Source organism: Clostridium sp. LBM24168, assembly GCF_052953915.1.
The window spans coordinates 2,709,234-2,766,904 of sequence record NZ_CP196861.1 but is presented as its reverse complement, the minus strand read 5'-3'; the positions used below and the strand labels follow the sequence as shown (position 1 = coordinate 2,766,904).

Below are 57,671 nucleotides of genomic sequence, written 5' to 3'. Positions count from 1 at the left end.
AAAATGGAGATGAACTTCCTCCTGGTGTGAATAAACTTGTTAGGTGTTATATAGCTCAAAAAAGAAAGATATCCGTAGGAGATAAAATGTCGGGTAGACATGGTAATAAAGGTGTTATCTCAAGAGTATTACCAGAAGAAGATATGCCATTTTTACCTGATGGGAGGCCGCTTCAGATATGCTTGAATCCGCTTGGAGTTCCTTCACGTATGAATATAGGTCAGGTACTTGAAGTTCATCTTGGATGGGCTGCAAGTAAGCTTGGATGGCATATAGCTACGCCGGTATTTGACGGTGCAAGAGAGGAAGATATTCTGGAATGTCTTCAAAAGGCTGGATATAAGACTCATGGTAAAACTGTATTGTATGATGGAAGGACGGGAGAACCATTTGATAGGCTTGTAACAGTTGGATATATGTATATTTTAAAGTTAGCTCATCTGGTTGATGATAAAATTCATGCTAGATCTACAGGCCCCTATTCACTTGTTACCCAGCAACCTCTTGGAGGTAAAGCTCAGTTTGGTGGCCAGAGATTTGGTGAAATGGAAGTGTGGGCACTCGAAGCATATGGAGCAGCACATACTCTTCAGGAAATACTTACAGTTAAATCAGATGATGTAGTAGGAAGAGTAAAAACTTATGAGGCTATAGTAAAAGGTGAGAATATACCGGAACCAGGAGTGCCAGAATCATTTAAAGTTCTTATAAAGGAACTTCAGGCACTTTGTCTCGATGTCAAGGTGCTTAATGATAATAATGAGGAGATAAAGATAAAAGAATCAGTAGATGATGATGTAGAGGATTTAGGCGTTAATATAGAGGGGAATGAAGATTCGGTTCCTCAGGATCAAAACATTGTAGAAAATGGTATTGGAGATACTAATAATAATGAAGATGATGAATCTGATGATGATTTAAATTTAGATGATCTTGATATAGATGATTTTAGCGATGAACATTAGGAAGGGAGGATTTACCCTTGTTTGAATTAAATAATTTTGATGCAATGCAAATAGGTCTTGCTTCTCCAGAAAAGATAAGAGAATGGTCTAGAGGTGAAGTTAAAAAGCCTGAAACCATAAACTATAGGACCTTAAAACCTGAAAGAGATGGATTATTTTGTGAGAGAATATTTGGACCTACAAAAGATTGGGAATGTCACTGTGGAAAATATAAAAGAATAAGATATAAAGGAATAGTATGTGACAGATGTGGTGTTGAAGTAACCAAGGCAAAGGTAAGACGTGAAAGAATGGGTCATATTGAACTGGCAGCGCCGGTATCCCATATATGGTATTTTAAAGGTATTCCATCGAGGATGGGGCTTATACTGGATATGTCGCCAAGAGCATTGGAAAAGGTTCTTTATTTTGCATCTTATGTGGTTCTGGATCCTAAAGAGACTCCATTGTTAAAAAAACAACTTTTAAATGAAAAGGAATATAGAGAAGCTGTTGATAAGTATGGCGAAGAAACATTTTCAGCAGGAATGGGAGCTGAATCCATTAAGAAGTTATTAGAAGAAATAGATTTAGAACAGCTTTCGTTGGAGTTAAAAGAAGATTTTAAGAATAGTACAGGACAAAAAAAGGTTAGGATAATAAGAAGGCTAGAAGTAGTAGAATCCTTTAGAAAATCAGGCAACAAACCAGATTGGATGATAATAGACGTAATACCCGTAATTCCACCTGATTTAAGACCTATGGTTCAGTTAGACGGAGGAAGGTTTGCTACATCAGATCTAAATGATCTCTATAGGAGAGTTATAAATAGAAATAATAGACTTAAAAAACTATTGGACCTTGGCGCACCAGATATAATAGTTAGAAATGAAAAGAGAATGCTCCAGGAAGCAGTTGATGCTCTTATAGATAATGGAAGGCGTGGAAGACCTGTAACAGGACCCGGGAATAGACCATTAAAATCATTGTCAGATATGCTGAAAGGAAAACAGGGCAGATTTAGACAAAACTTGCTTGGAAAACGTGTTGACTATTCAGGACGTTCGGTTATAGTTGTTGGTCCTGAACTTAGGATGTATCAATGTGGTCTTCCTAAAGAGATGGCTTTAGAACTTTTTAAGCCATTTGTAATGAAAAAATTAGTTGAAAGTGGTCTGGCTCATAATATTAAAAGTGCTAAAAGAATGGTAGAGCGAGTTCAAACTCAAGTATGGGATGTGTTAGAAGAAGTAATATCGGATCATCCAGTACTCTTAAACCGTGCTCCTACACTTCATAGACTGGGTATTCAAGCTTTTCAACCGGTTCTTGTAGAAGGGAAGGCAATAAAATTGCATCCACTTGCTTGTACAGCATACAATGCAGATTTTGATGGAGATCAGATGGCAGTCCATGTTCCTCTTTCTGTTGAAGCTCAGGCAGAAGCTAGATTTTTGATGCTTGCGGCACATAATATATTAAAGCCATCAGATGGTAAGCCAGTGGTTGTACCTACACAAGATATGGTACTTGGCTCCTATTATTTGACTATAGAAGAAGATGGGGTAAAAGGTGAGGGAAGAATTTTTTCTAGCTCTGACGAAGTAATAATGGCATATCAGCTTAAACAAATTAATATACATGCTAAAATCAAGGTAAAGACGAGTAAGATGAAGGATGGAAGAATCATAAGTGGTATAATTGAAACAACTCCAGGAAAACTTATATTTAATGAGTCTATACCACAGGATCTTGGATTTGTAGATAGAAGTAAACCTGAAAATGAACTTAAGTTAGAAATTGATTTTTTGGTTGCAAAGAAAAATTTAGGTAAGATAATAAACAAATGCTATATGAAGCATGGAGCTACTCAAACTTCTATAATGCTTGATAAGATAAAAGCAAGGGGATATCATTATTCTACTGTGAGTGGGATAACAGTTTCAACTTCTGACATGGTTGTACCTGAAGCAAAAAAACGGCTTCTTAATGAATCTGATGTAGCCGTTGATAAAATAGAGAAAATGTACAGACGAGGATTTATATCAGAAGATGAGAGATACCAAAGAGTTATAGAAAAATGGACTAAAACTACAGAAGATGTTGCAGATGAACTTATGAACAATCTTGATAGGTTTAATCCAATATTTATGATGGCTGATTCTGGAGCTAGAGGATCTAAGAGCCAGATTAAGCAGCTTGCTGGTATGAGAGGGCTTATGGCAAACCCATCGGGAAAAATAATAGAACTTCCAATAAGGGCATCATTTAGGGAAGGACTGGATGTACTTGAATATTTTATATCTACCCATGGAGCTAGAAAAGGTAATGCTGATACGGCACTTAAAACTGCGGATTCAGGTTATCTTACAAGAAGGCTTGTAGATGTAAGCCAGGATGTTATAGTAAGGGAAGAAGACTGTGGAACCCATGAGGGATATGAGGTATCTGAAATAAAGGAAGGAAATGAAGTTATAGAAAGTTTGTCAGAAAGATTAACTGGGAGATATTCTGCGGAAGATATTAAGGACCCTAATACAGGCGAACTTATAGTAGCTAAAGATAGTTATATGGATTCAAAGATAGCTGAAAAAATAGAAAGTACTGGCATAAAAAAAGTTAAGATAAGATCTGTATTTACTTGTAGATCCAAACATGGAGTATGTTCTAAGTGTTACGGGATGAATATGGCTACTGCAAAAAAAATCGACATAGGTGAATCTGTAGGAATAATAGCAGCACAAAGTATAGGTGAACCAGGCACGCAGTTAACTATGAGGACTTTCCATACAGGTGGAGTTGCAGGTTCCGATATAACTCAAGGACTTCCAAGGGTTGAAGAATTATTTGAAGCCAGAAAGCCAAAAGGTCTTGCTATAATAAGCGAAATATCAGGTACTGTAAAAATGGAAAAAACTAAAAAGAAAAGAACTATATCTGTTGTTGCAGATAGTGGTGAGGAAGTTACTTACGATATTCCTTTTGGTTCAAGAATAAAAGTATCTGATGGTGATATTATAAGTGCGGGAGATGAAATAACAGAAGGATCTGTAAACCCACATGATATTTTAAGGATAAAGGGAGTTCAAGGTGTTAAAAATTACTTACTTTCTGAAGTACAAAAAGTTTATAGATTACAGGGTGTTGATATAAATGATAAGCATCTTGAAGTGGTAATAAGACAGATGACAAGAAAAGTTAAAATAGAGGATTCCGGAGATACAGAATTATTACCAGGAACTATGATAGACATATTTGATTTTGAAGAAGAGAATGATAGGGTAATAGCTAATGGAGGTAAGCCTGCACAGGGAAGAATAGCACTCCTTGGTATAACTAAGGCTGCACTTGCAACGGATTCATTCTTATCAGCTGCTTCTTTTCAGGAAACAACCAGAGTACTTACCGATGCAGCTATAAAAGGCAAAATTGATCCTTTGCTTGGATTAAAAGAAAATGTAATTATAGGTAAACTTATACCAGCAGGGACTGGTATGATGAGATATAGATCTATAAAACTTAATACGGTGAGTGAAACGGATAATAACAACATTGTAGGTAGTGAAAATAAAAAGGAAGCGTGATATTAACATAATTTATTGACATAACAATGCTAAAATGATAAAATACAGCTATGTGTTTTTATGGAGACAAAGTTCACAAACTTTGTCTCTATACACTGTAAGGGAGGAAATAGATTTATGATTTACAGACTTAAAGGGAAAAAAGTTGTTGGTGTAAAGCAAACTGTTAAATCTATTAAAAATGATGAGGCAAAAATTGTATATATAGCTAAAGATGCTGACGAGAGTCTGATAAAACCAGTAGAAATATTGGCTAAAGATAATTCCTTAGAAGTTGTGTATATAGACACTATGAAAGAGTTGGGCAGGTTATGTGGAATAAATGTAGGCGCAGCTACTGCTGCACTGCTTAAGTGAATTTTAGTTAGCCTTTTATGAAATTTAAATATAAATATTAGTTTAATAGTTAAAAAGGAGGTGTAAAGATGCCAACAATAAGCCAGTTAGTTAGAAAAGGAAGAAAGACTTCAAGTATGAAATCACAAGCACCAGCATTAAAGGAATGTCCTCAGAAAAGAGGAGTTTGTACAGTAGTTAAAACAACTACTCCTAAAAAGCCTAACTCTGCACTTAGAAAAATAGCCAGAGTTAGATTAGTAAATGGTTATGAAGTTACTTCTTATATTCCAGGTATAGGACATAATCTTCAAGAACATAGTGTTGTTCTTATAAGAGGTGGAAGAGTAAAAGATCTTCCAGGTGTAAGATATCATATTGTAAGAGGAGCTTTAGATTCAGCAGGAGTAGCTGATAGATTACAGGCAAGATCAAAATATGGTGCGAAAAAACCAAAGCAAAAATAGCATTGGTGATAGGAATGAATTTAGTGCTATGTATTCAGCATTTATATAGATTAACAGATATTTTGAAGATTAATAAATTATTTTGCAAGAGTACAAAGCGCTTTGCGGTTGTGGTTTAAATATAACCGAGTACCTATGAACTTAAATTTAAATTGTTAAGGAGGGAAGAAAAGTGGCAAGAAAAGGACATATAGGAAAAAGAGATGTATTACCTGATCCGGTATATAATAGTAAAGTTGTTACTAAATTGATTAACAATATAATGGAAGATGGTAAAAAAGGTGTAGCTCAGAAAATATGTTATGATGCTTTTAATATAATTCAGGAAAAGACTAATAAAGAACCAATTGAAGTATTTGAAGAAGCTATGAATAACATAATGCCTTTGCTTGAAGTAAAAGCAAGAAGAATTGGTGGTGCTACTTATCAAGTACCAATAGAAGTTAGACCAGAAAGAAGACAGACATTGGGTATTAGATGGCTTCTTATTGCATCAAGAAAAAGAAATGAAAAGTATATGAGGGAAAGGCTAGCTTCAGAACTTATAGATGCAGCTAACAATACAGGAGCTGCCGTTAAAAAGAGGGAAGAAACTCATAAGATGGCTGAAGCAAATAAAGCTTTTGCACATTATAGATACTAATATTCAAAACTGTTTTGGTAGCTTTGCTAAAACAGTTTTGTCGAATTAAATTTACAAGTTGCAGGGAGGAAGAACAAGTGGGAAGAGAATATCCGTTAGATAAATTCCGTAATATTGGAATAATGGCACATATAGATGCCGGAAAAACTACCACTACAGAACGTATACTTTTCTATACAGGAAAAACTCATAAAATAGGAGAAGTACACGATGGTGAAGCTACAATGGACTGGATGGCACAAGAACAGGAAAGAGGAATAACTATAACTTCAGCAGCTACATTCTGTCAGTGGAAAGGTTATGCAATAAACATAATAGATACACCAGGACACGTGGATTTTACTGTAGAAGTTGAAAGATCATTAAGAGTTTTAGATGGTGCTGTTACTGTTTTAGATGCAAAAAGTGGAGTTGAACCACAGACAGAAACTGTTTGGAGGCAAGCAGATAATTATGGAGTACCAAGAATGGTATATGTAAATAAAATGGATTCTGTTGGAGCAGATTTCTATATGTGTATAAACACTTTAAGAGAAAGGCTCCATTGTAATGCGGTACCAGTTCAAATACCAATAGGATCAGAAGATCAATTTAAGGGTATAGTGGATCTTATAAAGAATGAAGCCATAATATATGAAGATGATTTAGGTACTGTCATGGATGAAGTAGAGATACCTGATGATTTGAAAGATAAAGCAAATGAATATAGAACTGTGCTAATTGAGTCAGTAGCTGATTTGGATGAAGACTTAATGATGAAATACCTAGATGGAGAAGAGCTAACTGAAGAAGAAATAACATCTACTCTTAGAAAAGGTGTTATTGCAAATAAAATAGTACCTGTTTTATGTGGATCTTCATATAAAAATAAGGGAGTGCAGCCAATGATAGATGCTGTGGTTAACTTTATGCCATCGCCTCTTGATATACCGGCTATAAAAGGAAAAGATCCTGAAACAGGTGAGGATGATGAGAGACCTGCTGATGATAACGCACCAATGTCTGCACTGGCATTTAAAATAGCAACTGATCCCTTTATAGGAAAACTAGCATTTACAAGAGTATACTCAGGTGTTATGAAAAGTGGTACTTATGTATATAATTCAACTAAGGGCAAAAAAGAAAGAATTGCAAGACTTGTAAAGATGCATTCTAATCATAGACAGGAAATTGATGAACTCTATGCAGGAGATTTAGGTGCAATAGTAGGATTGAAAGAAACAAGTACTGGTAATACTCTTTGCGATGAAAATAGTCCTATAGTACTTGAAAGTATGGAGTTTCCAGAACCAGTTATAGATGTAGCTATAGAGCCTAAGACAAAAGCTGATCAGGAGAAGATGGGTATAGCTCTTGCAAAGCTTGCAGAAGAGGATCCAACTTTTAAAACTTATACGGATCATGAAACAGGCCAGACTATAATAGCTGGAATGGGAGAGCTTCATTTAGAGATAATTGTCGACAGACTTCAGAGAGAATTTAAAGTAGAATGTAATGTTGGTAAACCTCAGGTTGCATATAAGGAAACAATTAAAAAGACCGTCAAGGCAGAAGGTAAATTTATAAGACAATCTGGTGGACATGGACAATATGGACATTGTTGGATAGAGATGTCTCCTACAGAAGATGGATATTCTTTTGAGAATGCTATTGTAGGTGGAGCTATTCCTAAGGAGTATATCGGACCAATCGACAATGGAATACAGGAAGCTGCTCGAAGTGGTGTAATAGCTGGATATCCAGTTATAAACTTTAAAGTTAAAGTCTATGATGGATCCTATCATGATGTAGATTCCTCGGAAATGGCATTTAAGATAGCTGCATCTATGGCATTTAAGAGTGCTATGAATAAAGCAGAGCCTATTTTGCTTGAACCAATGGAGAAAGTTGAAGTTACAGTTCCAGAAGAGTATATGGGAGATGTAATGGGTGACATAAATTCCAGAAGAGGAATTATTGAAGGAATGGATCAGAGGGCTGGAGCACAAATCATAAGAGCATTTGTTCCACTTTCTGAAATGTTTGGATATGCTACAGTTCTTAGATCAAGAACGCAGGGTAGAGGAGTATACTCTATGTCATTTGATCATTATGAAGAGGTTCCAAAGAGTATTCAAGAAAAAATTACTGGAGAAAGAAACGGTTAGTTTTGATTATAATTTAGTTTTGCGTTAAGGAGGAAGAAATAAAATGTCAAAAGAGAAGTTTGAGAGAACAAAACCACATGTAAACATAGGAACAATAGGACACGTAGACCATGGTAAGACAACACTGACGGCAGCAATAACGACAGTGTTGGCAAAAGAGGGGAAAGCAGCAGCAACAAAGTATGATGAAATAGATAAGGCACCAGAAGAGAAAGAAAGAGGAATAACAATAAATACAGCACACGTAGAGTATGAGACAGACAAGAGACACTATGCACATGTAGACTGTCCTGGACATGCAGATTATGTAAAGAACATGATAACAGGAGCAGCACAGATGGATGGAGCAATCTTGGTAGTAAGTGCAGCAGATGGTCCAATGCCGCAGACAAGAGAGCATATACTTCTGGCAAGCAGAGTAGGAGTACAGTATATAGTAGTATTTTTGAATAAGTCAGATCAGGTAGATGACCCTGAATTAATAGAATTGGTAGAGATGGAAGTAAGGGAATTGTTGAGTGAGTATGGATTTCCTGGAGATGATGTTCCAATAATAGTAGGTAGTGCATTGAAGGTACTGGAAAATCCAGATGATCCAGAAGCAACAAAGTGTATACATGAGCTTATGGATGCAGTAGACAATTATATACCAACACCGGAAAGACCAATAGATAAGCCATTCTTGATGCCAATAGAGGATATATTCACAATAACAGGAAGAGGAACAGTTGCAACAGGAAGAGTAGAGACAGGAGTACTTAAAATAGGAGACGAACTTGAGATAGTAGGGCTTAGTGAAGAGAAGAAGAAGACAGTATGTACAGGAGTGGAAATGTTCAGAAAGCTTCTTGACCAGGCAATGGCAGGAGATAACATAGGAGTATTGCTAAGAGGAATACAGAGGGAAGAAGTAGAGAGAGGCCAGGTATTGTCAAAACCGGGAACAGTACATCCTCACAAGAAATTTGTAGGTCAGGTTTATGTATTGAAGAAGGAAGAGGGAGGAAGACATACTCCATTTTTCAATGGATACAGACCACAGTTTTATTTCAGAACAACAGATGTAACAGGATCAATAGCACTTCCAGAGGGAGTAGAGATGGTAATGCCAGGAGACCACATAGATATGAATGTGGAACTTATAACACCGGTAGCAATGCATGAAGGACTGAGATTTGCAATAAGAGAAGGCGGAAGAACAGTTGGTTCAGGTGTAGTTACTAAAATTGTAGAGTAATTTTCAGGGAAGTATAAAGCTTATCACTTTACTCGAGGATAAGACTTATTTAAAAATCTATAAAATAGAGGAGAAGGGGACGCCTTTCTCCTCTTATTTGTAGATTTTTAAAATTCCTCTTTATTTTGCTTGTAAAATAAAAATATATGTAGTATAATTAAGAAGTTATGTTGTTATAACAGTGATGAAGCAAGAGGTTGCCGGGCTTCCGGGGAATTCTTGATTGAATAGTCTAGGTCTTTGAACCAGATGACGGGGGTTCTGTATGTGTGTTTTTGTGTGAAATAAAATGAAACACCAGGAACAGTTTACAGAATGTATCCGCTGTTGTACGTAAGAAGCAAGACGTGCATGAAAAGGAGGGAATATAAAATGGCAAAGCAAAGAATAAGAATAAGATTAAAGGCTTTTGATCATAACATATTGGATCAGTCTTCAGAGAGAATTGTAGAAACAGCTAAATCCACTGGAGCTAAGGTAGCAGGTCCAGTACCATTGCCTACTGAAAAAGATATTGTTACAGTACTTAGGGCTCCACATAAATATAAGGATTCAAGAGAACAATTCGAAATAAGAACACATAAAAGACTTATAGATATTATAAGTCCATCACCAAAAACTGTAGATGCTCTTATGAGATTAGATCTTCCAGCAGGTGTTGATATAGAAATTAAGCTGTAAATTATTGTGATAGGTTTGGCTATTACAAGCTATTATGATTGCAATATGTGATCCGCTAATACGTTGAGGAGGTGTATAGAATGAAAAAAGCAATATTGGGCAAAAAGATTGGCATGACCCAAATATTTGATGAAAAAAGAAAGGTTGTACCTGTTACAGTTATTGAAGCAGGTCCTTGTGTAGTGTTACAGAAAAAAACTGTAGAAAAAGATGGTTATGAGGCTATACAGGTGGCTTTTGGTGATATGAGAGAAAAACTTGCAGGGAAGCCTATAAAAGGGCATTTTAAAAAAGCAGGGGTACAACTTAAGAAATTTATAAAAGAGTTTAGAGTTGATGATATAAATTCCTATGAAGTTGGTCAGGAAATAAAAGCTGATGTTTTTGAATTAGGTGAAAGAGTTGATGTTTCAGGAGTTTCAAAAGGTAAGGGATTCCAGGGAACTATAAGAAGATGGAATGCTCAAAGAGGACCTATGTCACATGGTTCAAAATTTCATAGAGCAGTGGGTTCTATGGGAGCAGCATCAGATCCATCAAGAACATTTAAAAATATGAAGATGCCTGGACATATGGGCAATGTGAATTCAACAGTATTAAATTTACAAATTGCAAAAATTGTTCCTGAGAAAAATCTTATATTAATAAAAGGTGGAGTACCAGGACCAAATAAAGGATTTGTAATGATAAGAAATACTATAAAAGCGTAATATTTTTTAGAAAGGAGGATACAGAATGCCTACAGTAGGATTATTTAATAAAGACGGAAAAAAAGTTGGAGATTTAGATTTATCAGATAAAGTATTTGGAGTTGAAGTTAATGAATATGCGGTTCACGAAGTAGTTGTCGCATTACTTGCTAATAAGAGGCAGGGGACTCAATCAGCAAAGACTAGATCTGAAGTTTCCGGGGGTGGAATCAAACCTTGGAGGCAGAAAGGAACTGGTAGAGCAAGGCAGGGATCTATAAGAGCTCCGCAATGGATTCATGGTGGTATAGTTTTTGCAGTAAAACCTAGAAGTTATAGAATTTCAGTACCAAAATCTACTAGGAAAGTAGCAATGAAGTCTGCACTTACAAGTAAGGTTATGGAAAATGAGATAATTGTTTTGGATAGTCTGACTTTTGATGCCCCAAAAACGAAGGATATGATCGGTGTTTTAGATGCATTTAAAGCTCAAAAAACATTAGTTGTTACAGAACAGTCGGATCAGAATGTATATAAGTCAGCACGGAATATACAGGGAGTAAAAGTGATTCCGGTTAATAATTTAAATGTGTATGATTTATTAAAATTCGATAGACTTATGATAACGAAGGATGCTGTATCAAAAATTGAGGAGGTGTATGCATAATGAAATATACAAATTATGATATCATCAGAAGACCTGTTATAACTGAAAAAACAATGGCTTCTATGAATGGCAAGAAATACACCTTTATAGTTGATATACGTGCTACAAAAACTATGATACGCAAGGCTATTGAAGATGTGTTTGACGTTACGGTAGAAGATATTAAGACAGCTAGATATGTTGGAAAACCTAAAAGAGTTGGAGTACATTTAGGAAAGAGACCAGATTATAAAAAAGCTGTTGTCAAACTCACAGAAGATAGCAAGACAATAGAGTTCTTTGAGGGAATGTAATAAAATAAAGCAGGTATTGGTTTTTAACCAGATAAGCGATAAAAAGGAGGGAATACTGTAATGGCAGTTAAAGGATTTAAGCCAACCACTCCATCAAAAAGAAATATGACAGTAAGTACATTTGAAGAAGTAACTACAGATGTACCTGAAAAATCACTTCTTAGAGAATTAAAGAGAAGTGGCGGTAGAAATGCGAACGGCAGGATAACAGTTCGTCACATAGGTGGAGGAGAAAAAAGAAAATATAGAGTAATTGATTTTAAAAGAAATAAAGATGGTATACCAGCTAAGGTTGCCACTATTGAATATGATCCTAATAGGTCTGCATATATAGCTCTTGTAAATTATGTGGATGGAGAGAAGAGATACATAATAGCTCCAGTTGGATTAAAGGTTGGAGATGTTATAGTTTCAGGACCCGATTCAGATATAAAAATTGGAAATTGTCTTCCACTTTCAAATATACCAGTTGGTACTGTAATTCACAACGTAGAACTTCAAAAAGGTAGGGGAGCACAACTTGTGAGATCAGCCGGTGCATCAGCACAGCTTATGGCAAAAGAAGGAGAATATGCAACTCTTAGATTGCCAAGTGGTGAGATGAGATATGTCAGAATTGAGTGCAGAGCTACTATTGGTACAGTTTCAAATTTAACTCACGAAATAGTTAACTTGGGTAAAGCAGGTAGGAAGAGACATCTTGGAATTAGACCAACAGTAAGAGGATCCGTTATGAATCCTAATGATCATCCGCATGGTGGTGGTGAAGGTAAATCACCAGTAGGACATCCAGGACCACTTACTCCATGGGGTAAACCGGCATTAGGATATAAAACTAGAAAAAATAAAAAGTATTCTGATAAGTTTATAGTTAAGAATAGGAATAGCAAATAGTTTGAAGAGAATGTATATTCTCTTCCTTAGACTGTAAAGCTATAAGGTAATGTGATGAAGGGAGGCCAAAAGGTTGAGTAGATCAGTTAAAAAGGGACCTTATGTTCAGGAAGCTCTTTTAAAGAGAATAAATGAAATGAATAAAAAAGGCGAAAAGAAAGTAATAAAGACATGGTCAAGGAGTTCAACAATATTTCCACAAATGATAGGTCATACTATAGCAGTGCATGATGGAAGAAAACATGTACCTGTATATATATCTGAAGATATGGTAGGACATAAGTTGGGTGAATTTGCATTAACTAGAACATATAGAGGACACGTTCAGAAAACGGAAAAAACAACTAGCGTTGCTAAACCAGCTGCTAATAAGTAATAACGAAGGGAGGTACAAAAATGGAAGCTAAAGCGATAGTTAAATACGTAAGAATGTCATCGAGCAAAGTAGAAATAGTTCTTGACTTAATAAGAGGTAAGAATGTAAATGAAGCTTTTGCCATATTAAAATATACTCCAAAAGATGCAGCTGTAGTAGTTAATAAGCTACTTAAATCGGCAGTTGCTAATGCAGAAAATAATTTGGATTTGGATGCGAATGATTTATATGTGTCGGAAGCATATTCATGTCAGGGTCCAACTTTAAAAAGATTTCAGCCTCATGCTCAAGGAAGAGCGTTCAGTATAAAAAAAAGAAGCAGTCATATAACTTTGATAGTTAAAGAAAAAGAGGATTAAAAGGAGGGAAATAGATGGGACAGAAAGTACATCCACATGGTCTTAGAGTTGGTGTTATTAAGGAATGGGATGCTAAATGGTATGCGGATAAGAAAAATTTTGCAGACAATTTAGTTGAAGATAATACTATAAGAAATTTTGTAAAAAGTAAAACTAAGATTGCAGGAGTTTCTAAAATTCAAATTGAAAGAGCGGCTAAGAGAGTTAAATTAAATATATTTACAGCTAAGCCAGGTATGGTAATAGGAAAAGGCGGACAGGGAATAGAAGCATTAAAATCAGAACTTCAAAAAATAATTAAGGAAAAAACAATATTAATAAATATAGTTGAAGTTAAATCTGCAGAAGCTGATGCACAGCTTATGGCAGAAAACATAGCAACTCAGCTTGAAAAGAGAATCTCATTTAGAAGAGCAATGAAACAGACAATACAAAGGGCAATGAAAGCAGGAGTTAAAGGAGTTAAGACAACTTGTTCGGGCAGACTTGGCGGTGCAGAAATTGCAAGAGCTGAATCTTATCATGATGGTACAATTCCGCTTCAGACTTTGAGAGCTGATATAGATTATGGGTTTGCAGAAGCAAATACAACTTATGGGAAAATTGGAGTTAAAGTTTGGACTTATAAAGGAGAAATACTTCCAGCTAAGAAAAAAGTTGAAAGCAAAGAGGAAGTTAATGCATAGGAAAGGAGGAACACATTATGTTAATGCCTAAAAGAGTTAAACATCGTAAGGTACAGCGTGGCAGAATGAGAGGTAGGGCTACAAGAGGCAATTTTATAGCATATGGAGATTATGCTATACAGGCTACCGAATGTGGATGGATTACAAGTAATCAGATAGAAGCTGCCAGAATAGCTATAAATAGATATATTAAAAGAGGAGGAAAACTTTGGATAAAGATTTTCCCTGATAAACCAGTTACTGAAAAACCGGCAGAAACTCGTATGGGTTCTGGTAAAGGAACACCAGAATACTGGGTAGCAGTTGTTAAACCTGATAGGGTATTATTTGAATTATCAGGTGTTAGTGAGGATATAGCTAGAGAAGCTATGAGACTTGCTTCATATAAGCTACCTATAAAGACCAAGTTTATAACAAGAGAAAATGTTGAAAAAAGGGGTGGTGAAAGCAATGAAGGCTAAAGAATTAAAGGAATTAAGGAATAATAGTCCTCAGGATTTACAAGCAAAATTAGCTGATTTCAAGTCTGAATTGTTTAATTTAAGATTCCAATTGGCCATTAGCCAGCTGGAAAACCCAATGAGAATAAAAGAAGTGAAAAGATCTATAGCTCAAGTTAAAACCATCCTTAGAGAAAAAGAATTAAGGGCTTTAGAACAATAGACTGAAAGGAGGCTGTCCTTATGGAAAGAAATTATAGAAAAACTAAAATTGGCAGAGTTGTTTCTGATAAAATGGATAAAACAGTAGTAGTAGCTGTAGAAACAAAAGTGCGTCATCCGTTGTATGGCAAAATAATGAATAGAACTACTAAGTTTAAAGCCCATGATGAGAAAAATGAGGCTAAAAATAATGATAGAGTATTAATCATGGAAACTAGACCTTTGTCTAAAGACAAGAGATGGAGACTTGTTGAAATAGTAGAAAAGGCTAAATAGTATAAGCTGAAAGGAGGGTATTTGAATGATTCAACAACAGACGTTGTTAAAAGTTGCAGATAATTCTGGTGCTAAAGAGATTATGTGTGTAAGAGTATTAGGTGGTTCCAAAAGAAAGTGGGGAAACATCGGGGATATAATAGTTGCTAGTGTTAAAAGTGCAACACCTGGCGGTGTTGTTAAAAAAGGAGAAGTTGTGAAAGCAGTTATAGTCAGATCTGTGAAGGGATTGAGAAGATCGGATGGTTCATACATAAGATTTGATGAGAATGCTGCAGTTTTAATAAAGGAAGATAAACAGCCAAGAGGAACCCGTATTTTCGGACCAGTTGCAAGAGAGCTAAGAGATAAAGATTTTACAAAGATATTATCATTAGCACCTGAAGTTCTATAAGATAAGGAGGTGGCTATAATGGCAAAAATACATGTAAGAAAAAAAGATACTGTTATGGTTATATCAGGAAAAGATAAGGGAAAAGTTGGAGAGGTATTATCAGTAAACCCTAAAGTAAGTAAAGTTGTTGTTAAAGATGTAAATGTAATTACAAAACATCAGAAACCTAATAGAGCTAATATGGAAGGCGGAATAATTCATAGAGAAGCTCCAATATATAGTTCTAAAGTAATGTTATATTGTAATAAATGTAAAAGTGTTACAAGAATAAGCCATAAGATACTAGATGATGGAACAAAGGTACGGGTATGTAAAAAGTGCGGAGAGACATTTTAATCTTTGAAAGGAGGGCAAAATATGAGTTCAAGATTACAGGAAAAGTATAATAACGAGGTAATTCCTGCTTTAGTAGAGAAATTTAAATATGAAAATGTAATGCAGGCACCAAGATTGGAAAAGATAGTTATAAATATGGGTGTTGGAGAAGCTAAGGATAATCCAAAAGTTTTAGAATCAGCAGTAAGTGATTTGACCACAATTACAGGACAAAAACCTGTATTGACAAGAGCTAAGAAATCAGTGGCAAATTTTAAAATAAGAGAGAATATGCCTATAGGTTGTAAAGTTACTTTGAGAAAACAATATATGTATGAGTTTGTTGACAAATTAATGAATGTTGCTCTTCCAAGAGTAAGAGATTTTTCAGGAGTTTCAGATAAGTCTTTTGATGGAAGAGGAAATTATTCATTAGGAATCAAGGAACAGTTAATATTTCCTGAAATAGAATATGATAAAATAGATAAGGTAAGAGGTATGGATATAATTTTTGTTACAACTGCCAATACTGATGAAGAGGCAAAGGAATTGCTTAGATTTCTTGGTATGCCGTTTGCTCAAAAATAAGGAGGGAAAAGCGTGGCACGTAAAGCTTTAATTGAAAAATGCAAGAAAGAACCTAAATACCCAACTAGAGCTTATACTAGATGTAGAATATGTGGAAGACCACATTCTGTATTAAAAAAATATGGTATATGTCGTATTTGTTTTAGAGAGCTTGCATATAAAGGAGAAATACCTGGATGCAAAAAAGCAAGTTGGTAATTAGTAGTTATAGATGAAAGGAGGCACACATAAATGGTAATGACTGATCCTATCGCAGATTTACTTACACGTATAAGAAATGCAAATATTGTTAGACATGAGATAGTAGAAGTACCTTCTTCAAACATTAAGAAGGCAATATTAAATATAATGCTTCAAGAAGGATATATTAAGGATTTAGAAGAATATACAGATGGTTCTGTTAAGATGATAAAATTTTCTATGAAATATGTTGAAAATAAGCAGAGAGTTATAACTGGACTTAAAAGAATTTCAAAGCCGGGATTAAGGGTTTATTGTAGAAAAGAAGAGATTCCTAAAGTATTAAATGGTCTGGGAGTTGCTATAATTTCAACTTCAAATGGAATTGTTACAGACAAAGAGGCAAGAAAATTAGGAGTAGGTGGAGAAGTACTTTGCTACATATGGTAATAACCTACGAATAACATAGGAGGTGTAATGATGTCAAGAATAGGAAAACTTCCAGTAGCTATTCCAAGTGGCGTGACGGTCACAGTAACACCAGACAACGTTGTTACTGTTAAAGGCCCTAAAGGCCAGCTTGTTAAGGCTATGAGAAAAGAAATGAGTATATCTGTTGAAGATAATTCAGTAATAGTTAAAAGAAATAATGATGAAAAAGAAATGAAAGCGCTGCACGGATTAACTAGAGCACTTATAAATAATATGGTAACTGGAGTTACAGAAGGATATTCTAAGACTTTAGAGCTTATAGGTGTTGGATATAGAGCTCAATTGAAGGGCAAAAAATTAGTCATGCATTTAGGATATTCACATCCAGTTGAAGTAGAACCTATTGAAGGAATAGCTTTTGAAACACCAAATACTACGCAGGTTGTAGTAAAGGGAATTGACAAAGAAGTAGTTGGAGATGTAGCAGCGGATATAAGAAATTGGAGAAAGCCAGAGCCTTATAAGGGAAAAGGAATTAAGTATGATATTGAACATATAAGACGTAAAGAAGGTAAAACTGGTAAGAAGTAATAGAAAGGAGTGAATATCTATGTTCAAAAAAGACGACAAAAAAGCATTGAGAGCAAAACGTCATCTGAGAGTTCGTAAAAAGATTTTTGGAACCTCTGAAAGACCAAGACTTGCAGTTTATAGAAGTGAGAAGAACATATATGCTCAAGTAATAGATGATATTAAAGGAATAACTTTAGTCTCAGCTTCGACTCTGGATAAAGATTTTCAAGGAATAGGAAGTAATAAAGAAGCAGCTAGAATTATTGGCGGAAATATTGGAAAGAAAGCTGTTGAAAAAGGAATCAAAGAAGTTGTATTTGACAGAGGTGGATATGTATATCACGGAAGAATACAAGATCTTGCAGAAGGAGCAAGAGAGGCTGGCTTAAAATTCTAAAGAAGGAGGAAAATTAATGAGAATTGATCCTAGCACTTTAAATCTTAAAGAGAAAGTTGTGTTTATAAATAGAGTTGCTAAGGTTGTCAAAGGTGGTAGAAACTTTAGATTCAGTGCACTTGTTGTTGTTGGAGATGAAGCTGGGCACGTAGGTGTTGGAACTGGTAAATCTATAGAAATACCTGAGGCAATTAGAAAAGGAATAGAAGATGCTAAAAAGAATTTAATTAACGTTGCAATTGTTGGGACTACAGTACCACATGATATTATTGGCGAATTTGGTACTGGAAGAGTGCTCATAAAGACCGCTTCAGAAGGAACGGGAGTTATAGCAGGAGGTCCAGCTAGAGCGGTACTTGAGCTTGCTGGGTTAAAGGATGTTAGAGCAAAATCACTTGGAACAAATAATCCAACAAATATGGTAAATGCCACTATTGACGGTTTGTCCAAATTAAGAACGGCAGAACAAATTGCTGCTCTTAGAGGTAAAACTGTTGAAGAGATTTTAGGTTAGGAGGTAATACCTTTGGCTAAACTTAAAATAACTTTAGAAAAAAGTTTAATAGGAAGAAAAAAAGATCATATAGCTACAGTTGAAGCTCTTGGATTAAGAAAAATAAGAAGTGTAGTAGAAAAAGAAGATACTCCTCAGATAAGAGGTATGATAAAAAAAGTTAGTTATCTTTTAAAAGTTGAAGAAGAGTAATAAGAGGAGGTGTTAGAAAATGAAACTTCACAATTTGAAATCATCAGCAGGATCAAGAAAATCACCTAAGAGAGTTGGAAGAGGTACTGGTTCAGGACTAGGCAGAAATGCTGGCAGAGGTGAAAATGGACAGAAAGCTAGATCTGGCGGTGGAGTAAGATTAGGATTTGAAGGCGGACAGATGCCTTTATTTAGAAGAATTCCTAAAAGAGGATTTACTAATATATTTGCAAAGCAATATTCACAGATTAATGTAGAAAGATTGAATATATTTGAAGATGGAACAGAAGTAACTCCACAATTGCTTTTAGAGAAGAGAATAATTAAGAAATCCAAAGATGGATTGAAGGTACTTGGAAATGGTGAGTTAAATAAGAAACTTACGGTAAAAGCAGCTAAATTTACAAAAGCTGCAGCAGAAAAAATAGAGGCTGCCGGAGGAAAAGTTGAGGTGATATAAGGTGTTATCAACCTTGCGTAATGCCTGGAAAGTTCCAGAGTTGAGAAAAAGATTGTTATTTACTCTGTTTATGATAATAATTTTTAGGATGGGAAATTTTATAGCTGTTCCTGGAATAGATACTACTAAGTTAACTGGTTTAACTAGCGGAGGATCATTAATTGGTTTTTATGATCTCATATCAGGTGGTGCATTTAGGAGATTTAGTATATTTGCAATGGGTGTTATTCCCTTTATTAATTCTTCTATCATAATGCAATTGCTTACAGTAGCTATACCAAGCTTAGAGCAATTATCCAAAGAAGGGGAAGAAGGAAGAAAAAAAATACAGGAGTATACGAGATATGCATCTGTTCCATTAGGATTAATACAGAGCTTTAGTATATATGCTATAATATCTAGTACAGGTGCATTGACAGATACGTCAAAGCTGAACATTTTTATAATAATGCTTACTGTTACAACGGCTTCTACCTTCCTTATGTGGCTTGGAGATAAAATTACTCAACATGGTATTGGTAACGGAGTTTCTCTTATAATATTTATAAATATTATTTCGGGTTTCCCATCTACGATGACTGGTATCTTTAAGTTGCAGCAAACTCAAATAGTTAACTTTGTTGAAGTTATAGGATTTGCAGCGATTATAATATTACTTTTTGTAGCAGTTGTAATTACGAATTTATCTGAAAGAAGAATTCCCATTCAATATGCAGGTAAAACTGCTGGTGGAAGAATGTATAAAGGGCAGTCGACTAATATTCCTATTAATGTAAATGGTGCAGCAGTTATTGGAATAATATTTGCTATATCTGTAATGCAGTTTCCAATGACCATAGGACAATTTTTCCCTGATTCGGGCTTTTATAAATTTGTAGTTGCAAGCAAATTTAGTCCTTTTAAAGAAAGTAGCTGGGAATATGCATTATTGTATTTCCTATTGACAATCTTTTTTACGTGGTTCTATACTCAAGTAACTCTTAAACCAGAAGAAATGGCAGAGAATATGAATAAATCTTCTGGATTTATCCCGGGAATAAGGCCAGGTGAACCAACAGCCATATATATAGAAAAAGTTTTGACAAAAGTATCAATTTTAGGTGGAGGTTTTGCTGGGATAATAGCGATCGCACCGATAATGGCAGAAACCTATTCTAGTTTTAAAGGAATATATTTTGGTGGAACAGGTTTACTTATAATAGTAAATGTTGCAATTGAAACCATTAGACAATTAGAATCTCAATTAGTGATGCGTCATTACCAGGGATTTTTAAAGTAAATAATTTGGAGATGATTCAGTTGAAAATAGTTTTATTAGGCCCTCCAGGAGCCGGCAAAGGGACTCAAGCTAAATTTATTAGTGATAAGTATTGTATACCTCATATATCTACAGGAGATATTTTTAGAAAAAATATCGCAGAAAAAACTCCACTTGGAATAAAAGCTAAAAGTTATTTAGATGCAGGCAAATTAGTACCGGATGAAGTGACAATAGATATAGTTAAAGATAGATTAAGCATGGAAGATTGCAAAAATGGATTTTTATTAGATGGATTTCCAAGAACAGTTAATCAAGCAAGTGCATTAGATTCTTTTTTAAACGATGATTCAAAAAGTATAGATGTAGCATTACTTATAAATGTACCTAGGGATTTAATTCTTGAAAGAATGACTGGCAGAAGAGTTTGTTCCTCCTGTGGAGCAAGTTACCATGTTAAGTTCAATCCTACTAAAGTTGACGGTAAATGCGATATTTGTGGTGGGAATGTAGTTCAAAGGAAAGATGATACTGAAACTACTGTTAAAGATAGATTAGATGTATATGAGAAACAGACACAGCCTCTAATAGGCTATTATAAAAATCAAAACAAACTTTCAACAGTTGATGGAACTGGAGAAATAAACAAAGTTTTCGAAAGGGTGGAAAGGTTTCTGGGAGCTGTATCTCAATGATAATTATAAAAACAGACAGAGAAATTGAATTAATGAGGCGTGCAGGAAAGATAGTGGGATATACTTTGGAAAAACTTCACGAAGCTATAAAAGCTGGAATAACTACCTACGAGTTGGATAGAATTGCAGATGATTACATAAGATTGAAAAATGCAATTCCATCTTTTAGGGGGTATTATGGATTTCCGGCTTCAATATGTACTTCAATAAATGAAGAAGTAATTCATGGAATACCTTCAAAGGATGTTTACCTTAGAGATGGAGATATAGTAAGTATTGATTGTGGTGCTATCTTAGATGGATATCATGGTGATGCAGCAAGAACTTTTCCGGTAGGAAAAATTTCACAGGAAGCACAGAATCTACTAGATGTAACAAGGAAAAGTTTTTTTAAGGGTATAGAAAATGCTATAGTTGGAAAGCGGCTTACTGATATATCTCATGCTGTTCAAAAATATGCGGAAGATCTTAATTACTCTGTTGTTAGGGATTATGTAGGTCATGGAATAGGTCGTGACATGCATGAGGATCCAGAAGTGCCAAACTTTGGAAAGCCTGGTAAAGGGCCTAAATTGCTAAAAGGAATGTGTTTGGCTATAGAACCTATGATTAATATTGGAAGATATAATGTTAGAGTTCAATCAAATAACTGGACAGTTGTTACTGTAGATGGAAGTTTATCTGCTCATTATGAAAATACAATTGCTATATTGGAAAATGGTCCAGAAATAACAACCTTGGTTGAACAATAGAGGTGGTGATTTTACCATTAGTAAATATGTAGGAAGAGTAGTTTCATCAAAAGCTGGAAGAGATAGAGGAAAATTCTTTATAATAGTAGGAATCTTAGATGAAGATCATGTATATATAAGTGATGGTAAGCTTAGAACTATTGAAAATCCAAAGAAAAAAAAGCTCAAACATTTAAACTTTGTAGATTTAGAATTTCAAAATATAAGAGAATTGCTAAGCGAACATCAAAAAGTTAATAATTCCATGATAAAGAATTTTTTGCAATCTTACGACAAGAAATAAGGAGGTCTGATTACCTTATGTCAAAAGATGATGTTATAGAAATGCAGGGTACTGTTTTAGAGGCTTTACCTAATGCAATGTTCGAAGTAGAATTAGAAAGCGGACATAAAATATTAGCACATATATCAGGCAAATTAAGAATGAACTTTATAAGAATACTCCCAGGTGATAAAGTCACAGTAGAACTTTCTCCATACGATTTGACTCGTGGAAGAATAACCTGGAGAGCAAAGTAATTAAGGAGGGTTAGCTATGAAAGTAAGACCGTCGGTTAAGCCTATGTGTGAAAAGTGCAAGGTGATAAAGAGAAAGGGAAAAGTAATGGTAATATGTGAAAACCCTAAACACAAGCAAAAACAAGGCTAATTAAGAAAGTATTTGGTTAATGATGTTTTAAGGTACGGCTGCAGCGGAACAGATAGTTCTGTTTGCCTTAAGGCTTTATATAAAAACTATTTAAAGAATCCTTAACAAGCAGATAATTAGGAGGTGTAATTTAATGGCAAGGATATCAGGTATTGATTTACCAAAAGAAAAACGAGTAGAAATAGGTTTAACATATATATTTGGTATAGGGTTACCGACTTCACAGAGAATACTAAAAGAGACTGGTGTAAATCCTGAAACAAGGGTAAAGGATCTGACAGAAGAAGAGGTTAATCTTCTAAGAGACTATATCAAGAATTTAAAGGTTGAGGGTGATTTAAGAAGAGAAACTGCCCTTAATATAAAGAGATTGATAGAAATAGGTTCATATAGAGGAATAAGACATAGAAGAGGTCTTCCAGTTAGGGGACAAAAGACGAAGACAAATGCAAGAACTAGAAAAGGTCCTAAAAAGTTAGTAGGAGCTAAGAAGAAGAAATTAGTATAAGGAGGTAAATAGATGGCAGCAGTATCAAAGGTTAAAAAATCAAAAAGAAAAAAGGAAAGAAAAAATATTGAGCATGGCTGTGCACATATAAAGTCAACTTTTAATAATTCTATAGTTACTATAACTGACGCTGTTGGTAATACATTGTCCTGGGCTAGTGCAGGTGGATTGGGTTTCAGAGGCTCAAGAAAAAGCACACCATTTGCTGCTCAGATGGCAGCTGAAACTTCAGCTAAAGCAGCTATGGAACATGGATTGAAGAGTATAGAAGTATATGTCAAAGGACCGGGAGCAGGAAGAGAAGCAGCAATAAGATCACTTCAAGCTGCAGGTTTGGAGGTTACACTAATAAAAGACGTAACTCCCATACCACATAATGGATGCAGACCACCAAAGAGAAGAAGAGTTTAGTAATGGGAGGTGTAAATTTTAATGGCAAGATATACTGAATCAGTATGTAGACTTTGTAGAAGAGAAGGTTTAAAGCTATTTCTTAAAGGGGATAGATGCTATACAGATAAATGTGCAGTTTCAAGAAGAGGATATGCACCAGGACAACATGGTCAGGGTAGAAAAAAAATATCCAACTATGGTTTGCAATTAAGGGAAAAACAAAAGGCTAGAAGAATATATGGAATATTAGAAGGACAATTTAGAAGGTATTATGATAAAGCTGACAGAAAAAGAGGTATAACGGGTGAAAATCTGCTTAAATTTCTTGAATTAAGACTTGATAATGTAGCGTTTAAACTTGGCTATGGACAGTCAAGGGCGGAAGCTAGACAATTGGTTACTCATGGACATTTTTTAGTAAATGGTAAAAAGGTTGATATTCCTTCCTATGAGGTATCAGTTAACGATGTTATATCTATTTGTGACAAGAGTAAATCATCAGAAAAATTTAAAACTTTTGCAGAAAACCCTAAAACTTTACCTGCTTGGTTAGAGGGAAATGTAGAAAATTTTGAAGGAAAAGTTGTCAGGGAACCTTTAAGAGAGGATATAGATATTCCTGTTAATGAAACATTAATAGTAGAGTTCTATAGTAAGTAGATAATATAAGAATCAGTTGCCCTCAAAATAAATTATAATATAAATAAGAAGGAGGGTTATATCCATGTTAGAAATAGAAAAACCCAAAATAGAGTGTGTAGATGTAAGCGAAGATGGTAAGTACGGAAAATTTGTGGTAGAACCATTGGAAAGAGGGTATGGTATTACTCTTGGAAATGCACTCAGGAGAATACTTCTTTCTTCACTACCTGGAGTAGCTGCGAATCATATTAAAATTGACGGTGTACTTCATGAATTTTCTACCGTCCATGGAGTAAAAGAAGATGTTGCTGAGTTAATTCTAAATATAAAATTATTAGCCCTAAAAATGAATGGCGATGAGCCTAAAATAATATATATAGATGCAGAGGGACCGGGAGAAGTAAAAGCAGGAGATATAAAAACTGATGGTGATGTTGAAATAGTAAATCCGGATTTACATATAGCTACTTTAGATGATGACGGAAAATTATATATGGAAATCATGGTGAATACAGGAAGAGGATATGTATCACAGTCAAGAAATAAGACTGAAGATATGCCTATAGGTACGATTCCTGTAGATTCTATATATACACCTGTAAAAAGGGTTAATTTTAACATAGAAAACACAAGAGTTGGTCAAATTACTGATTATGATAAATTATCTCTTGAAGTATGGACTAATGGTACTATAATGCCAGATGAAGCTATAAGTTTATCAGCAAAAATATTGATAGAGCATTTTAAGCTATTTATGACCCTTACAGATCATGCTAATAATGTAGAAATAATGGTTGAAAAAGAAGAAGATAAAAAGGAGAAAGTTCTTGAGATGACTATTGAGGAGCTTGATCTTTCTGTTAGAAGTTATAATTGTTTAAAGAGAGCTGGCATAAACACAGTTCAAGAGTTAACTGAAAGAACTATGGATGACATGATGAAAGTTAGAAATTTAGGTAAAAAGTCTCTAGAAGAGGTTGAACAGAAATTAGATGCTTTGGAATTATCATTGAAACAGAATGAAGAATAACAAAGTATTAATTGAGTTGAAAAATTAATAGGATTTTCACCAACAGATAGGAGGGATATAGATGGCTTCACATCGCAAGTTAGGTCGCCCAACTGACCAAAGAAAGGCAATGTTGAGAAATTTGGTTACCAGTTTTTTAAAGCATGAAAAAATTCAGACTACATCTACAAGGGCACAGGAAACTAGAAATATAGCTGAAAAAATGATTACATTAGCTAAAAGAGGAGATCTCCATGCTAGAAGACAAGTACTTTCTTTTGTAACAGAAGAAGAAGTTGTAAAGAAATTGTTTGATAGTATAGCTCCAAAGTATAATGAGAGAAATGGTGGATACACAAGAATGTATAAAATGGGTCCAAGAAGAGGAGATGGAGCTGAGGTAGTTATACTAGAGTTGGTATAAAAACTTAGTAGGGGATTAAGTTAGCTTAATCCCCATTTTAATATTTATATAAATTTTTATAGTCAATATTCTTTAATTTATATTTTAAACGTGGTATATTTAATATTAGTGTTATTGATGAAAAGTATTTTGCTTCTCTGTAGCGAGGTGGTTATATGGAAAAAAAAATGATAGACTGCAAGAATTTAAGTTTTAATTATGATACCAGTGATGGAAGTAGTTCTAAGTTAGCAGTAGATGATGTTACTTTTAATATTAAAAAAGGTGAATTTTTAGCTATCCTTGGTAGAAATGGTTCTGGAAAATCTACTATAGCTAAGCATATGAATGCATTATTGGTGCCAACTAGTGGAAAGATGTATGTAGGAGGGCTAGATACTTCTGATGAAAAAAATGTGTGGGATATAAGAAATAAAGCAGGCATGATATTTCAAAATCCAGACAATCAGATTGTTGCAACTATTGTAGAAGAAGATGTGGCCTTTGGACCAGAAAATTTAGGAATTGATCCTGATGATATAAGAAATAGAGTTGATGATTGCCTAAAAAAAGTAAATATGTATGAATATAGAAAACATGCACCACATTTACTTTCGGGTGGACAGAAACAGAGAGTGGCAATAGCTGGAGTTCTCGCTATGAGACCACAATGTATGATATTTGATGAATCCACTGCAATGCTTGATCCATCAGGGAGACAGGAAGTAATGAGTACTATAAAAGAAATAAATGATAGCTATAATATTACAGTAGTTTTAATTACACATTACATGGAAGAAGCTGCAAAGGCAGATAGAATAATTGTTATAGATGAAGGTAAAATTGCTATGGAAGGAACTCCTAGAAATATATTTAGCCAGGTTAAAAAGATGAAGGGTTTGGGACTTGATGTACCCCAAATAACTGAATTGGCCTATGAGCTAAAAAGTTCGGGAGTTGATATAGAAACAAATATATTGACTATAGATGAGATGGTGGAAAGATTATGTCAATTAAAATAGAAAATTTAACTCATATATATATGAAAGGTTCTCTTTTTGAAAAGAAAGCGTTAGATAATATCAGCATCGAAATACAGGAAGGGGAATTTGTAGCACTTATAGGTCATACTGGTTCAGGTAAATCGACGCTTATTCAACATATTAATGGACTTCTAAAACCAGATTCGGGAAGTATAATAATAGATGGAACTAATATAACAGATAAAAATACAAATCTTAATTTCATAAGAAAAAAAGTAGGACTTGTATTTCAGTACCCGGAATATCAGCTATTTGAAGAAACTATTGAAAAGGACATTGCCTTTGGTCCTAAAAATTTAGGATTAAGTAATGATGATATAAATAAAAGAGTAAAAAGAGCCATGAATATGGTTGGACTTGAATATGAAAAATATAGAAATAAATCTCCATTTGAAGTAAGTGGTGGACAGAAGAGAAGGGTAGCTATAGCTGGTGTAGTTGCAATGGAGCCTAAGGTTTTAATATTAGATGAGCCTACCGCAGGTTTAGATCCAAAAGGTAGGGACGAAATTTTAGGTAAAATAAAGAACTTACATAGAGAATATAATATGACTATAATATTGGTATCCCATAGCATGGAGGATGTTGCAAAACTTGCAGATAGAATACTTGTTATGCATAAGGGAAAATGTATATTGGATGGTCCACCTAAAAAGGTATTCTCGGAGATGGATACATTGGAAAGTGTAGGCTTAGCTGTACCACAGGTAACTTATCTTGCAAAGGAATTAAAGGATAAAGGATTTAACATATCAACTAACGTGTTTACGGTAGAGCAGGCTAAAAATGAAATACTTAGAATATTAAACAAAGGATAGGTAAGTCAATTATGATTAAAGATATTACAATAGGACAATATATACCTGGAGATTCTTTTGTTCATAAATTGGATCCGCGAGTTAAAATATTGATTTCTATAGTCTATATTATAGATTTATTTATAGTAAATAGCTTTAAAGGATATATATTTATAGTATTTTTTACATTTTTATCTATACTTATATCAAAAGTGAAATTTACATACATTTATAAAGGATTAAAACCAATTTTGATTTTGGCACTTATAACAGCAATTTTAAATATATTTATGACTACAGGGGTAAATCCACCTTTATTTAAGTGGAAATTTATATCAGTATATAGTGAGGGATTGATACTAGCTGCATTTATGGTTTTAAGACTTGTATTTCTAATAATAGGTACATCTCTTCTGACACTTACTACATCGCCTATTGAGCTTACGGATGGAATAGAAAAATTGTTGAATCCCATGAAAAAAATTGGGGTACCAGCCCATGAATTAGCTATGATGATGACTATAGCTCTTAGGTTTATTCCTACTCTTATGGATGAAACTGACAAAATAATGAAAGCGCAAATGGCACGTGGTGCAGACTTTGAATCTGGGAATTTAATACATAGAGCTAAGAGTCTTATCCCAATTTTAGTGCCTCTTTTTATAAGTTCTTTTAGGCGTGCAGACGAGTTAGCTATGGCTATGGAAGCAAGATGCTATAGAGGCGGTGAAGGAAGAACAAGAATGAAACAATTGAAGCTTACACATAAAGATTTTACAGCATCTTTATCTATGGCAGTTTTAGTTATAGTGTCAGTATTTAGTAGAATTTGGTGGAGCTGATGAAAAATATAAAGCTTATCGTTGAATATGATGGAACAAATTATTCAGGGTGGCAGAAGCAGAAAAATGCTATGACTATACAGGAAAAACTGGAGAAAGCAATAAAAAAATCTACAGGTGAATTGTGTGAAACAATTGGTTCTAGTAGAACTGATGCGGGAGTTCATGCGAGAGGATTTGTTTGCAATTTTTTAACAAATAGTAAAATACCACCTAATAATTTTAAGATGGTATTAAATAAATTACTGCCTGATGATATAGTGGTTTTAAAGTCTGAAGAGGTGGATGTCAGCTTTCATTCTAGATACGATAGTAAAGGGAAAAAATATACTTATACTATTATAACTGGAAGTAATAGACCGGCTATTGGGAGAAACTACATGTACTATTATTATAGAAAATTAAATATTGAAGATATGAAGAAGGCATGTAAATATTTTATAGGAGAACATGATTTTTCAGCTTTTAAATCCAGTGGAAGTTCAATAAAGACTTCAGTACGAAAAATAATTGAGTTTACAATTGTTGAAAAAAGAAATCTTTTAAGGTTTAGTGTTGTAGGTAATGGATTTTTATACAATATGGTAAGAATTATGGTTGGTACTGTACTCGAAGTTGGGGCTGGGAGATTTAAACCAGAAGACATAGAAGTAATATTAGCTTCAAAAGACAGATCTAAAGCTGGTAAACCAGTGCCTCCACAGGGTCTATGTCTTGAAAAAGTATTTTATTGAGAAGTATAAATTTTGTTTTAGAAAATATTGACACGCCAGGGTGATTGTATTATAATATAAATGTTTGTATCTAAGCATAAATGGTCCACTAGCCCCGGATCTTTATATAGATAAATAAAATTATAGTAAAAAGTTCGAGGAGGAAAACCGGGATGAAATCATATATTGCTAAACCACAGGATATTGAAAGAAAATGGTATGTTGTTGATGCAGCTGGAAAGCCACTAGGGAGAGTAGCAAGCCAGGTTGCTTCAATATTAAGAGGAAAAAATAAACCTATATTTACGCCGCATGTAGACACAGGTGATTTTGTCATAGTAATAAATTCAGAAAAAATAGTTTTAACTGGTAAAAAATTAGATCAGAAATTATTAAGGCATCATTCATTATATGCAGGTGGATTAAAAGAAACTCCATATAGAGAAGCTTTGCAAAAGAAGCCAGAATTTGTGTTTCAGGAAGCTGTTAGAAGGATGCTTCCAAAAGGAGTATTAGGAAGACAAATGCTTAAAAAATTAAAGGTTTATAGGGGTTCCGAACATAATCATGAAGCTCAAAAGCCAGAATTACTAGAACTAAGATATTAATTGAAAGTTGGAAGGAGGAGAAAAAATGGCTAAAGTTCAATATTTGGCAACAGGAAGAAGAAAGAAATCAATAGCGAGAGTTAGACTTGTACCAGGAGAAGGTAAAGTAACAATAAATAAAAGAGATATTGAAGACTATTTTGGATTAGAAACACTAAGAGTTGTGGTCAACCAACCTTTAGAATTAACTTCAACAAAAGGAAAATTTGATGTGCTTGTAAATGTCTGCGGTGGAGGGTTTACCGGACAGGCAGGAGCTATAAGACATGGAATATCAAGAGCGCTTTTAAAGGCAGATGAAAACTTGAGGCTTGAACTCAAAAAGGCTGGATTTCTGACTAGAGATCCGAGAATGAAGGAAAGAAAGAAATACGGTCTTAAAAAAGCAAGAAGAGCTCCACAATTTTCCAAGAGATAGTTTATACATTTTACATATATGTTTTGTTGTAAATTGTTTAAATTATGTTTATGTTTAAAATTGAGGATATATGCTATTTCTGGCAAGAGCAGAGAGATTTTATAAATCTTACTGCTCTTTTTTTGTATATTCTTATAGGGTTGTGATAAAAATAAGCAGTAGAATTGATGAAAGGAAGTGATATCTAGTTATGATAGGAAAAATTAGTAGAAACATGATTATAATTATGATAGTATGTTTTTTAGCTACAACGATTTTTCAAGATAGAGTATATTCAAGCTCCTGTTTTTTTGGTTTAAAAAATAAACAGAAAATTATTATACTTGTAGATCCAGGACATGGAGGAATGGATGGTGGTGCAGAAGTTAAAGATGGTACTATGGAAAAGAATATAAATTTGAAAATAGGCAGTAAGCTCAAGGATAATCTAAAGAAGCAGGGATATACTGTATTTATGACAAGAAGCAGCGATAAAGGTCTGTATACTCAAGGTGGTAGAATAAGGAAGAAAAAAATTGAGGATTTAAGTAACAGAGTCAAGATGAAAAAGGATACCAATTGTAATATGTTTATAAGTATACACCTTAATAAGTTCCCACAATCCAAATATTATGGTGCACAGGTTTGGTATTCTAAAAATGATGATAGTGAACAACTGGCTAAAATTATGCAGAATAATTTAATAAGGGACTTAGATACAAGTAATTCCAGAAAGGAAAAACCAGCTCTAGATTTATATAAAATATTGAGGGAAAATGATACAATGCCTTCTGTTATAGTAGAATGTGGATTTTTGTCCAATGCTGAGGAAAAAGAAAAATTGAAATCAGATGATTATCAAAATAAGATAGCAAATTCCATAACTAAATCCATTAATGAATATTATAAGTGTTTTGACAAGTAGAGCTTGTTGCACACACATCATTGATTGTGATACTATTAATTTGCAATATTGCTAATTGATAAATTTTGAGGTGATTAAAATATACATTAAATTGGATAAAGTAAGTAGTATTCCACTGTATTTGCAGTTAAAAAAGCAGATAATGTATTTAATAAGAAATGATATACTGAAAGTTGGAAATAAAATGCCTACTGAAAGAGAATTATCTGAGAGCCTAAAAGTAAGTAGGAATACCGTAAGCTCGGCATATAATGAATTAGAACAGGAAGGCGTTTTAAAGTCTTATCAGGGCAGGGGAACATTTGTAGCAGAAGACATGAATCTTTGGAAAATACAGAATGTAAAGGAAAAGATAGTAAAATTTATAGATCTTGCCTTTGAAGAAGCTATAGAAACAGGAATAGATCCAGATGAGTTTTTAGAAATTGTAGTTAAAAGAATAAAAGAAAAGAGAAAAATTATGAGCAAGATAACTGCCATATACGTGGAATGTAACATAGAACAATCTAAAATGTTTAGCAAGCAGCTTATGGAAAATACAGATATAAACGTAATTCCACTTACTATCAATGATTTAAAGAATGTAGATAACAAAATTAGAGATGTTATAGAGGATTGTCAGGTCATAATAGCTACATTTAATCATGTTAATGAGGTTATGAATCTTACAGGTGGTTTTGGAAAAGAAGTAATTGGAGTGGCAATTAATGTGGATTTGGGAACAATAGTTAAGATTGCTAGATATCCAGATAAAACTAAATTTGCATTTGTATGTATTTCAGATGAATTTATTTTCAAGGCACGGGGCGCTCTAGAAAACGCAGGGCTTGGCAATATAAATATTCAATATACCAATACTACTGATAACAATGAATTGAAAAAGATTGTAGACAGTGTTGATGTAATAATAGTTTCACCTGGTAGATATCAAAATGTAAGAGATATTTTGACTGTAAATAAACATATATTAAAGTTTGTATATAATTTGGATGATGATTCTGTAAAAGCACTAAAATCTAAGATAATTGAATTAAAATATCAAAAATAGCTATGGAGGATAAATGTTTAATCATGAGGGAAATAAATGTTGATATTATAACAAGATGTGTAAAGAGGCTATGTATAGAATCTAATTATTATCTTTCAGAAGATGTTGTAGATAGGATAGAATCTTTTGAAAAAGAAGAAGACTGGCCTATGGCAAAAGATATATTGAATAAGATACTTGATAATGTAAATATAGCTAAATTTAATAATATGCCAATATGCCAGGATACTGGAATGACTTGTATATTTTTAAAAGTTGGACAAGATGTTCATTTTATAGGAGGTAATATAGAAGATGCCATTAATCAGGGCGTTAGAGAGGGTTATATGAAAGGCTATCTTAGAAAATCTGTTGTTAGAGATCCACTTAGGAGAATAAATACTAAAGATAATACACCAGCTATTATAAATTATGAAATAGTACCTGGAGATAAAGTGAACATAATTGTGGCACCCAAAGGATTTGGATCAGAAAATATGAGTCAGATAAAAATGTTAAAACCCGCTGATGGAATAGAAGGAGTAAAAAAGTTTATAATTAAAACTGTAGAAGATGCGGGGCCTAATCCATGTCCTCCTATAGTTGTCGGAGTTGGAATTGGCGGAAATTTTGATAGAGCTGCAGGTTTAGCTAAGAAGGCACTAATAAGGCCATTGAATGTGAGAAATGAAGATGAATTTTATAGGGATATGGAAATAGAATTGTTAAGCAAGATAAATTCATTGGGTATTGGGCCACAGGGATTAGGTGGTAGAACAACTGCATTAGCGGTGAATATAGAAACATATCCAACCCATATAGCAGGACTTCCTGTAGCAGTAAATATAAATTGTCATGTTACGAGACATAGAGAAGTTGAAATTTAAATAAAATTTAGAAGATAGGGAGTTGAGAAAATCGCATTAGTGCGGTAAATAATGGATAAGATAATAGAAACTCCTCTTACGGAGGATAAGGTTGAGACATTACATGTAGGAGATAGTGTGCTTATTTCAGGTACAATATATACTGCCAGAGATGCTGCACATAAAAGACTTATGCAATTACTTGATGAAGGAAAGACTTTGCCATTAGAATTAAAAGATCAGATAATATACTATGTCGGTCCAACCCCAGCTAAGCCTGGACAGCAAATAGGATCAGCAGGACCTACTACAAGTTATAGAATGGATAGCTTTACTCCAAAGCTGTTGGATAAGGGCTTAAAGGGGATGATAGGAAAAGGTACTAGATCTAATGATGTAATAGAATCTATGAAGAAGAACAATGCAGTATATTTTGGTGCTATAGGTGGAGCAGCAGCTCTTATAGCTAAATCAATAAAAGAAGCTGAAGTTATAGCATATGAGGATTTAGGATCCGAAGCTATAAGAAAACTGATAGTAAAAAATTTACCGGTAATTGTACTAATTGATTCCAAAGGAAACAATTTATATGAAATAGGTAGAAAAAACTATTTAGGTAATTTATAGGAGATATTTAATATGGTATTAAAAGATAGACGCAGTAGGATTCCCCTAAAAATTAAGGCGGTAATATTTGCTGCTTTAAGTGTTATTGTAATTATAATAGCTGTAAATACAGCTGCTGGGAATAGAAAAAGTAATGTTAAAACAAGTAGTCAAACTCAAAAGTATTCCATTAAAAATAAGGAACATAAGGATGATAAAAATATAGAGCTGGAAAGCCAGTATAAACAGGCAGAAAGTTTATTTAGAAGTAAGCAATATGCAAATTCTATAATAAAGGCAGATAAAATTATAGATCAGAATGTAAAATTTTATAAAGCTTACAATATAAAAGGAATAGCATTATGTTATAACAATAATTATGAAGAAGGAATGAAAAATATAGATAAATCTCTTGAGTTAAAACCGAATTATGGTTATGCTAGATTTAATAAGGCGCTTGCCTATGAGCTCTATGGAAAATATAATGATGCTCTAATATGGTATGATAAAAATCTGGAAGTAGAAAATTATGTGTGGAGTTATTATGGTAAGGCAAGTATCTATGGTAGAAGAGGTGATGTTTCAAATACAGTTAAATATCTTAAGATTGCCTTAGATATGTCACCTGAGATAAAAGGTATAGCAAGAGATGAAAAAGACTTTGACCCAGTAAAAAATTCGGTAGAATTTCAGGAGCTGATTAAGTAGTTTTTGTTGATAGATAAAAATGCTATTTATTGTTATAGGGCATTTTTATCTATTCCATATTTTTTACATTTTAAGGAAATTGTTCTATGTGTTAATCCTAAGATTTTACCGGCTTTATTATAACTACCATATTTCTGCATAGCTTTTAATATAATTTCTTTTTCGTATTCCTCTATGGTAGCTAGTTTTCCATTTCTTAGATTTATTAGACTTTCTGTATCCGGATTGTCATTTTTTATATAGAAAGGCAAATCTGTTGATTTTATTATATCTCCATCACACATATTTATTGCTCTTTCTATTATATTTTCTAATTCTCTTATATTTCCTGGCCAATGATATTCCATTAAATAATTCAAAGATTTCTTATCGATTCTAGAAATATTTTTATTTAATTTCTTGTTTATTTTTTTTATAAAATGTTCTACTAAAAGATTTATATCTTCTTTTCGATCTCTTAGAGGAGGAAGCATTATACTAATAACATTTAGTCTATAGTATAAATCTTCTCTAAATTTATTGATTTTTAACATGGATTCTAAGTTTTTATTGGTAGCAGCTATTATTCGTACATCAACTTTATGTGTAGTAAGGCCTCCTACACTTTCAAATTCTTTCTCTTGAAGTACTCTAAGCAATTTGACCTGCATGGATACTGGCATATCACCTATTTCATCTAAAAATATAGTGCCTTTATTTGCTAAGTCGAATTTGCCTGGTTTACTTTTTACGGCACCAGTGAAAGCACCTTTTTCATATCCGAATAGTTCACTTTCAAATAGATTTTCTGGTATTGCAGCGCAATTTATTCGAATTAAAGGTTCGTTTTTCCTGTTGCTGTTATTATGAATAGCTTTTGCTATTAGCTCTTTACCTGTACCACTTTCACCTCTTATAAGTACAGTAGAGGTGGATTTGGATGCCTTTTCGGCAATTACAAGACACTCTTTTAAAGAACCACTATTTCCTATTATAGAATGAAAAGAGCCACCTAATCTATTTTGTCTGTTTAGCTCTTCTTTGTAATAATTTAATTTTTCTTCCGAATCCTTTAATTTTTTTAACAAATTTTTTAATTCATCAGCAGTTCTGGATATTGACATTACTCCTTTAAATTTTTTATCTGCAAATATTGGAGTTACTGTTGAAATTATAGTTTTATTATACTTGTGATAGACTTTATTTTTGATTGGTTTTTTGGACTTAAATACTTTTATCCGCAGTCCATGTGGAGAAATGTTGATTAAGTCTTTTCCAACTATATCGGAATTTTTTATATTGTAGTGATTTTCATAGGCTGGATTTATATAACTTACAATTCGCCTATCATCTACAAAGCAAATTAATTCATGAGATGCTTCAAGTATTTTTTTAAATCGCTCATTTAATTCCTTTATACCTACTAAATCAGATATATCTTGGAATATTCCCAGGGCGCCTATTACTTTTTTATTTGAAAATATAGGAGATCTATTTGATATTACAATATTGTTGTTTATGTATTGAGTTTCACCTACTTTTTTTATCTTTAGTTTTAGTAAATTAGGAAGATCGGAAGTTGGTATTATGTCTTTTATAAATCTTCCGGTGACCTCTCTTAGATTCCTGTCGACTATTTTTAAAGCATATTCATTCATTGTAGTAATACGAGCATTTTTATCTATTACAACTATGCCAACAGGTATATTTTTAACTATTTGTTCATAAGCTATGGTATTTTCTTCTATTATATCATCTATTTTTGATGCTATAGGATTATTTTGTGATAAATCATTGGTTATAAAGTCACATAATTCATGGACAGCGGCTTTGCTGTTTTCAGTATTTTCGAGGCAGGATACCTCAATTTTTTCGTTTTCTTTTATTTTAAGAGATACAAGGGCTAACATACTTACAGCAAGAGGTTCTTTTGCTGTAAGTTTTTTTATATATAAATTTATTCCATATCTATTTTTGATTTGTACTGCTTTATGAACAATTATAGCTGCAATTCTTATATGAATTCCGTTTCGGATCGGTACTGTGATTATATTTTTATACATATAAAAATCCTTTCTGATAAAAAATATCAATATCAATATAAATGATGATAAAAAGTATCGATTATTATAATATACTAAAAATGACTTTAAATCTAGTATCCAGAATTTAATTTTTAATAAATAAAAGAATATATCAAATAGTCTTGATAAAAAATATCAAGTACTAAATTTGGTATTTTTTATTATTAAAAAAATAGAATTCCTATTTAAAGGTTTCATTGCGAAAATAGGTACTTATAAAAGGTATAAAAACATGAAATGTGAAAAAATTAATAATGTCTTTAATGTGGCGTGAAAATTGCTGTGAAATATTATATGAATCTATAAATAGTATTTAGGGGGGAATAGCAATGAAGAGAGGTATTGCAGCTTCAAAAGGATACTCAATAGGTAAAGTATTTTTAAAAGAGGATAAGAAAATAAAAATAGAGAGAAGGACTATAGATAATATAAAAGAGGAAATAATTAGATTTGAAACTGCACTGGATGTTTCTAAAAGGCAGATTGAGAAGATAAAAGAGAAGGCAGAGAAAGAATTAGGGGCGGATAAGGCATCAGTATTTGACAGCCATATAATGCTTTTGGATGACCCAGAATTTTCAGGTCTAGTAGAGAATAAAATTAAAAGCGATAGTATAAATGCAGAAAAGGCACTTTCAGATATTGTAGAAATGTATATGGCAACATTCACAGCTATGGAAGATGAATATTTAAAGGAAAGAGGAGCAGATGTAAAAGATGTGGGCAAAAGAATACTTGCAAATTTGATGGGTAATTTATCAAGACTTTCGAATATGGGAGAAAATACGATAATAGTGGCCCATGACTTAACACCTTCTGATACGGCTCAACTTGATAAAAGCAAGGTTATAGCGTTTTTAACTGATATAGGCGGAAAAACTTCTCATAGTGCGATTATGTCAAGAACTTTAGAGATACCAGCAGTCGTTGGTATGAAGGATATAACTTCATCGGTTAAAAATGGGGATACTGCAATTGTCGATGGGGTTGAAGGAATTGCTATAATAAATCCTGATGAAAAAACTATAAGGGAGTATGAATTAAAGAAAAAAGATTATGAAATGGAGAAAGTTAAACTTAGAAAGCTTATAAATGTGGAAGCAAAGACTAAAGATGGAAAACGTGTATTGATTGCAGGAAATATAGGTAAACCACAGGATGTAGATCAAGTTATAAAAAATGGTGCAGATGCTATAGGATTGTTTAGAACTGAATTTTTATATATGGATAGAGATGAGATGCCAGGTGAAGAACAACAATTTGAAGCCTATAAATATGTTCTCGAAAAAATGGAGAATAAACCAGTAGTTATAAGAACACTTGATATAGGTGGAGATAAGAAACTTTCATATCTTCCATTGGCTAAAGAAATGAATCCTTTCCTGGGTTATAGAGCTATAAGACTTTGTCTTGATAGGCAGGATATATTTAAGATACAGTTGAGAGCATTGCTTAGAGCATCAGTTTATGGGAATCTTAAAATAATGTTTCCTATGATATCTTCTCTGGAAGAAATATTTCAGACAAAAAATGTAATTAAGAAATGCAAGGAAGAGCTTAAAAAAGAAGGTAAACAATATAAAGACGATATAGAAGTAGGCATAATGGTTGAGATACCAGCTGCTGCTATAAATTCTGAAGAGCTTATAAATTATGTAGATTTTTTTAGCATAGGAACTAATGATTTAATTCAATATACTTTAGCTGTAGATAGAACGAATGAAAAAGTATCATATTTATATAATCCAATGCATCCAGCAGTCTTAAAACTTATAAAGCTGACTATAGAATCTGCACATAAGGCAGGAAAGTGGTGTGGAATGTGCGGTGAGATGGCTGGCGATGAGCGAGCTATTCCTACGTTGGTAGAATATGAACTCGATGAATTTTCAATGAGTGCATCTTCAATACTGAAAGCAAAACAACTCATAATGGAGAAATAAAATTATTATATTCTGGATAGGAAATGTAGCTAGATTTGATTTAAATCAAATCTAGCTACATTATTTCTTAATATATTAAGAAAATTATGAAAATATTTATATACCTAAAAAAAAACAGGGTATTATACTTATATATTCCATGTACTTAAATTGATAATAATTTATAATTTATTATATAAATATAACAAATTAATAATTTTATATTACTTATAATAAGAATGTTGTAAATATTAAAAGAGAGAGCAAATAGAAAGGTAATATATAATAATTAATTTTATAGTTGTGTGTACTTTTAAAAGATAAAAGTAGAAAGGAGAACTATTATGAAAAAGATATTTAGTTTAATTACAGCAATAGTAGTGACAACAGCAATATTTACAGGATGTGGAGGCAATTCTAATAGCACAGATGGAAAAACTATTAAACTTGGTGTTCTTGAAGATCAATCTGGAGATTTTTCTTTAGTAGGTATGCAAAAATATCATGCGGCACAATTAGCGGTTCAAGAAATAAATGCTTCAGGAGGTGTTTTGGGAAAGAAAATTGAGATTGTTGCTCCAGATACTCAATCAGATAATACCAAGTATCAAGAAATGGCCAAGAAATTGATCCTTGATGATAAAGTTGCAGCAATAATGGGATGTTATTCAAGTGCCTCTAGAGAAGCAGTAAGACCTATCGTTGAACAAAATAATGCACTTCTTTTTTATAATAATCAATATGAAGGTGGAGTTGCAAGCCATAATGTATTTTGTACAGGAGCAGTCCCTGAACATCAGATTACAACTTTAATTAATGCAATGATTAAAAAATTTGGACCTAGGGTTTATACTATAGCAGCAGATTATAATTTTGGACAGATAAGTGCAGAATGGGTGAAGGATACTGTAAGTAAAAATGGTGGAGAAATAGTTGGACAAGAATTTATTCCTTTAAATGTTTCTCAATTTAGTAGCACTATAAGTAATATACAAAAAGCAAAGCCTGATGTACTTGTGACATTGCTCATTGGTACAGCACAATCCTCATTTTATGAACAGTGGGAAAAGACTGGAATTAAAGGTTTGCCTATGGCTTCTACAGTAAATCTTGCTCAAGCTTATGAGCATAAGAGATTTAAGGCTCCAGCTTTGGCAAATATGTATGTAACAGCAACATATATGGAAGAGCTTAATACTTCAGCATCAAATGAGTTTAAGAAAAGATGGAGAAAAAAGTTTCCAAAAGAGCCTTATATAGGTATGGAAGCAGAAGCTGAATATAGTGGAATTTATTTATGGAAAAATGCAGTAGAAAAAGCTGGAACTACTGACGTAGAGAAAGTTATTAAAGCACTTGAAAGTGGTGTGAGTTATGACGGACCAGCAGGACCTGTGAAAATTGATGGTGCAACTCATCATGCATATAGAAATGTTTATTTAGTAAGATGCGATGAGAAACATAACATTAATTTTATTCAAAATTGGAAATCTGTTGCTCCAAATTGGCTTTCATCTGCCAAGGGTATTGATTTAAGAAAATCATCGCCTAATAAACAATATACACCTATTGATAAATAAAAATAAAACTATTAAGTGAACAATTTATATGCATTATTTTCAAGTAATAAATAATGCATATAAGTAAACATATTAAAAAGATAGGAGTTTTGGCTAATGACGATTTTAATAGCTTTATATCAATTTTGCGATAGCTTTTCGTTTCTTGTTCTAGCATCTATTGGGTTATCTATAATTTTTGGTATGATGGGAATTATTAATCTTGCTCATGGTGAATTCATAATGTTAGGAGCATATATAACTACTTTATTAGCTATTAGAAGAATCCCATTAATTATTTCTATCCTGTTAGGAGCAATTTTAACAGGCATATTTGGATTAATTGTAGATAGACTTATTATTTTTAAGTTGTACAAAAGGCCTCTTGATTCTGTTGTTGCAACTTGGGGCATTAGTCTTATATTAAGTCAAGGAATGCTAATTTTAATGGGACCATCTCTTAGTGGGATTTCAACACCATTAGGGTCATTTACTTTAGGAGGTCAAAAATATTCTATTTATAGAATACTTTTAACAGTAATATCAATCCTGCTTGTTATCCTAGTATATTATATTTTTATGCATACGAAGTTTGGATTGAATGCTAGAGCTACTATGCAGAAAAATGACATAGCTAGTAGTTTAGGGGTCAATACAAATAAAATGTATTCAATTACTTTTATGATTGGATCTGCACTTGCTGGTTTAGCAGGAGGGCTTTATGCACCAACTATGTCTATAACACCAAACTTTGGAGGAAATTTTATGATGCAGAGTTTTGTAACAGTTATTGTTGGTGGCGCAAATCCGTTGATTGGTACAATTATTTCGGCAGGAGCTTTAGGCATTGTTAATAGTGTATTGTCTATGTTTTATGGAACATTTGTTGGACGTGTTGGATTACTTATTGTGGCAATTATATTTATAAGAGTTTGTCCTAAAGGATTTTCAGGGCTAATTCAAATTCTTTCTAAGAAGGGAAGTAAGAAAAATGAATATATTAAAAAAATTTAGGCTTTCTTCTGAGAATGTTACTGCAATAATTATATTTTTAATTGCGTACTCTATGCCTATTTTTATGAGCCCATATAAAGTAAATGTATTTTCTTATTTTATGACAAATATATTATTAACTTTAAGTGTTTCTCTAATATGGGGACTGACCGGTATATTTAGTTTTGGACAAGCAGCTTTTTTTGGAGTAGGAGGATATGCCTATGGAATTATATGTATTGCTTCTGAAAATACTAAAATAAGTCTGTTGGCTGCTATTATAGCAATTGCAATTGCAGGAATTATAGCTGGTATATTGGGATATTTTATGTTTTATGGTGGGATTAATGATGTGTTTGTAGGACTTATAACGCTTTGTGTAACGATAGCATTAGAAACATTTATGGGACAAACAGCAGGATCTCAATGGAAGATAGCTGGAGTTAAGCTAGGAGGATATAATGGATTGACGAATATTCCTACTATAAGTTTGGGGAACTATAAACTTCAAAGTATTTCTTTGTATATTTTTATGTTGTCAATAGTATTAATTATTTACTTAGGTTTACGTAAGCTTCAAACATCAAAATTAGGGTATTCATTACTTGCAATCAGGGAAAATCGCTCAAGAAGTGAATTGTTTGGATATAATGTTTCTAAGATTCAAGTTATTGTCTTTGTTATAGGTGGATGTATTGCGGGACTTTCAGGTGTGCTATATGCTTCATGGGGAAATTATATTACACCGTCTAATATGTCACTTACAGCTTCAACAATACCCGTGGTTCTTGTGGCTGCAGGGGGTAAAAAGAATATTACGGCACCTATTATATTCACGGCTTTGTATAGTTACTTTTCTCACTCATTATCGGCTAGTGGTAATCAATACGCACTTGTAATTCTTGGATTAGTATTAGTACTTGTAATCTTATTTGTACCAAATGGAATTATTGTATCTTTATTTAAAACTATAGACAGTTTTTTTAGAAGATTAAAAAGAGAAAACTAGGTAAGGAGGAGTACAAATTGCAAGATCAAGATAATGAAAATATTTTAGAGCTTATAAATGTATCAAAACAATTTGGAGGTATTCAAGCTGTTGAGAATTTTAATCTTACAATTAATAAAGGAGAACTTCATTGTCTTATTGGACCTAATGGTGCAGGAAAAACTACTATTTTTAAATTGATTACAGGGATATACTCTGTTTCATCTGGAAAAATAAACTTTAGAGGAAAAGATATTACAAAGTTTAATGCTTTTAAAAGATCTAGAATAGGATTAAGTATAAAAATGCAAATTCCCGGTGTTTATGAAGAACTTTCATTGATAGATAATATTAAAATTGCTGCAGAAAATTATGTACCGAAAGATAAAATTGAAGATGAAATTGATAGACTTATTCATCTGGTAAAAATAGATAAATTGGGTAATCCAATTGTTAAGAATATGTCTCATGGTCAACAACAATGGCTTGAAATTGCGATGGTTTTAGCATCTAATCCAGAGCTATTGTTATTGGATGAACCAGCTGCTGGAATGGGACCAGAAGAAACATATTTTACGGCTGAATTGGTTAAAAAATTAAATAAACAAGGAATTACAATTTTATTTATAGATCATGATATGGATTTTGTAAAAACTATTGCAGAAAAAATAACAGTACTACATTTTGGAAAAAAATTTGCAGAAGGTACAGTTGAAGAGATTGTTAATAATAATGATGTTAAGAATATTTATCTTGGTAATATATAAGAGGGTGATATGTTTGCTTAAGACCGAGAATATAGTGTCTGGTTATGATAAAGTAATGATTATAAATAATATCAATATTGATATAAAAAATGGAGAAATAGTTTCTATTATTGGTCGTAATGGCGTTGGTAAAAGTACTTTTATGAAAACTATAATAGGACTAAATAAAATTAAGAGTGGTAAGGTTATATTTTGTGGAAAAAATGTTACAAAAGTTAAGTCATATGATAGGGCATCTATGGGTATGGGATATGTACCTCAAGGACATGGAATATTTCCAGGCTTGACAGTAGAAGAAAATCTGAGAATGGGGATGATGATAAATACTAAAGATAAAAAATATAATTTTGATATGGTATACAGTTATTTCCCTATATTAGCTCAAAGGAAAAAACAGCTTGCTGGTACTATGAGTGGTGGAGAACAAGCAATGTTATCTATTGGAAGAGTCCTTGTTGGAAATCCTAAAATTTTGTTACTTGATGAGCCAAGTGAAGGAGTACAGCCTAATATTGTTCAACAAATAGGTGATATTTTAAAAAATATATGTAAAGAATTAAATTTAACAACTTTATTTGTTGAACAGCATATGGGATTAATCCAACAGATATCAGAAAGAAGTTATATATTAAACAAAGGATGTATTGTAGCTCAGCTTACAAGGGAGCAAATTGAAAATAAAAATGAGATAAAAAAATATTTAACTGTATAGGAGTGATTAATTATGTTAGAGGTAAAACAACAAGAAAAGTATTCATATGTTTTTAGTAGGTATCTGGAACCAATAGCAAATGTTAAGCCAGGAGAAAAAATTATTTTGCATACACTTGATGCTTTTAAAAATATGATTACAAGTGAAGAGGACAAGCCAAGTAAAATATTAGGAGGATATCTTAATCCTCAAAATGGTCCAATATTTATTGAAGGTGCGGAACCTGGTGATACTTTAGTTGTAAATATAGTAAATATTGAGCCAGATAGAGATTATGCAGTAAGTTGTAATGTAGCTGAATTTGGTGGCCTTGTGACTACTCCGACAACTAGGTTTTTAAATAAGCCTTTGGAGGAAAAAGTTTGGATATATAAAAAAGAAGGTAATAGATTTAAAAGTAATGAGAAACTTAATTTTTTATGGAAACCATTTTTAGGTACAATTGCTACGGCACCAGAATTGGAGGCACTTTCAGCATTAACTCCATTTAATCAGGGCGGAAATATGGATGTAAAAGATGTTTGCATTGGTAATAAAATTTATTTACCAATTACTGTTAAAGGAGCTATGCTTTTTACTGGAGATTGTCATGCAAATCAAGGTGATGGTGAACTTATAGGTACAGCACTTGAGATTCCAGGAAAAATAACTTTAAAATTTGATATTATAAAAGGGAAAAAAATTAACTGGCCTAGAATTGAAAATGACGAATATATAATGACTGTAGGTAGTGCTAAGCCTATGGAAGATGCTGCAAGAATTGCATATGTGGAACTTATTGAATGGATGAAAGAATTTGGATGGGATGAGTTAGAGGCATACGAAGCATTAGGACAATGTGGTGAAATGTATGTAGGAAATATGGTAGATACATTTTATTCTTTAGTAGCCAAAATTAAGAAAGCATATTTATAAAGACAATAAATACTAGTTAAGGTTTGTTAAGGAGCTCCTTTAGTATACAAACTAATTAACTTGAATAAACTATAAATGAATTTTATAATAATAAATAAGAATCATGGAAAAGTCTTAATTATACTATATTTTTTAAATTTAGCAAAAATTATTTTGAATTTTTTTAAAGATAGTAATGTTTTTTATCTTTCATAAAATAATATATTTAGATTTTTATATTGAAATATCTAAATATATTATTTTTATAATAAAAACTTTAAAATTATGATTAAATTTAATTTATAGACATGAACATAACTAAAAAATTAAATACAAGAAAAAGGAAATATTATTGATTGAAGAATAAAAATTACAGCTTTTTATGAAAAATATACTTTACAATTAATTACAATATAAAAATTGGCAGAGTATCCCTAGGGTAAAAGTTGATGCTAAAAAATAATAGGTTTTAAATTAAGCTATTCTTTTTAATCCCGATAGGGATCTGGTTTTATCAGAGTTACCAGATTTTATAGCTGCTATCGCAGTTGTCAGAAGGCATATATGTCCTACAGTATTTAAGTTTGATACAGAATTTATATTTCTGACATAAGCTCTTTCGTTATTAAGCTTTTTCCATCTGGAATTATATCTTTCAGATTCTGTCCTCAGGCTGTAGATGGTTTTAAAAAATTTAGACTCATGATTAATTGAAGCCCTGTAGTCAGTACCTTTGCTGATATAACGGATACATCCTCTGTTTTTCCTGCCATTGAAATATTTTTCATGTTTGCAGGGACACAGTGAATCATCTTTAGATTTTTTAAATGGGCAGCAAAATTTTTGCTTGATGTATGAATCAAAATACTGTCGTCCATCTTTATGCATGGCTAGACCGCCTTGACAAATAATGTTGCCAGTGGAAGTTAATTTAGGATTTTTTTTCCCTCTTTTGTTAATGGCAATAAAGGCAAGACCTTTCAAGTTGTTTTTTATAAAATTATGATTTAACTTTGAATCATAGCCTTTATCTGCGACAACATAACTTCCATTAAGTGAAAACCAGCTATTTGTACCTGAAAGAAATTTAGTCAAGGTAGAAATTTCATTGATATCAGCAGTACTTGTATATTCATCTATAGGGAGTCCGGATATTGCATCACAGATAACGTGGTTTTTATAACCCCAGTAAAATTCATATTTCTTACTTGATTTATTGGAGTTATCATTGATTTTAACGTTCATGGAATTATTTGCAGTATGTACTCCAAGTTTACAATCTTTATCAGACTTTGGATTATTCTTCTTTGAAAATTTGTTTGATGCGAAGCATTTAGGGTTATTAAGTTTAGTGTTTGCTTTAACTGGAGTTGTATCAACAGATATAAAGTTGTTGTCTATAAAGCCAAGTTTCTTGAGAGTATTTACCTGATGTTTCATAATTTCTTTCAAACAAGAGTTTTCGATATTCTTTATGAACCTTTGAAAGGTCCTGTATGAAGGAAGTGGTTTAAGAATGTCAAAGCCACAAAGTTGTGCAATGATTAAATTATTTTCTAAAAAATCTTTAAGATCAGTAATTTGAGCAAACTTCTCACATTTCATGACTATAAAAGCTCTGAAAAGAGCGTGTCTTGAGAAACCGACAGGTCCGTATTTGGAAGGAACCCTATCGGGTAATGAAGATAAATTAATATTTTCAAAAATATCTGTGTAGAAGTTTATTGTGTTTTGTGAAGTGAAAAGCTCAATTATATTAAAGATTTCTTGACGTTGGTACATAGAGATTTCCTCCTTTTAGTGTTTTTATTATGTGATATTTTAAAAATTCGACAAAAGTTGAGGAAATCCTATGATATAAATTTTAGTGATAGAAAAAAATAGCCCTTATCGGGCTAGAGAAATGAGTGCCTTAGAGTTATGCTCAAGGCTATTTAATTTATAATAAATAGGTGATTATTATGTACAATATATTAATAGTTGATGATAGAGAAATATTTAGGAGATTATTTAAGAGATTTAAAATTTTTAAAGAGAATGAAGATTTTAGTATCAACTTTGAAGCTCAAAATGGAGTAGATGCTATAAAGATTTTGGAAAATTTCAAAATTGATGTAGTCATAACTGATATTCGCATGCCTATAATGGATGGAATTGAACTTTTGAGAAGAATAAAAAAAAGAAAATTAAGTAATTGTGTTATTCTCTTAAGTGAATACGCTGATTTTTCTTATGCTAAAGAGGGAATTGTTTTAGGAGCTTTTGATTATATTGTTAAACCTATAGAAGAAGATAAACTTGTTGAATTATTGAAAAGGATAAAAGATCATCTTGATGTTTTAAAAAAGAACAAAAATTATAATTTACCTAATATTAAAATATTACCAAAGCTTATATTAAATAATGATAATTATATATATAATGTCGCTAACAGTATTATCGAATCAATTATGGAAGAAAAAAAATATGATATTTGTCAAATAAATGAGAGGTTATATTTTTTAATTAATTTTATTAAAGAGGAAATTTTAAAAAGAAGATCTTATATTTCAAAGTATAGTGATTTGGATGAAATATTTAATATTAGAGAGATATATATAAAGAGCGATATTAAAAAGATTTTCTGTGAAAGAATTAAAATAATTACGAAAGAAGTTAATAAATTTAATATTAGATGTAAAAGTGAACTAGTAAAGAATATATGTAAAGATATTATTAATAATCTGGAAAATGGTGTTACTTTGCAGCAAGTAGCAGATATGCATTTTGTAAACAAAACCTATCTCAGTCATCTTTTTAAACAGGAGGTTGGAGTTAGTTATGTTAATTTTGTAACATTTGTAAAGATGGAAAGAGCTAAAATACTTCTTAAAAAGACAAATAAGAAAATATATGAAATTGCTGTTATACTTGGATATGATGATTCTGAATATTTCAGTAAAATTTTTAAAAATACTGTTGGAGTAGCACCTACTGAATATAGACAAAATTATCTATTGTCTAATTTTGTAGATGTAATAAACTAATAATGTTATCTATAAAGAATAATAATATTAAAATTATAATATCGATAATATTGGGGTTATTAGCTTTCTCTCTTTCAAATTGTTATATTATTATTGACAATATATACAATATAAAATTGATTTGGAGTTTAATATTTCCTATAATAATTTCTATTGTGTGGGAATCTAAATATGCATATATTACAGCTTTAAGTGGAACTATATTTATACCATTTTATATATATCCAAATAAAGGATATGCAAATATACTTATAAGTATTAGTTATTTCATTTTAATAATCTTAAATGGACATTTCATTAAGGAAGATTTTAATGCTAATAAGAAGAAAATAATAAATAATATTTATTTTATACAGATAATATATAGTATTTTTTATTTTTTAATAGTAATGATTTTGTATGCTAAAATACTTTATTTCAATCCACCTATATGGGATAAACAAGCAGAGAGGTTTATGTCTCCATCAATTTTAAGGATACAGAGTATTAATTTTATATTTAATACTATTATGCTGATGTCTATTTCTAATGTATTAACTAAATTACCTTATATAAGAAAATTACTTTTTTTAAAACCATTAAAATACTCATATAATAATTTAAATATTTTAATTAAAACATTAGGTATATTTTTTATATTTGTCATTATAGATACAATGGTAGATACATTTTATTTTTCTACAAGAGGTGTTCACTCATCGTTATTTAGAGATAGTGGTGGAGGATTTACCAAATTAACTATTATTATAGCGGTAGTATTTATTATATGTGATTTTACCATAAAAATAAAGAGTAAAAGTGAAGAATCTCGTTTAAATCTCATTAAAAGTGAAGAAAGATATAGACTTATTTTTGAAAATATGATTGATGCATATTTTGAAATCAATACTGATGGCATTATTATAAAAGTTTCACCTTCAGTTAGGTATTCTTTTGGATATACACAACATTACATGGAAGGAAAGAACTTTTATAATTTTTTTGTGAATCCTATAGATATCAAAAATATTGTAGAAAAAATATATTCTATTGGCAGGGTTATGAATATTGAAGCTTTAGGAATAAAAAAGAATGGTGGATTAATATATTTTCTTCTTGTTGGAGATGTAAGTTTAAATCCTGAAAATGATGAAAAGATAATAATTATTAATGCCAGAAATATTACAGACTATAAAATGGAAGAAAAAATAAGACTTAATCTTGCAGCTAATCTTGAAGCTGTATTTGAAAGCAGTAGGGATTTTATTTGGACTGTTGATGGTCAAACCTATAAAATTATTTCATTTAATTCAGCATATAAAAATTTTTTAAGTGATGTGTATTCAATTAAAGTTAATAGGGGTGATCGTATAGAAAAGATTATTCCATATAAAAAAGTTAAATTTTTTAAAGAACTTTATAAAAGGGTACTTATAAAAGGAAATTTTACTGTAGAATATACAGATGAAAAGAGTAATAGCATATTTGAGCTTACTTTATATCCCATTAATATAAATAACAATAAAAGAAATATTTCTATTTTTGCAAGAGATATAACCTCACAGAAAAAGGCCGAGTTAAAAATTAGATCGCTTAATGAAGGCCTTGAAGAGATGGTTGAAGATAGGACAAAAGAACTTGTAAATGCTTATAATGATTTGGAGTCATTTAGTTATACTGTATCACATGAATTTAAAACTCCAATTAGAGAGATAGATGCATATCTAACTATTATAGAAGAAGACTGTTTGAATCTTTTACCACAAACTTCTAAAAATGATATTTTGTCAGTTAAAAAGATATGTAAGGAGACTCTTGATATGATTCAAAAGATGATGGAGTATTGTAAAGCAGGATATATGGCTATTAATCCAAAGATTATTAATATGAATCAATTAGTTAGAGAATGTTATAATGATATTAAATTATCATATAATAACAAAGTCATAATTCTTCAGATATCTGATTTACCAGAACTTTTTGCCGATAAGTTTTTAATAAAACAGGCAATATTTAATATTATGTCTAATTCTATAAAATTTTCCAGAAACAATAAAAAAATTATAATTGAAATTGGATATGTTAAAGATAAGAATAATATAGTCTATTATTTTAAGGACAATGGAGTTGGATTTGATAGCGATTTTTCAAATAACTTATTTGTACTATTTAATAGACTACATAATAATAATGAATTTGAGGGAAATGGTATAGGACTTGCTACAGTTAAAAGAATTATTGAAAGAAATGGTGGGACAGTTGACATACATGGAGAAAAAGGAAATGGTTGTATTGTATTTTTTAAATTTAAAAAGAGTAAAAATCTTATCGGGAAAATTTAATTGAATTATAAATTATGGTAAAAGATAAAATTTCATTGGAGATGATAGAGATTTATGGATATAAAGGCTGGTAGTAATAAAAAACCAAAATTTATGAAATATAAAGTTGCATCAATAAATTGTGAACCTATAATTAATAGAAAGCAATATAATATTGAAAAAGAATATAAACTAGTTGAAGAAGCAGCAAAAAATGGAGCCAAACTTATTGCCTTGCCTGAAATGGCAACAACAGGATATTGCTGGTATAATAGGAGAGAAATCAAACCTTTTGTAGAAAAGATTCCAGGTATTACGACTAATAAATTTTTAGAAATATCTAAAAAATATGAATGTTATATTGTAATAGGTATGCCTGAAGTAGATATCAAAACAGATTTATATTATAATTCGGCTGTTCTTATGGGTCCAAAAGGAATTATTGGTGTACATAGAAAGACCCATTCCTATATTTCAGAACCTAAATGGACAAAGCAAGGTGATTTAGATCATATGGTTTTTGAAACACCAATTGGTAATATTGGAATGCTAATATGCATGGATATTCATTTTATTGAAACTGCACGTATTGAAGGGTTAAGGAATGCTGATGTCATAGTGCATATAAGCAATTGGCTTGCAGAAAAAACACCATCACCATATTGGATTACAAGGGCATTCGAAAATGGTTGTTATGTTCTAGAAAGTAATAGATGTGGTCTTGAAAGGACAGTACAATTTTCTGGTGGAAGTGCTTTGATAAATCCTGATGGAGAAATAGAATCTTATGTTGATGGATATCAACAAATTATGTATGGTGAGATTGATATCCAAAAGGCTAGGATAAAGCTATTTGAGGATCATGGAAATAAATATGTTGAAAGAAAACCCAGGGAGTATATTGATATTATGTCCAATTCATATCTTTGGAATCCATTAGATTTTTTTAATCTTTATGGGTATGATCCGATACCTGATGGAAAAAAATCTAGAATATCTGTAGTACAATTTAAACCGGTAAAATGTGATATTAATGCAAATATAAAAATTGTTGAAGAGAAGACCAAAGAAGCTGTTTTAGAAGGAAGTGAACTTATTGTATTTCCTGAGCTTACTTTAACGGGGGTTGTTAACAAAGAAGAAGCAAGAAAATTGGCTGAAACGGATACAGGCGTTTATATAGATAAATTAATTGATATCTCAATGAAATATTGCGTATATATTGTAGTAGGTATGATTGAAAAAGATAGAAATAAATTGTATAATACTGCGATATTGATAGGACCATGTGGAGTTGTTGGAAAATATAGAAAAATACATCTATCTAATGTAGATAAGGAATGGGCTACACCAGGGAATTTAGGATTTTTACATTTTAATATACCTGTTGGGCGTATTGGAATAATGATTGGATATGATGCTATGTTTCCAGAATCAGCGCGTATGCTTGCCTTAAATGGGGTAGATTTGATCTGCTGTCCATCTGCAGTAAGTTTTCCTAAACCTTATGGACTTGCAGAAACAAAGGTATTGCATAACTATCCAATACCTAGAGGATATAGTACAATGCATTGGCATTTATGGAGAGTTAGAGCCGGAGAAAATAACTGCTATTTGGCATTTGCAAACCAAATAGGATATTATAAAAATGGGAAAAATTATATAGGTAGAAGTGGCATTTTTGGTCCTGATACATTTGAATTTCCAAGAAGAGAAACTATTTTATCATCAGATAGAGAAGAAACTGTTACTTTTGGTATAGATACATCTAATATTTTAGGTTGTGTTTATCCGACTAATATTGTAAGAAGAAAAGATTTATTATGTATGAGACAACCGTTGTGGTACGATGTGATTATTGATGAAAATCCACCTGTGTTGGAACTTTTTAAAAAGTAGATTGTATAAAAATATTGCGAATTTTCATTTTAAATCTCCAAATTATCATTATTTGGGGATTTTATATATGCAGCATTGAAAAAGTATAGATTTATTGGTAATCTATAGATACAAGTACAATTACCTTGATGGGAGGGATTTTATGAAACGATTTAAGCCAGTTAAAAATATATTGATAGGTGCTTTTATTGTAATTTTAGTACTAGGATTTGCTGCATGTAATAAAAGTAATACTAATGGTTCCCAGATTACTTCGGATAATAATGTTGCTGATTCACAAAAATCAACTCAAAAATCTAACAGTGAAATCAAAGAAAAACAGGAAAAAACTCAGCAGAATGAACTTAATACAAAAATAAAAACCTCAGGGGGAATTGAGTTTGCCAAGAAAGAATTAGATAGTAATACTAAAATAGATTTCAATACTCAATGGAAGAATTCAGAGAACAATACTTATAGTGCAACTATAGAGGGAAAAGGTGAAGAAGCCCTAGAAGAAGGGCAGGGTAAGATAATAGTAAAAGGAAATAATAAAATTTATTCTTTTGGGCTTGTAAATAATTCACAGAAATCTCCTAAATCAATTGAATGGGCTGACGATGAAAATTTGATGGTTGTTATTGGAATGTCTATGGGGACAGTTTCTAAAGGTGGAAATTTGTACATGCTAAATGTGAATACAGAAAAAGTATTTTTGGTTCTAGATACGCCAAGTGATAAGCAACAGGTGATGTCCGTACAGAAAAATGGAAATAAATTGGATATAAAGGTAAATGTATATGACGATGATGTTTATAATAAATCTCATATAGAAAATTGGGTTATTGATCCTTTTGATTCAACTTTGAATAGTGATATGAAGGTTAAGGATTCTAGCGGAAAGTTAATTTTAGAAATATAATGATTGTATAAAGGCTTTTTGAATTGCTGAGGGAGTAAAATATTATGGATAAGTCTCGAAAGATATATACTAAAGCTTTGAACAAATATAATAATGGCTATATAGATAAGGCTATAGAGTTGTGTGAGAGAAGTATATCTATGGATTTAAGCAATTCAGCCTCTATTAATCTCAAGGGACTTCTTATATATTTGAAAGGAGACATTAACACAGCCCGCAAGTTGTGGAAGATGAATGCACAGACAAATAAAGATGAAGTTTCAAAAAAATATTTGGAGAATTCCAATGAAGATGCAAATAGAATGATATTCTATAACAGTGCAGTATCCTTTGTTAAAAAATTGAGAATTAATGAAGCTATTCCATTGCTTGAAAAATGCATAGAAAGTGATTTTAATTTGATTAATGTAAACAACTATTTAGCATTATGTTATATGAAAAAAGGCGAATATATCAAATCTGTTGAAGTATTGGATAAGATTTTTCAGATTGACAGATACAATAAAATGGCAAAGGAGACTAGAAAGTCCCTTCAGGATATGGGAATAGTTAAAAGACAGATAAATTTAAAAGGAGTAATTTGCATATTTATAATAATTATTACTGTTCTATTGTCTATGTTTTTTTTATCAATAATGGTGAAAGATAATAGTGTAGGGCTATATAATATAAAAAAAATTAATCCATTAAATTTATTAATGGAGAAGAGATATTATAATAAGGAAGTAGTAAATAAAGATGAAAAAAAAGAGCCTCAAAAAGTCTCTATGAAAGCTGAAGGTATTAAAAAATATATTTTTCCCTATAATAATATTAAAAGATATATTGATAATAAAAATTACAATGAATTATACTACGAATTAGTAAATTTTAAAGGAAATGATAATTCCTTAACCATTAATGAAAAGGTACTCTTAATAAAAGCTAAAAAATTTCTATCTTCAGAAGGAGTTGTATATTTTTATAATGAAGGATGTGCATATTTGAATAGTGGAAACTATAGCGAGGCAAAACAGTATCTAATAAGGGCCTTTGAATATGGTTCAAGTAATGATGTTTATCCAGATATAATTTATATGATGGGTTATAACTTTGAATTATCGGGTGATATAGAAAATGCTATAAAATATTATGATAAATATGATAAGAGTTATCAGAATGGATCATATGAAGAGACGGTAATCTATAGACTTGCACTTATTTATAGGGATTTAGATAAATCTAAAGCTAAAATATATGCACAGAAATTAATAAGCAGGTATCCATTTTCTATATATAATAATTCTGTGGTACATTCTATAATAGAAACGTGAATATATGCTTAAAAATATTGACTAAGTAAATAATAGAGTATAAAATATAATTAAAAGATATACCCTAACAGGGTATGAGGAGGTTAAAAAATGATAGAAGAAATAAAAGATGAAAATTTTTCACAATCAGTTAATGAAGCATCAGCTCCTGTAGTTGTGGATTTTTGGGCTTCCTGGTGTGGACCATGTAAAATGCTTTCACCTATAATGGATGAGGTTTCCGAAGAATTCGGACCTAAGGCTAAATTTTTTAAGGTGAATGTAGATGAGAATCCTAATACAGCTTCTGAATTCAAGGTTTCAAGTATTCCTACTGTAATAGTATTTAAAGATGGTAATGTAGTAGATAAGTTTGTTGGATTTAAGCCAAAGGATGCTGTAAAACAGGTGTTGGCAAAGCATATATAAATTTGATAGTCATAAATTATCCATTATTGAATTAAAGTGGCGGATTGACTGTTATGTTAATTTGCCATTTTATTATAAGTTTTTAAATGGAGATGATAATTAAATGGAAAATACAAGATATGATATAGCCATAGTTGGAAGTGGGCCTGCAGGTATTGCAGCTGCAATTAATGTGAAGATAAGAAATAAAAATGTAATTTTATTTGGAATAGAAGAGTTAAGTAATAAATTAGTGAAAGCCCCTATAATCAACAATTACTTAGGATTTTATAATATGACAGGACACCAGATTAAAGAAAAATTTAAAGAACATATGAGATTTCTGGATATATCAATAATTACAGAAAAGATAAATACCATTTATGCTATGGGTGACTATTTTGCGTTGGATTCAAATGGAAAAATGTATGAAGCTAAGTCTGTTATACTTGCAACCGGTATCGAATATACAAAACCACTAAGAGGTGAAGAGGAATTCTTAGGCAGGGGAGTGGGATATTGTGCTACTTGTGATGCTCCACTCTATAAAGGAAAAATAGTAAGTATTATAGGATATAGTAAGGAAGCTGAAGCTGATGCAAACTATGTTAGTGAACTTGCTAGTAAAACTTATTATATACCAATGTATAAAGACGAATGGAATTTAAATGACAGTATAGAAATAGTACCAGAGAGAGCTGTAGAAATACAGGGAAAGGATAAAGCAGAAAAGATTATACTCCAAAATGGTGAGATTATAACAGACGGTATATTTGTTCTGAAGGATAGTATATCACCGGACTACCTTGTACCGGGGCTTAATATAGAAAATAGCCATATAAAAGTAGATATGGACATGAAGACAAATATAAAAGGCTGTTTTGCAGCAGGAGATTGTACGGGAAAACCATATCAGTATATGAAATCAGCTGGGCAGGGTCAGGTGGCAGCATTGAGTGCAGTTGCTTACCTGGATTTGAATTAAGTAAATATAAAGGGGCTGTCGCATTAGCATAAAAATTATGCTAATGTGACAGCCTTTTTTAACATTTTATAGAAATTTTCATGATAATTTAAAGCAACACAAACTCTATAACTAAAAAATGGTACACTTTAATAAGACTTTTCTATTAAGGCTTTTTTGATTCACAGGCTTTTTAAGATTTTAAAATTAAGCACTACTTTTAAGTGGAAAAAGATGATTTTCTGTTCTATCTGACTGAATTTTATTATGGAGCTTATTGACATTATGTGCCATCGCTAACAAAATACTTTCCGCCAAAATATTCTGTTTACCTCTACTTAGATATCTACGAAATCCCATATCCTGTTTTATCTCTGCAAAGGAGCCTTCGGCTTGGATACTTCGATTCATTCTTAGCTCGCAGCCTTCTTCACTTACAATTCTTTCAAGATTCTCTTTGCGGAGCATGTTGAACAGCTTTGAAGTTTCAAGATTTTTGACCCTTTCTTCCAATGGTATTTTGCTGTTATGTCCTTTTATACATTTACTTTTATGCTGGCAGTTATTGCAATCCTCACATGTATAGATTGTTTTCTCACTTATATAACCAGTCCTGCTTTTCCTTTTTAGTACCCTGTTTACTGTTAGCTTCTTATTATTTTTACAGGTATAATAGTCGCCAGATTTGTTATAATCTATATTATCTATCCGGCTTATATCATTTTTATATTTACGCGTTTTGGATATTTCATAGTTTGCTGGTTTTATATATGATAACTGTCCGTTCGCTTTAACATAAACATAATTTTCTTCACTCTCATAACCTGCATCAGCAGTAATTTTAAAATACTTAAAATACAGGAGGTTCTCCATGCTTTTTATGAATGGAATCAACGTTTTTGTATCCGTGCTCTGGTTGCCTGCAGTAAGCCATACTATATATTCAGAATCTACTCCATGCTGAACATTGTATGCAGGTTTTAGCTGACCGTTTTTCATGGCATCTTCTTTCATCCTCATAAAAGTTGCATCCTTATCCGTCTTCGAGTAGCTGTTACGCTTGCCGCAGGTATGGATTTTCTGTGTATACTCTTTCAGCTTATTAAGATATCCCTCAAGCTTTTCAATAGAACGTTGAATTGGATTTTTCCTTTTGCCAGATCCATGTACAAACTGTATATTTTCTTTATGCTTCAAGGCGTAAAGTTTCTTGCGTAACTTTTTTACGTGCTTTATTTTTACCTTATTTTGATATACAAGCTTTAGTCCGTACAGTTCTTCACATTCAGCCACAAAATCAGCTAATTTAGAAAGCAGTCTGGCTAAATTTTTTGAAACTGATCTTTTCCAGATAAAAGTATATTTGTTTGCACAAGCTTCTATCTTTGTACCGTCAATAAATACAGCATCACCTGATATTTCTCCAATCTCATAAAGGAAGTTTGTCATTTCGGCCATGATTGTTTCTGAACATGGAGCGAAATGAAGGCTGCGGAATCTAGCAAATGTAGAATGATCCGGTACTTGTGAACCTTCTAAGAGATACATAAAGTTCACGTCTCTTTTGCATGATTTCTCCATTTCTCTTGATGAATAATTATGATTCATATATGAGTAAAGTACAATCTTCAGCATCTGACGCGGTGTTGCCTGATTCTCCCTCATACGGGAGTAAGTCGAATACAAATCTGTTAAATCCATCTCCTCTACAAACTGACTTAGCAAATGCACCGAATCATTATCTGGTATCATGTAATCAATATTTAATGGAAGTTTTAATTGATAATTTCCACGATTTGAAGTATAATTTTTATGTAAATTAATGTATTTAGTCATATATTAATTTTACCATAAATCTTTCACTCTTCCGAGTGGGAGATTTATTTTTTACGTAAAAAACTGTCGCACTAATTTTTTTTAGTGCGACAGCCCCTTTATATTTATCATCGGATGTATTTAATCTGCTGCAAAAAAGACATGATGCCCTATATATTTAACGTTTCTTTTGCCTATATCTTTCATCCATGTTGATGTAGCTATTTTTGGATTGTAAAAAAATACTGCCTTGTTTGTTGGGTCAGCCCCTTTTAGTGCCTTTGATACTGCATTGTAGTTATTTTGATTTGGAACTACGTTTATATTTCCATTTCTAACACAAGAAAAAGCACCTTTTTGTTTTATTACTTCTTCTACAGTTTTTGGAAATTTTGGGTATTTCAATCTGTTTAGTATAACAGAAGCTACAGCAACCTGGCCTTCAAAAGGTTCACAGTTACTTTCAGCATATACAACTTTTGCCATTAGATCTACGTCTTTTTGAGTTATATATAATTTTTGATTTGAGTAGTTAAATACCTGAACTATCTCTTCCTCTTCATTGAAAAGGTTAATATCTTTTTTGCTTATAGAAATTGCTGATATTTTTTCCAATGGAGTAAAGAGCATCAATAATAAACATACAAAACAAAAAAATTTTTTCAAATAAAATCCTCTCCTTATTACCTGCGGGGTTAGCTGACGGGTTCGGTAAAGGCATAACCTACGTAAAATACGATTCACCCCAAGTGTTTTTTTTGGTTTCCCCGTGTTTTTTTGTTAAACTTAGGCTAATGATATTGTATCCGTTTTATAAAAAAAAATACGGATTTATTAAAATTTTATAAAATACTTTTTACCTCAGATATAATTAATATTAAATAGTGTATAATTGTAAATAGATATTTTATAAGGATGGTGGGATGCTTGGAATTGCTGCAAATGCTTGTAAATTCAATAAAATATATAAGTTTGTCATCCATAATGGATATACTTGTAGTATCCTATATTTTATATAAAGCGTATATGCTTATGAAGGAAACTAGGGCAGAGCAACTTATAAAAGGTATAGTACTTTTAATATTCTTAATACCAATAAGCAGTCTGTTTAATTTGACAATGTTAAACTGGATACTTACAAAAACGTTAACAATAGGTGTTCTTTCAGTTGTTATTATATTTCAGCCGGAAATCAGGAGTGCACTTGAACACCTAGGAAGAACTGCTTTTACAGATAAACATATTTTTGACGATGAAGAAGCTATGATAAAAATTATAACTGAAATTGTAAATGCGGTGGAAAATTTATCAAGGAGCAAAACTGGAGCGTTAATTATAATA

General features: G+C 32.0%; 69 protein-coding genes and 1 riboswitch (2 of these 70 cut by a window edge). Of the genes, 65 read left to right on the top strand and 4 right to left on the bottom strand.

Features of this window, described 5'->3' with window-relative positions; genetic code table 11:
• The 50 genes from rpoB to ACSVC9_RS13490 form a co-directional block, all read left to right on the top strand.
• A protein-coding gene (gene rpoB / locus ACSVC9_RS13735; RefSeq protein ID WP_446898018.1) for a DNA-directed RNA polymerase subunit beta crosses the window boundary here: on the top strand, positions 1–965 show its end. 2,725 nt of this gene lie to the left of the window's left edge; the window shows 965 of its 3,690 coding nt (coding positions 2,726–3,690); the start codon falls outside the window, past its left edge; it ends in the stop codon at positions 963–965.
• Positions 966–982: 17 nt separating this feature from the next.
• Positions 983–4,528: a DNA-directed RNA polymerase subunit beta' gene (rpoC, locus tag ACSVC9_RS13730; protein ID WP_446898017.1), complete on the top strand. Its 3,546-nt coding sequence runs from the start codon at positions 983–985 to the stop codon at positions 4,526–4,528.
• A gap of 117 nt (positions 4,529–4,645) precedes the next feature.
• Positions 4,646–4,885, top strand: a complete 240-nt coding sequence (locus tag ACSVC9_RS13725; RefSeq protein ID WP_446898016.1) for a ribosomal L7Ae/L30e/S12e/Gadd45 family protein — start codon at positions 4,646–4,648, stop codon at positions 4,883–4,885.
• A gap of 68 nt (positions 4,886–4,953) precedes the next feature.
• The gene (gene rpsL / locus ACSVC9_RS13720; RefSeq protein ID WP_446898015.1) at positions 4,954–5,331 is read left to right on the top strand and encodes a 30S ribosomal protein S12; all 378 of its coding nucleotides are present in this window, start codon (positions 4,954–4,956) and stop codon (positions 5,329–5,331) included.
• 172 nt (positions 5,332–5,503) lie between these two features.
• Entirely contained in the window at positions 5,504–5,974 is a 471-nt protein-coding gene (gene rpsG / locus ACSVC9_RS13715) for a 30S ribosomal protein S7 (RefSeq protein WP_446898014.1), read from the top strand.
• Between the two features lie 77 nt (positions 5,975–6,051).
• Positions 6,052–8,121, top strand: coding sequence for an elongation factor G (gene fusA, locus ACSVC9_RS13710; protein WP_446898013.1), 2,070 nt, complete (start codon positions 6,052–6,054; stop codon positions 8,119–8,121).
• A gap of 43 nt (positions 8,122–8,164) precedes the next feature.
• The gene (gene tuf / locus ACSVC9_RS13705) at positions 8,165–9,358 is read left to right on the top strand and encodes an elongation factor Tu (RefSeq protein ID WP_291724456.1); all 1,194 of its coding nucleotides are present in this window, start codon (positions 8,165–8,167) and stop codon (positions 9,356–9,358) included.
• 372 nt (positions 9,359–9,730) lie between these two features.
• Positions 9,731–10,039 (top strand): 30S ribosomal protein S10, encoded by a 309-nt coding sequence (gene rpsJ / locus ACSVC9_RS13700; protein WP_446898012.1) that lies wholly within the window; start codon positions 9,731–9,733, stop codon positions 10,037–10,039.
• 80 nt (positions 10,040–10,119) lie between these two features.
• On the top strand, positions 10,120–10,749 hold the full coding sequence (gene rplC / locus ACSVC9_RS13695) for a 50S ribosomal protein L3 (RefSeq protein WP_446898011.1): 630 nt from the start codon (positions 10,120–10,122) through the stop codon (positions 10,747–10,749).
• Between the two features lie 25 nt (positions 10,750–10,774).
• On the top strand, positions 10,775–11,395 hold the full coding sequence (gene rplD, locus ACSVC9_RS13690) for a 50S ribosomal protein L4 (RefSeq protein ID WP_446898010.1): 621 nt from the start codon (positions 10,775–10,777) through the stop codon (positions 11,393–11,395).
• Positions 11,395–11,688 (top strand): 50S ribosomal protein L23, encoded by a 294-nt coding sequence (gene rplW / locus ACSVC9_RS13685; protein WP_446898009.1) that lies wholly within the window; start codon positions 11,395–11,397, stop codon positions 11,686–11,688. The genes rplD and rplW overlap by 1 nt, the downstream gene beginning before the upstream one ends.
• A gap of 60 nt (positions 11,689–11,748) precedes the next feature.
• Positions 11,749–12,582 (top strand): 50S ribosomal protein L2, encoded by an 834-nt coding sequence (rplB, locus tag ACSVC9_RS13680; protein ID WP_446898008.1) that lies wholly within the window; start codon positions 11,749–11,751, stop codon positions 12,580–12,582.
• Positions 12,583–12,655: 73 nt separating this feature from the next.
• The gene (gene rpsS / locus ACSVC9_RS13675; protein ID WP_446898007.1) at positions 12,656–12,958 is read left to right on the top strand and encodes a 30S ribosomal protein S19; all 303 of its coding nucleotides are present in this window, start codon (positions 12,656–12,658) and stop codon (positions 12,956–12,958) included.
• Between the two features lie 20 nt (positions 12,959–12,978).
• On the top strand, positions 12,979–13,317 hold the full coding sequence (gene rplV / locus ACSVC9_RS13670) for a 50S ribosomal protein L22 (RefSeq protein ID WP_446898006.1): 339 nt from the start codon (positions 12,979–12,981) through the stop codon (positions 13,315–13,317).
• A 14-nt stretch (positions 13,318–13,331) separates the two neighbouring features.
• Positions 13,332–14,003 carry a 30S ribosomal protein S3 gene (rpsC, locus tag ACSVC9_RS13665; protein WP_446898005.1) on the top strand — a complete coding sequence of 224 codons (672 nt, stop codon included), beginning with the start codon at positions 13,332–13,334 and terminating at the stop codon, positions 14,001–14,003.
• A 17-nt stretch (positions 14,004–14,020) separates the two neighbouring features.
• Positions 14,021–14,464: a 50S ribosomal protein L16 gene (rplP, locus tag ACSVC9_RS13660; protein WP_446898004.1), complete on the top strand. Its 444-nt coding sequence runs from the start codon at positions 14,021–14,023 to the stop codon at positions 14,462–14,464.
• Positions 14,454–14,666 (top strand): 50S ribosomal protein L29, encoded by a 213-nt coding sequence (gene rpmC, locus ACSVC9_RS13655; protein ID WP_446898003.1) that lies wholly within the window; start codon positions 14,454–14,456, stop codon positions 14,664–14,666. Before rplP ends, rpmC begins: the two co-directional genes overlap by 11 nt.
• 20 nt (positions 14,667–14,686) lie before the next feature.
• A complete protein-coding gene (gene rpsQ / locus ACSVC9_RS13650) occupies positions 14,687–14,941 on the top strand; it encodes a 30S ribosomal protein S17 (protein ID WP_446898002.1) in 255 nt (84 codons plus the stop codon).
• Between the two features lie 25 nt (positions 14,942–14,966).
• On the top strand, positions 14,967–15,335 hold the full coding sequence (gene rplN / locus ACSVC9_RS13645) for a 50S ribosomal protein L14 (protein WP_446898001.1): 369 nt from the start codon (positions 14,967–14,969) through the stop codon (positions 15,333–15,335).
• A gap of 18 nt (positions 15,336–15,353) precedes the next feature.
• On the top strand, positions 15,354–15,671 hold the full coding sequence (gene rplX, locus ACSVC9_RS13640; protein WP_446898000.1) for a 50S ribosomal protein L24: 318 nt from the start codon (positions 15,354–15,356) through the stop codon (positions 15,669–15,671).
• Positions 15,672–15,692: 21 nt separating this feature from the next.
• Entirely contained in the window at positions 15,693–16,238 is a 546-nt protein-coding gene (gene rplE, locus ACSVC9_RS13635; RefSeq protein ID WP_446897999.1) for a 50S ribosomal protein L5, read from the top strand.
• Positions 16,239–16,250: 12 nt separating this feature from the next.
• Complete coding sequence (locus tag ACSVC9_RS13630; RefSeq protein ID WP_446897998.1) at positions 16,251–16,436, top strand: type Z 30S ribosomal protein S14; 186 nt, start codon at positions 16,251–16,253, stop codon at positions 16,434–16,436.
• Between the two features lie 33 nt (positions 16,437–16,469).
• On the top strand, positions 16,470–16,868 hold the full coding sequence (rpsH, locus tag ACSVC9_RS13625) for a 30S ribosomal protein S8 (RefSeq protein ID WP_446897997.1): 399 nt from the start codon (positions 16,470–16,472) through the stop codon (positions 16,866–16,868).
• Positions 16,869–16,898: 30 nt separating this feature from the next.
• Positions 16,899–17,441, top strand: a complete 543-nt coding sequence (gene rplF, locus ACSVC9_RS13620; RefSeq protein WP_446897996.1) for a 50S ribosomal protein L6 — start codon at positions 16,899–16,901, stop codon at positions 17,439–17,441.
• A 19-nt stretch (positions 17,442–17,460) separates the two neighbouring features.
• Positions 17,461–17,820, top strand: a complete 360-nt coding sequence (rplR, locus tag ACSVC9_RS13615; protein WP_446897995.1) for a 50S ribosomal protein L18 — start codon at positions 17,461–17,463, stop codon at positions 17,818–17,820.
• 16 nt (positions 17,821–17,836) lie between these two features.
• Complete coding sequence (gene rpsE / locus ACSVC9_RS13610; RefSeq protein WP_446897994.1) at positions 17,837–18,334, top strand: 30S ribosomal protein S5; 498 nt, start codon at positions 17,837–17,839, stop codon at positions 18,332–18,334.
• Positions 18,335–18,346: 12 nt separating this feature from the next.
• Positions 18,347–18,526, top strand: coding sequence for a 50S ribosomal protein L30 (gene rpmD, locus ACSVC9_RS13605; RefSeq protein WP_446897993.1), 180 nt, complete (start codon positions 18,347–18,349; stop codon positions 18,524–18,526).
• Positions 18,527–18,545: 19 nt separating this feature from the next.
• Positions 18,546–18,986: a 50S ribosomal protein L15 gene (gene rplO / locus ACSVC9_RS13600; RefSeq protein ID WP_446897992.1), complete on the top strand. Its 441-nt coding sequence runs from the start codon at positions 18,546–18,548 to the stop codon at positions 18,984–18,986.
• Position 18,987: 1 nt separating this feature from the next.
• Positions 18,988–20,265, top strand: coding sequence for a preprotein translocase subunit SecY (secY, locus tag ACSVC9_RS13595; protein WP_446897991.1), 1,278 nt, complete (start codon positions 18,988–18,990; stop codon positions 20,263–20,265).
• Positions 20,266–20,285: 20 nt separating this feature from the next.
• On the top strand, positions 20,286–20,939 hold the full coding sequence (locus ACSVC9_RS13590; protein WP_446897990.1) for an adenylate kinase: 654 nt from the start codon (positions 20,286–20,288) through the stop codon (positions 20,937–20,939).
• Complete coding sequence (gene map, locus ACSVC9_RS13585) at positions 20,936–21,691, top strand: type I methionyl aminopeptidase (protein WP_446897989.1); 756 nt, start codon at positions 20,936–20,938, stop codon at positions 21,689–21,691. Before ACSVC9_RS13590 ends, map begins: the two co-directional genes overlap by 4 nt.
• A complete protein-coding gene (locus ACSVC9_RS13580) occupies positions 21,681–21,974 on the top strand; it encodes an RNA-binding protein (protein ID WP_446897988.1) in 294 nt (97 codons plus the stop codon). The genes map and ACSVC9_RS13580 overlap by 11 nt, the downstream gene beginning before the upstream one ends.
• A gap of 17 nt (positions 21,975–21,991) precedes the next feature.
• Positions 21,992–22,210 (top strand): translation initiation factor IF-1, encoded by a 219-nt coding sequence (gene infA, locus ACSVC9_RS13575; protein ID WP_011988826.1) that lies wholly within the window; start codon positions 21,992–21,994, stop codon positions 22,208–22,210.
• A gap of 16 nt (positions 22,211–22,226) precedes the next feature.
• A complete protein-coding gene (gene rpmJ, locus ACSVC9_RS13570) occupies positions 22,227–22,340 on the top strand; it encodes a 50S ribosomal protein L36 (RefSeq protein ID WP_017753001.1) in 114 nt (37 codons plus the stop codon).
• 133 nt (positions 22,341–22,473) lie between these two features.
• Positions 22,474–22,848: a 30S ribosomal protein S13 gene (rpsM, locus tag ACSVC9_RS13565; RefSeq protein ID WP_446897987.1), complete on the top strand. Its 375-nt coding sequence runs from the start codon at positions 22,474–22,476 to the stop codon at positions 22,846–22,848.
• A 12-nt stretch (positions 22,849–22,860) separates the two neighbouring features.
• Entirely contained in the window at positions 22,861–23,259 is a 399-nt protein-coding gene (rpsK, locus tag ACSVC9_RS13560) for a 30S ribosomal protein S11 (RefSeq protein ID WP_446897986.1), read from the top strand.
• Between the two features lie 21 nt (positions 23,260–23,280).
• Positions 23,281–23,901, top strand: a complete 621-nt coding sequence (rpsD, locus tag ACSVC9_RS13555) for a 30S ribosomal protein S4 (RefSeq protein ID WP_446897985.1) — start codon at positions 23,281–23,283, stop codon at positions 23,899–23,901.
• A 64-nt stretch (positions 23,902–23,965) separates the two neighbouring features.
• Positions 23,966–24,913 carry a DNA-directed RNA polymerase subunit alpha gene (locus ACSVC9_RS13550; RefSeq protein WP_446897984.1) on the top strand — a complete coding sequence of 316 codons (948 nt, stop codon included), beginning with the start codon at positions 23,966–23,968 and terminating at the stop codon, positions 24,911–24,913.
• 61 nt (positions 24,914–24,974) lie between these two features.
• Positions 24,975–25,316, top strand: coding sequence for a 50S ribosomal protein L17 (gene rplQ, locus ACSVC9_RS13545; protein ID WP_446897983.1), 342 nt, complete (start codon positions 24,975–24,977; stop codon positions 25,314–25,316).
• Between the two features lie 155 nt (positions 25,317–25,471).
• Positions 25,472–26,317 carry an energy-coupling factor transporter ATPase gene (locus tag ACSVC9_RS13540; RefSeq protein ID WP_446897982.1) on the top strand — a complete coding sequence of 282 codons (846 nt, stop codon included), beginning with the start codon at positions 25,472–25,474 and terminating at the stop codon, positions 26,315–26,317.
• Positions 26,302–27,156: an energy-coupling factor transporter ATPase gene (locus ACSVC9_RS13535; RefSeq protein WP_446897981.1), complete on the top strand. Its 855-nt coding sequence runs from the start codon at positions 26,302–26,304 to the stop codon at positions 27,154–27,156. The genes ACSVC9_RS13540 and ACSVC9_RS13535 overlap by 16 nt, the downstream gene beginning before the upstream one ends.
• An 11-nt stretch (positions 27,157–27,167) precedes the next feature.
• Positions 27,168–27,977, top strand: a complete 810-nt coding sequence (locus ACSVC9_RS13530; protein ID WP_446897980.1) for an energy-coupling factor transporter transmembrane component T family protein — start codon at positions 27,168–27,170, stop codon at positions 27,975–27,977.
• The gene (gene truA / locus ACSVC9_RS13525) at positions 27,977–28,711 is read left to right on the top strand and encodes a tRNA pseudouridine(38-40) synthase TruA (protein WP_446897979.1); all 735 of its coding nucleotides are present in this window, start codon (positions 27,977–27,979) and stop codon (positions 28,709–28,711) included. Before ACSVC9_RS13530 ends, truA begins: the two co-directional genes overlap by 1 nt.
• Positions 28,712–28,863: 152 nt before the next feature.
• The gene (rplM, locus tag ACSVC9_RS13520; RefSeq protein ID WP_446897978.1) at positions 28,864–29,298 is read left to right on the top strand and encodes a 50S ribosomal protein L13; all 435 of its coding nucleotides are present in this window, start codon (positions 28,864–28,866) and stop codon (positions 29,296–29,298) included.
• Between the two features lie 25 nt (positions 29,299–29,323).
• Positions 29,324–29,716 (top strand): 30S ribosomal protein S9, encoded by a 393-nt coding sequence (gene rpsI, locus ACSVC9_RS13515; RefSeq protein ID WP_446897977.1) that lies wholly within the window; start codon positions 29,324–29,326, stop codon positions 29,714–29,716.
• 190 nt (positions 29,717–29,906) lie between these two features.
• On the top strand, positions 29,907–30,620 hold the full coding sequence (gene cwlD, locus ACSVC9_RS13510; RefSeq protein ID WP_446897976.1) for an N-acetylmuramoyl-L-alanine amidase CwlD: 714 nt from the start codon (positions 29,907–29,909) through the stop codon (positions 30,618–30,620).
• A 91-nt stretch (positions 30,621–30,711) separates the two neighbouring features.
• Positions 30,712–31,668, top strand: a complete 957-nt coding sequence (locus ACSVC9_RS13505) for a GntR family transcriptional regulator (protein WP_446897975.1) — start codon at positions 30,712–30,714, stop codon at positions 31,666–31,668.
• A gap of 23 nt (positions 31,669–31,691) precedes the next feature.
• Positions 31,692–32,534, top strand: a complete 843-nt coding sequence (locus ACSVC9_RS13500) for a fumarate hydratase (protein ID WP_446897974.1) — start codon at positions 31,692–31,694, stop codon at positions 32,532–32,534.
• A 51-nt stretch (positions 32,535–32,585) separates the two neighbouring features.
• Positions 32,586–33,140 carry a Fe-S-containing hydro-lyase gene (locus ACSVC9_RS13495; protein WP_446897973.1) on the top strand — a complete coding sequence of 185 codons (555 nt, stop codon included), beginning with the start codon at positions 32,586–32,588 and terminating at the stop codon, positions 33,138–33,140.
• Positions 33,141–33,152: 12 nt separating this feature from the next.
• On the top strand, positions 33,153–33,827 hold the full coding sequence (locus tag ACSVC9_RS13490) for a tetratricopeptide repeat protein (RefSeq protein WP_446897972.1): 675 nt from the start codon (positions 33,153–33,155) through the stop codon (positions 33,825–33,827).
• Between the two features lie 32 nt (positions 33,828–33,859).
• On the opposite strand, the gene ACSVC9_RS13485 is transcribed toward ACSVC9_RS13490, so the two are convergent.
• The gene (locus ACSVC9_RS13485; protein WP_446897971.1) at positions 33,860–35,869 is read right to left on the bottom strand and encodes a sigma 54-interacting transcriptional regulator; all 2,010 of its coding nucleotides are present in this window, start codon (positions 35,867–35,869) and stop codon (positions 33,860–33,862) included.
• 350 nt (positions 35,870–36,219) lie between these two features.
• On the opposite strand from ACSVC9_RS13485, the gene ptsP reads away from it, so the two are divergent.
• The 7 genes from ptsP to ACSVC9_RS13450 all read left to right on the top strand — a co-directional run bounded on the left by ptsP (position 36,220) and on the right by ACSVC9_RS13450 (position 43,746).
• A complete protein-coding gene (ptsP, locus tag ACSVC9_RS13480) occupies positions 36,220–37,833 on the top strand; it encodes a phosphoenolpyruvate--protein phosphotransferase (RefSeq protein ID WP_446897970.1) in 1,614 nt (537 codons plus the stop codon).
• A gap of 323 nt (positions 37,834–38,156) precedes the next feature.
• Positions 38,157–39,392 (top strand): urea ABC transporter substrate-binding protein, encoded by a 1,236-nt coding sequence (locus ACSVC9_RS13475; RefSeq protein WP_446897969.1) that lies wholly within the window; start codon positions 38,157–38,159, stop codon positions 39,390–39,392.
• Positions 39,393–39,488: 96 nt separating this feature from the next.
• Positions 39,489–40,385 (top strand): ABC transporter permease subunit, encoded by an 897-nt coding sequence (locus tag ACSVC9_RS13470; RefSeq protein WP_446897968.1) that lies wholly within the window; start codon positions 39,489–39,491, stop codon positions 40,383–40,385.
• Positions 40,363–41,373 carry an ABC transporter permease subunit gene (locus tag ACSVC9_RS13465; RefSeq protein WP_446897967.1) on the top strand — a complete coding sequence of 337 codons (1,011 nt, stop codon included), beginning with the start codon at positions 40,363–40,365 and terminating at the stop codon, positions 41,371–41,373. Before ACSVC9_RS13470 ends, ACSVC9_RS13465 begins: the two co-directional genes overlap by 23 nt.
• A 17-nt stretch (positions 41,374–41,390) precedes the next feature.
• Positions 41,391–42,119, top strand: coding sequence for an ABC transporter ATP-binding protein (locus ACSVC9_RS13460; protein ID WP_446897966.1), 729 nt, complete (start codon positions 41,391–41,393; stop codon positions 42,117–42,119).
• 13 nt (positions 42,120–42,132) lie between these two features.
• The gene (locus ACSVC9_RS13455; protein ID WP_446897965.1) at positions 42,133–42,831 is read left to right on the top strand and encodes an ABC transporter ATP-binding protein; all 699 of its coding nucleotides are present in this window, start codon (positions 42,133–42,135) and stop codon (positions 42,829–42,831) included.
• A gap of 12 nt (positions 42,832–42,843) precedes the next feature.
• Complete coding sequence (locus ACSVC9_RS13450) at positions 42,844–43,746, top strand: acetamidase/formamidase family protein (RefSeq protein ID WP_446897964.1); 903 nt, start codon at positions 42,844–42,846, stop codon at positions 43,744–43,746.
• A gap of 453 nt (positions 43,747–44,199) precedes the next feature.
• Here ACSVC9_RS13450 and ACSVC9_RS13445 read toward each other — a convergent pair whose 3' ends face one another.
• Positions 44,200–45,507: a transposase gene (locus ACSVC9_RS13445; protein ID WP_446897050.1), complete on the bottom strand. Its 1,308-nt coding sequence runs from the start codon at positions 45,505–45,507 to the stop codon at positions 44,200–44,202.
• 179 nt (positions 45,508–45,686) lie between these two features.
• On the opposite strand from ACSVC9_RS13445, the gene ACSVC9_RS13440 reads away from it, so the two are divergent.
• From ACSVC9_RS13440 to ACSVC9_RS13410, 7 genes are all read left to right on the top strand, one after another.
• A complete protein-coding gene (locus tag ACSVC9_RS13440) occupies positions 45,687–46,751 on the top strand; it encodes a response regulator transcription factor (RefSeq protein ID WP_446897963.1) in 1,065 nt (354 codons plus the stop codon).
• Between the two features lie 656 nt (positions 46,752–47,407).
• On the top strand, positions 47,408–49,072 hold the full coding sequence (locus ACSVC9_RS13435) for a PAS domain-containing sensor histidine kinase (protein WP_446897962.1): 1,665 nt from the start codon (positions 47,408–47,410) through the stop codon (positions 49,070–49,072).
• A 93-nt stretch (positions 49,073–49,165) separates the two neighbouring features.
• Complete coding sequence (locus ACSVC9_RS13430; protein WP_446897961.1) at positions 49,166–50,950, top strand: nitrilase-related carbon-nitrogen hydrolase; 1,785 nt, start codon at positions 49,166–49,168, stop codon at positions 50,948–50,950.
• 142 nt (positions 50,951–51,092) lie between these two features.
• Positions 51,093–51,851, top strand: coding sequence for a DUF4652 domain-containing protein (locus ACSVC9_RS13425; protein WP_446897960.1), 759 nt, complete (start codon positions 51,093–51,095; stop codon positions 51,849–51,851).
• A gap of 44 nt (positions 51,852–51,895) precedes the next feature.
• Positions 51,896–53,164, top strand: a complete 1,269-nt coding sequence (locus ACSVC9_RS13420) for a tetratricopeptide repeat protein (protein WP_446897959.1) — start codon at positions 51,896–51,898, stop codon at positions 53,162–53,164.
• 90 nt (positions 53,165–53,254) lie between these two features.
• Complete coding sequence (trxA, locus tag ACSVC9_RS13415; protein ID WP_446897958.1) at positions 53,255–53,572, top strand: thioredoxin; 318 nt, start codon at positions 53,255–53,257, stop codon at positions 53,570–53,572.
• A gap of 103 nt (positions 53,573–53,675) precedes the next feature.
• Positions 53,676–54,536, top strand: a complete 861-nt coding sequence (locus ACSVC9_RS13410) for an NAD(P)/FAD-dependent oxidoreductase (protein WP_446897957.1) — start codon at positions 53,676–53,678, stop codon at positions 54,534–54,536.
• 186 nt (positions 54,537–54,722) lie between these two features.
• Here the strand turns inward: ACSVC9_RS13410 and ACSVC9_RS13405 are convergent, their stop codons facing one another.
• Positions 54,723–56,351, bottom strand: a complete 1,629-nt coding sequence (locus ACSVC9_RS13405; RefSeq protein ID WP_446897624.1) for an IS1182 family transposase — start codon at positions 56,349–56,351, stop codon at positions 54,723–54,725.
• A gap of 120 nt (positions 56,352–56,471) precedes the next feature.
• Positions 56,472–56,996, bottom strand: a complete 525-nt coding sequence (locus tag ACSVC9_RS13400; protein ID WP_446897956.1) for a cell wall hydrolase — start codon at positions 56,994–56,996, stop codon at positions 56,472–56,474.
• Positions 56,997–56,999: 3 nt separating this feature from the next.
• Positions 57,000–57,133: riboswitch (cyclic di-AMP (ydaO/yuaA leader) on the bottom strand.
• 124 nt (positions 57,134–57,257) lie between these two features.
• On the opposite strand from ACSVC9_RS13400, the gene cdaA reads away from it, so the two are divergent.
• Positions 57,258–57,671: the 5' portion of a diadenylate cyclase CdaA gene (gene cdaA / locus ACSVC9_RS13395; protein ID WP_446897955.1), read on the top strand. It continues 441 nt past the right edge of the window; 414 of the gene's 855 nt are visible here — the first part of the coding sequence; its start codon is at positions 57,258–57,260; its stop codon lies off the right edge, out of view.

Excerpts from the sequence above, each read along its gene's own strand:
- rpsE (WP_446897994.1), top strand. The coding sequence starts at position 17,837 with ATGAGAATTGATCCTAGCACTTTAAATCTTAAAGAGAAAGTTGTGTTT.
- rpsI (WP_446897977.1), top strand. The coding sequence starts at position 29,324 with ATGGCTAAAGTTCAATATTTGGCAACAGGAAGAAGAAAGAAATCAATA.
- ACSVC9_RS13430 (WP_446897961.1), top strand. The coding sequence starts at position 49,166 with ATGAAATATAAAGTTGCATCAATAAATTGTGAACCTATAATTAATAGA.
- ACSVC9_RS13490 (WP_446897972.1), top strand. The coding sequence starts at position 33,153 with ATGGTATTAAAAGATAGACGCAGTAGGATTCCCCTAAAAATTAAGGCG.
- rplM (WP_446897978.1), top strand. The coding sequence starts at position 28,864 with ATGAAATCATATATTGCTAAACCACAGGATATTGAAAGAAAATGGTAT.
- ACSVC9_RS13485 (WP_446897971.1), bottom strand. The coding sequence starts at position 35,869 with ATGTATAAAAATATAATCACAGTACCGATCCGAAACGGAATTCATATA.
- ACSVC9_RS13450 (WP_446897964.1), top strand. The coding sequence starts at position 42,844 with ATGTTAGAGGTAAAACAACAAGAAAAGTATTCATATGTTTTTAGTAGG.
- ACSVC9_RS13550 (WP_446897984.1), top strand. The coding sequence starts at position 23,966 with ATGTTAGAAATAGAAAAACCCAAAATAGAGTGTGTAGATGTAAGCGAA.
- rpsK (WP_446897986.1), top strand. The coding sequence starts at position 22,861 with ATGGCAGCAGTATCAAAGGTTAAAAAATCAAAAAGAAAAAAGGAAAGA.
- ACSVC9_RS13535 (WP_446897981.1), top strand. The coding sequence starts at position 26,302 with ATGTCAATTAAAATAGAAAATTTAACTCATATATATATGAAAGGTTCT.
- trxA (WP_446897958.1), top strand. The coding sequence starts at position 53,255 with ATGATAGAAGAAATAAAAGATGAAAATTTTTCACAATCAGTTAATGAA.
- ACSVC9_RS13445 (WP_446897050.1), bottom strand. The coding sequence starts at position 45,507 with ATGTACCAACGTCAAGAAATCTTTAATATAATTGAGCTTTTCACTTCA.
- rplV (WP_446898006.1), top strand. The coding sequence starts at position 12,979 with ATGGAAGCTAAAGCGATAGTTAAATACGTAAGAATGTCATCGAGCAAA.
- ACSVC9_RS13420 (WP_446897959.1), top strand. The coding sequence starts at position 51,896 with ATGGATAAGTCTCGAAAGATATATACTAAAGCTTTGAACAAATATAAT.
- ACSVC9_RS13475 (WP_446897969.1), top strand. The coding sequence starts at position 38,157 with ATGAAAAAGATATTTAGTTTAATTACAGCAATAGTAGTGACAACAGCA.
- rplP (WP_446898004.1), top strand. The coding sequence starts at position 14,021 with ATGTTAATGCCTAAAAGAGTTAAACATCGTAAGGTACAGCGTGGCAGA.
- rpmC (WP_446898003.1), top strand. The coding sequence starts at position 14,454 with ATGAAGGCTAAAGAATTAAAGGAATTAAGGAATAATAGTCCTCAGGAT.
- rpsC (WP_446898005.1), top strand. The coding sequence starts at position 13,332 with ATGGGACAGAAAGTACATCCACATGGTCTTAGAGTTGGTGTTATTAAG.
- ACSVC9_RS13725 (WP_446898016.1), top strand. The coding sequence starts at position 4,646 with ATGATTTACAGACTTAAAGGGAAAAAAGTTGTTGGTGTAAAGCAAACT.
- rplF (WP_446897996.1), top strand. The coding sequence starts at position 16,899 with ATGTCAAGAATAGGAAAACTTCCAGTAGCTATTCCAAGTGGCGTGACG.
- rplR (WP_446897995.1), top strand. The coding sequence starts at position 17,461 with ATGTTCAAAAAAGACGACAAAAAAGCATTGAGAGCAAAACGTCATCTG.
- truA (WP_446897979.1), top strand. The coding sequence starts at position 27,977 with ATGAAAAATATAAAGCTTATCGTTGAATATGATGGAACAAATTATTCA.
- ACSVC9_RS13425 (WP_446897960.1), top strand. The coding sequence starts at position 51,093 with ATGAAACGATTTAAGCCAGTTAAAAATATATTGATAGGTGCTTTTATT.
- ACSVC9_RS13530 (WP_446897980.1), top strand. The coding sequence starts at position 27,168 with ATGATTAAAGATATTACAATAGGACAATATATACCTGGAGATTCTTTT.
- ACSVC9_RS13440 (WP_446897963.1), top strand. The coding sequence starts at position 45,687 with ATGTACAATATATTAATAGTTGATGATAGAGAAATATTTAGGAGATTA.
- ACSVC9_RS13465 (WP_446897967.1), top strand. The coding sequence starts at position 40,363 with ATGAATATATTAAAAAAATTTAGGCTTTCTTCTGAGAATGTTACTGCA.
- map (WP_446897989.1), top strand. The coding sequence starts at position 20,936 with ATGATAATTATAAAAACAGACAGAGAAATTGAATTAATGAGGCGTGCA.
- infA (WP_011988826.1), top strand. The coding sequence starts at position 21,992 with ATGTCAAAAGATGATGTTATAGAAATGCAGGGTACTGTTTTAGAGGCT.
- ptsP (WP_446897970.1), top strand. The coding sequence starts at position 36,220 with ATGAAGAGAGGTATTGCAGCTTCAAAAGGATACTCAATAGGTAAAGTA.
- rpsJ (WP_446898012.1), top strand. The coding sequence starts at position 9,731 with ATGGCAAAGCAAAGAATAAGAATAAGATTAAAGGCTTTTGATCATAAC.
- rpsH (WP_446897997.1), top strand. The coding sequence starts at position 16,470 with ATGGTAATGACTGATCCTATCGCAGATTTACTTACACGTATAAGAAAT.
- rpmJ (WP_017753001.1), top strand. The coding sequence starts at position 22,227 with ATGAAAGTAAGACCGTCGGTTAAGCCTATGTGTGAAAAGTGCAAGGTG.
- rplX (WP_446898000.1), top strand. The coding sequence starts at position 15,354 with ATGGCAAAAATACATGTAAGAAAAAAAGATACTGTTATGGTTATATCA.
- rplN (WP_446898001.1), top strand. The coding sequence starts at position 14,967 with ATGATTCAACAACAGACGTTGTTAAAAGTTGCAGATAATTCTGGTGCT.
- rplW (WP_446898009.1), top strand. The coding sequence starts at position 11,395 with ATGAAATATACAAATTATGATATCATCAGAAGACCTGTTATAACTGAA.
- rplQ (WP_446897983.1), top strand. The coding sequence starts at position 24,975 with ATGGCTTCACATCGCAAGTTAGGTCGCCCAACTGACCAAAGAAAGGCA.
- rpsL (WP_446898015.1), top strand. The coding sequence starts at position 4,954 with ATGCCAACAATAAGCCAGTTAGTTAGAAAAGGAAGAAAGACTTCAAGT.
- cwlD (WP_446897976.1), top strand. The coding sequence starts at position 29,907 with ATGATAGGAAAAATTAGTAGAAACATGATTATAATTATGATAGTATGT.
- rpsM (WP_446897987.1), top strand. The coding sequence starts at position 22,474 with ATGGCAAGGATATCAGGTATTGATTTACCAAAAGAAAAACGAGTAGAA.
- rplO (WP_446897992.1), top strand. The coding sequence starts at position 18,546 with ATGAAACTTCACAATTTGAAATCATCAGCAGGATCAAGAAAATCACCT.
- ACSVC9_RS13500 (WP_446897974.1), top strand. The coding sequence starts at position 31,692 with ATGAGGGAAATAAATGTTGATATTATAACAAGATGTGTAAAGAGGCTA.
- ACSVC9_RS13540 (WP_446897982.1), top strand. The coding sequence starts at position 25,472 with ATGGAAAAAAAAATGATAGACTGCAAGAATTTAAGTTTTAATTATGAT.
- rplC (WP_446898011.1), top strand. The coding sequence starts at position 10,120 with ATGAAAAAAGCAATATTGGGCAAAAAGATTGGCATGACCCAAATATTT.
- ACSVC9_RS13405 (WP_446897624.1), bottom strand. The coding sequence starts at position 56,351 with ATGACTAAATACATTAATTTACATAAAAATTATACTTCAAATCGTGGA.
- rplE (WP_446897999.1), top strand. The coding sequence starts at position 15,693 with ATGAGTTCAAGATTACAGGAAAAGTATAATAACGAGGTAATTCCTGCT.
- ACSVC9_RS13435 (WP_446897962.1), top strand. The coding sequence starts at position 47,408 with ATGGTAGATACATTTTATTTTTCTACAAGAGGTGTTCACTCATCGTTA.
- ACSVC9_RS13470 (WP_446897968.1), top strand. The coding sequence starts at position 39,489 with ATGACGATTTTAATAGCTTTATATCAATTTTGCGATAGCTTTTCGTTT.
- ACSVC9_RS13410 (WP_446897957.1), top strand. The coding sequence starts at position 53,676 with ATGGAAAATACAAGATATGATATAGCCATAGTTGGAAGTGGGCCTGCA.
- rpsQ (WP_446898002.1), top strand. The coding sequence starts at position 14,687 with ATGGAAAGAAATTATAGAAAAACTAAAATTGGCAGAGTTGTTTCTGAT.
- tuf (WP_291724456.1), top strand. The coding sequence starts at position 8,165 with ATGTCAAAAGAGAAGTTTGAGAGAACAAAACCACATGTAAACATAGGA.
- rplB (WP_446898008.1), top strand. The coding sequence starts at position 11,749 with ATGGCAGTTAAAGGATTTAAGCCAACCACTCCATCAAAAAGAAATATG.
- ACSVC9_RS13495 (WP_446897973.1), top strand. The coding sequence starts at position 32,586 with ATGGATAAGATAATAGAAACTCCTCTTACGGAGGATAAGGTTGAGACA.
- rpsD (WP_446897985.1), top strand. The coding sequence starts at position 23,281 with ATGGCAAGATATACTGAATCAGTATGTAGACTTTGTAGAAGAGAAGGT.
- rplD (WP_446898010.1), top strand. The coding sequence starts at position 10,775 with ATGCCTACAGTAGGATTATTTAATAAAGACGGAAAAAAAGTTGGAGAT.